This window comes from Nonomuraea sp. NPDC005501, assembly GCF_040605905.1.
Lineage (GTDB): Bacteria > Actinomycetota > Actinomycetes > Streptosporangiales > Streptosporangiaceae > Nonomuraea.
The window spans coordinates 1-42,342 of sequence record NZ_JBEXDT010000083.1 but is presented as its reverse complement, the minus strand read 5'-3'; the positions used below and the strand labels follow the sequence as shown (position 1 = coordinate 42,342).

The following is a 42,342-nucleotide window of genomic DNA, read 5'->3' as shown; positions in this document are numbered from 1 at the left end:
CCGATTTTCACCTCAGAGGTCTCATAAAAGTTTTAATTCTGTTGTCAGGGCTGTTATGTCCGGTTTTATACGTTTGCGGCGAGAGCGCACCCGCTTCACGGGTGCGCTCTTCACGGTCTGCGCTTAATCTGGAGGAGCGGTCGCCGTGGTCGGATGACCGCGGCACCGGCCGCGGTCGCCGGTGGTCGGGTGGCCGCGACACCGGCAAGGGGAGCCGGCAGGGGGCGGCGAGAGCGTGCACGGGCCGTGCTACATCCAGTGATGACGTCTGCTCAGACGTCCAGTTTCATCGGGCGCCGCGGCGAGGTGGCGGCTGCCCGGCGGCTGCTGGCCCATGGACGCCTGCTGACGCTGACCGGGGCCGGCGGGGTCGGCAAGACGCGGCTGGCGCTGCGCGTGGCCGAGACGCTGCGACCGGCGTTCGACGACGGGGTGGAGATCGTCGAGCTGACCTCCCTGGAGGACCCGGACCTGCTGGTGCCGGCCGTCGCGACGGCGCTCGGCGTCCGCGACGCGGGGGCGTCCCCCATGACCGTGCTCGCCGACTACCTCTCCGGCCAGCACCTGCTGCTCGTCCTCGACAACTGCGAGCACCTGCTCGACGCGTGCGCGAAGCTGGTCGACGGGCTGCTGCGCGGCGCGGGCCGCCTGCGGGTGCTGGCCACCAGCAGGCAGACGCTCGGTGTGGTGGGCGAGCAGGTGCTCGTGGTGCCCTCGTTGTCCGTGCCGGACCAGGCCGCCGCGCCCCGCGACATCGCGCGCAGCGAGGCCGTGCGGATGTTCGCCGACCGGGTGGCGCGGGTGCGTCCCGGCTTCACCGTGGACCGCACGGACGCCGCGCTGGTCGCCCGGCTCTGCCGCCGGCTCGACGGCATCCCGCTGGCCATCGAGCTCGCGGCGGGACGGCTGCACTCCATGCCGGTCGAGGAGCTGGAGCGCCGGCTCGACGAGCGGTTCGAGGTGCTGGACGCCGAAGGCGCCGGGAACGTGCCGCCCCGCCACCAGACGATGCACGCGGCCGTGGACTGGAGCTTCGGCCTGTGCACGCGGGCGGAGCAGCGGCTGTGGAGCCGGCTGTCGATGTTCGCGGGCGGCATGGACGTGGACACGGCCGAGGAGGTCTGCCATGGCTGCGGCATCGACCGTGGGGACGTGTTCGACCTGCTGGCGGGGCTCGTGGACAAGTCCATCCTGGTCGCCGACCACCAGAAGGACCGCGTCCGGTACCACATGCTCGACAGCATCCGCTCGTACGGCCGGGAGAAGCTCGCGGAGAGCGGCGAGGAGGACGCGCTGCGGCGGCGTTACTGCGACCACTACCGGCGCCTCGTCGCCGAGCAGCGGGTGGACCGGCTGGTGCCCGAGCAGCTCGACCGTTACCGCCTGCTGGCGGCGGAGCTGCCCAACATCCGCGTCGCGCTCGACGCGTTGTACTCCGGGCCGGAAGAGGCGGCGGGCGGGCTCGACATGGTCTCCGCGATGTGGGGCTACTGGATCCTCGCGGGCTCCGTCACGGAGGGCCGCCTCTGGCTGGACCGCGGGCTGGGCCTGGTCACCCCCGGCTTCCGGGCCCGCCGTACCGCGCTGTGGGTGTCGGCGATGCTCGCCCTGCTCCAGGGCGACCGCGCCGAGGCGGAGGACATGCTGGAGGAGTCGCACCGGCTGGCCCGTGAGGCGGGCGACGAGGAGACGCGGGCGTTCGCGACGCAGGTCTCCGCCATGGTCGCCTTCTCGGCCGGTGACGCGCGGAGCGGGATGACGCTCATGGAGAAGGCGCGGGCCGGGCACCAGGACCGCGGCGACCTCAGCGCCCTGGCCATCAACCTGTTCTACGACGTCTCGTTCAGTGCGGGCGAGGATCCCGAACGGGCCGGGGACCTGGCCCAGGAGTTCCTGACGCTGTGCGTGAAGCGGCGCGCGGAGCCCTCGCGCGGGTACGCGCTGTTCGCCGTCGGCATCACCGCCTGGCACCGGGGCCACCCGCAGCGGGCCGAGGAGACGCTGCGGGAGGCGGTGGCCGTCAGGCGGGCCATCAGCGACAGGTGGGGGCTCGCGGAGTGCGTCGAGGTCCTGGCCTGGATCGCCGGGGCGCAGGGCCGCCACGAGCGCGCCGCCCGCATGCTGGGGGTGGCGAACGCGCTCTGGCAGGCGATGGGAGCCTCGCCGTCCCGGCTCTGGCCGCACATGCGCGACCACGAGCACTGCGTGGCACGGGCGCGCGAGGCGCTGGGGGCGCGGGCCTACACGGCGGCGTTCCACAGCGGCGAGCGGATGGGACTGGACCGGGCGGTCGCGTACGCGATCGAGGGCTGAACGGACGGGGCTATCGGCCGGACGCCCGGACGGGCTTGACCTTCGGGCAGTTCGTGCCGTTCGCGGGGGCGGCCAGTGTCGTCAGGTACCGGTCCACGAGCCGGTCCACGCAGGCTGAGCCCTTGCGGTAGGCGGTGTGCCCGTCGCCGTCGAAGGTCAGCAGCACACCCGACGAGAGCTGCGAGGCCAGCGCCTGCGCCCACTTGTACGGCGTGGCGGGGTCGCGCAGCGTGCCGATCACCAGGATGGGCGGGGCGCCGTCGGCCCGCAGCGGCCGGATCGACCTCTTCCGCCTGACCGGCCAGTAGTCGCACGGCGTCGTCCCGGTCCTGGCCGTGGCCTCGCGGGTGGGCGGGTGGTCCAGGCAGTCGATGGCCTCGTGGGCGGCGAAGCTGTTGGTGTACGTGCCGTCCGCCCGGCGCTCGTTGTAGAGGTCCGCGAGCAGCAGCAGCCGCGTCCCGTCCCCCTGGAACGCGTCGGCCAGCGCCTGCCGCAGCATGGGCCAGGCGGACTCGCTGTAGAGGGCCGACAGGACGCCCGTCACCGCGATCGCCTGGCTGACCTGCCGGCCGTCGTACACGTTGCGCAGCGGAGCCCTGTCCACCCGCGTCAGCAGGGCTTCGACCTTCTTGTTCGCCGCGCCCAGCCGGTGCGTCGGGAACGGGCAGTCCTTGGCCTTGAAGCAGTCGCGCAGGAACGACTCGAAGGCCACGTCGAAGCCGCCGGACTGCCCGGTGCCGAGCTCGTCGCCGGTCCGCGTGGGGTCCATGGCGCCGTCGAGCACCAGCGCCCGCACCTTCCCGGGGAACAGGTCGGCGTACGTGGCGCCGAGGAAGGTGCCGTACGAGTAGCCCACGTACGTCAGGCGGGACTCGCCGAGGGCGGAGCGCAGCACGTCCATGTCGCGGGCCGCGTCCGTGGTGGCCAGGTGGGGCAGCAGCTTGCCGGAGCGGGCCTGACACGCCTGGGCGAACTGCTTCTGCGCCAGGTCGAGGTTCTTGACCTCGAAGGCGGTGTCCGGCGACCTGTCGATGGCGTAGTAGCCGTCGAGCTGGGCGTCGGTGAAGCAGCGCACCGCGGTGGAGGCGCCCACGCCCCGGGGGTCGAACCCGACCAGGTCGAACCGGGCGCGGACGGCGGGGGAGAGGAACGCGTCGGCCTGCCTGGCCGCCTGGACGCCCGACTCGCCGGGACCGCCCGGGTTGACGACGACCGCCCCGGCCCGCCGGCCGGTGGCGGGCAGGCGGATCACCGCGATGTCGATCCGGTCGCCGCCCGGCTTGGCGTAGTCCAGCGGCACCTTCAGCTTGGCGCACTGGTAGCCGCCGCCGCAGGCGATCCACGACAGCCGCTGGCCGTAGAAGACGCCGAGCGCGGCGGGCCGGCCGGGCGCCGGTGCCGCCTCCGCGGCCCGCGCGGGCTGGGCGGTGGCCGTGAGGCCGGCGATGAGCAGGCCGGCGAGTGCGGGTGTGATCACGCTGGGTAGGCGTCGCATGGTCGTGTCCTCGTCTGGCGGCCGAGTGTGGGGATTCGCCTGGTTGGCCCTTGATTATTGGGACGTGCCGGTTGCGAGGCTCTTGACGAGCGCTGACCTGTGACAAGGGTGAAAGTTGAGGCATTTGTTCTGGTTGTGGGAGTCTGTCGGGGGAGTGACCCGGCTTCCGATGCGGACTCCGGCGACGTTCTCGAAAGGTGATCCAGGATCATGCGCAAGACGATCGCGTTGGCCGTGGCGGCCGTCGCGCTGGCCGGCTGCGGAGTGCTTCCAGGCCGGCAGGCCGGCGGCGCCGGGGACGGGCAGGCCCAGCAGACCGCGGCCCGCGCCGAGACCACGACCGCCGCCCCGGCGCCCCAGCAGACCGAGGCGACCAAGGCAGCCGCGGCCACCGAGGCGATCGCGAGCCGGGAGGCGAGCACCTCGAGCGCCGGCCAGAACGGCAAGGCGCGGGTCGACATCACCGGCCTGAAGCGGCAGGGCAGGACCGTCACCCTCAACTGGACCGTCACCGCCCTCGACGGCAAGGTCAACCTGCACAACGGCATGAGCACCGGGACGCTGGACTACTCGGTGTCGGCCGTCTCCCTGATCGACCCGGTCAACGCCAAGCGCTACCGCGTGGCCCGCAACGGCGCGACCGCCGACAGCGAGTGCGTCTGCTCCCGTACCCAGGGCCAGTTCCTGGAGGGGGGCCAGACGAGCTCGCTCTACGCCGTCTTCGCGGCCCCGCCCGCGGACGTCACGCAGGTCAACGTGGAGATGCCGATGATCGGCGTGCTCACCGATGTTCCGATCTCTTAGCGTCGCCGCCCTGGGCGTCGCCGCCGGGCTGCTGGTGCCGGCGAACCCGCCGGCCGGTCCGACCACCCCGCCCGTCCCGTCGGACGTGAACGCGGTCGTGGAGGACCTCGTGCTGCCCGTCGAGGACATCGTCGGCGAGGTCGAGTCGCTCGACGGCACCCAGAGCGAGACGAAGCAGGGCGCCCAGGTCACGGTCGCGCTCACCAGCGACGTGCTGTTCGCCGTGGACAAGTGGGCCTTGAGCGGCGCCGCCAGGAAGCGGCTCCAGGGCGTCGCGGAGAAGGTCAGGACCGAAGGGGCGGGCGGCGTCGTCAAGGTGCAGGGGCACACGGACGATCAGGGCTCCGACTCCTACAACCTGCGCCTCTCCCAGCGGCGCGCCCAGGCCGTCGAGCGGGGCCTGCGCGGGCTGCTCGCCGACGCCGGCGTCACGCTCCAGGCGCAGGGGTACGGCGAGACCCGGCCCAGGATGCCCAACCTCGTCGACGGCAAGCCGGTGGAGCGCAACCGGGCCAAGAACCGCCGGGTGGAGATCGTCTTCGACGCCCGTCAGTGAGCCGCGGGATGGACGCCCGGTCAGTCGCCTGGCAGCTGGCCCAGGGTCGCCGTGACCGTGGTCCGCGTGCCGTCCGCGCGGATGAGGCCGACCTTGACCTGGTCGCCCGGCTTGAGGGTCGTCAGGATCTCGGACAGGGCGGACATCGTGGGCGTCTCGGTGCCGTTGACGGAGACGATCACGTCGCCGGGCCGGATGCCCGCCTTCTCGGCGCCGCTGCCCGGCTCGACGCCGACCACCTCGACCCCCGTCGTCTGGCCGTTGTCGCCGACGACCGTGCTGCCCCTGATACCGAGGGCGGCGCGGTGCGTGTCGGTGACCTTGCCGTCGCGGACGATCTGCGCGGCGATGTCCGTGGCGGTGTTGCTCGGGATGGCGAAGCCGATGCCGGGGGCCGCGCCGCCGCCCAGGTTCGGGTCCGTCGCGGCGAGGGTCGGGATGCCGATGACCTGGCCGGACAGGTCCACCAGGGCGCCGCCGCTGTTGCCGGGGTTGATGGAGGCCGAGGTCTGGATGGCGTTGGCGATCGTCGCGCCGGGGGAGCCGGGATCCTGCGGCTCGCTGACCGTGCGGCCGAGCGCCGAGACGATGCCGTCGGTCACGCTGCCCGACAGGCCCAGCGGGTTGCCCATGGCGAGCACGAGCTGGCCGACCCGCAGCCTGGCGGAGTCGCCGAACCGGGCCGGCCTCAGCCCTCTGGGGTCGTCCACCTTGATCACCGCGAGGTCGCCGGCGGGGAACGACCTGACCAGCCGGGCGGACCGGCCGGCGCCGCCGGTGGCCAGGGTCACCTGCATCTGCGTGGCCTCGCCGACCACGTGCGCGTTGGTGATGATGTGCCCCGCGGAGTCGTACACGATCCCGGAGCCGAGGCCCACCTTGGTGGTGATCTGCACGATCGACGGGAGGACCTCCTTGATGACCTGCTCGTAGGCCGTCTCCAGGGACTGGGGCGACGTGGGGACGACGGGGGGACTCGCGGGCGGGCTGGCGGGCGGGCTGGCGGGCGCGGTGGCCGTGCCGGCCGGGGAGCCGGCCGTCGAGGTGGCCGGGGCGCCGGAGGCTGAGGCACCGGACGTCGAAGAGCCGGTGGTCGTGGCGGACTGGATCGCCGAGCAGCCGGTCAGCAGGACGGTCATGACGAATCCCGCGACGATCTTCCTCATGGGGTGGTACCTTCCCTGCCACCGGTGAAAGATACGTTTTTTCGCCATTTGTCCTGGTCGGCGCGGGTGTGCAGGGGTTTGAGGATACGGCGGGGTGCGGGGGTGGGGACCAGGGGTTCCAGAACAAAATTCTGGCCAGGACATGGCGGAAATATCCCGGTCTGAAGTGACGTAACCTCAAGGTCATGGCGGACGTCGGTGACCAGCAGCCCAATCACGATGCTCCCACGACCCCGTTCCGGAAGATCGTCGTGCCCGCGGACGAGACGGTCGTGATCCCCCGGCCGCCCGGTTCCCGGCCCTCCGGCCCTCAGCCCTCCGGCGGCCCCGCGGGGTCGCCGTCGCGTTCACCGCAGGGCTCGCCGCCGCACGCCCGGCCCCGACCAGGTCCGCCGTCCGGCCCTCAGCCGTCCGGCCCTCAGCCCTCCGAGCCTCCCGCCACGCCGCAGTCCGCCCCGAAGGCCACGCCGCAGTCCGGACCACAGGCCACGCCGCAGTCCGGACCACAGGCCGCGCCGGAGTCCGGGCTGCAGACCACGCCCTGGTCCGGGCCGCGGACCACCCCGCCGTACGGTGCCCGTCCCGGGCGCGAGTCGGGGCCCCAAGCCGTCCCGCCGTCCGGGCCGCACGCGGATTCACCGGCCGGGAACGGTTCCGGGGCGCAGGCGGGTGCCGGGGCCGCGACGCGGCTGGGGCACGGGCCGGGCCCCGCGTCGCAGCAGTACCCCATGCCCCCGGTCGTGCCGCCCCCGCCGCCCGGGTCCGGGCTGATGAGCCGCATCGGCGACATCCCCATCCGGGTCGTGTACCTCGTCGGCGCGATCATCGCCACGGTGGTGGCCGTGCTGTTGATCTTCGCCGTCTTCTCGGGTGACGTGCCCAAGGATCAGAGCCTGCCGCAGGGAGGCTCGATCGCGCCCCCGCCCGCCGGAGCCGCGAAGGAGCCCGCCGCCACGCTCGCCCAGTCGGCCGCGCCGTCGTCCACGCCGTCGGCCACCGGTGTAGCGCTGCCGCCCGTGCCCGCCGCCAAGGAGTACGCCGTGCTGCCGGGCACGGCCAGCGTCGTCATCGGCCTGGTCAGCGACCCGAAGGCGGGCCTGTCGTACCCCCGGCTCGGCCTGCCGTGGAAGAGCGCGACGTCGGCGCCGTTCTCGGTGGCTCAGCGTGCCGGCAAGGCGGCCGTCCCGGGCGCCCTGATCGGCTCGGCGCCGCTGCCGGGCGCCACCCCGGCGGCCCGCCCGGTGAAGGACTCCGACTACCGCAAGCTCGCCGCGCGTGCCGCGACGTGGGCGCTGGGCACGCAGTACCCGGCCGGGGCCACGCTCACCTGGACGGGCTCGGAGCGTACGCCCCTGGGCAAGGGGTGGACGCTGGCCTTCAGGGTGGCGTACGACGCGGACGGCGGGCGGCGCGTGGCGCAGGGCCTCGTCTCGGTCGTGGACACGGGCCGGGCGAAGCCCGCGATGCTGTTCGCCTCCGTCCCCGAGAGCGGCAAGAGCCGCTGGCGTGACCTCAACACGATCGCCGACCGGATCGCCCCCATCTAGGCCAGAAGCATCCTCTAGAATATGGTTCTGGCATGACCGGGACCTCGGCTGGAGGATGAGCGATGGCGATCGGGTTGAACGAGGAGCATGAGGCGCTCCGGGAGTCGGTGAGCGGCTGGGCGGAGCGGAACATCCCCGCCGAGCTGCTGCGATCCGCGACGGATGAGCGTCCCCCGTTCTGGTCGGGGCTCGCCGAGCAGGGCCTGCTGGGGCTGCACCTGCCCGAGGAGGCCGGCGGCTCCGGCTACGGGCTGCTGGAGGCCGCGGTCGCCGTCGAGGCGCTGGCCGAGCGGATGGCGCCCGGACCGTACGTGCCGACCGTGCTCGCGAGCGCGGTCGTCCACGCCTCCAAGCGGCACGACCTGCTCACCGGCCTGGCCGACGGCACCCGCACGGGCGCGGTGGCGCTCACGGGAGGCGCGGCGGTCGGGGGGACAGGCGGCCGGCTGACGGGGACGCGGGCCGCCGACGGGTCGCTGGTCGTGTCCGGCTCCGTCGAGCCGGTGCTCGGCGGGGCGTCCGCGGACGTGCTGATCCTGCCCGTGTCCACCGACGGCGGCGAGGTGTGGATCGCGCTCGACGCCTCGGACGCGACCGTCACCTCGCTCAAGTCCCTGGACCTGACCAGGTCGTCGGCCAAGGTGGAGGTGGCGGACGCGTCCGTGCCCGCCGCCCGGGTGCTGGAGGGCGTGCAGGGGCTCGACGTGCGCAACCTGGCCGCCGTCCTGCTCGGGGCCGAGGCCGCGGGCCTGGCCGCCTGGTGCGTGCGCGCCGCCTCCGACTACGCCAAGGTACGCGTGCAGTTCGGCCGCCCGATCGGCCAGTTCCAGGGCATCAAGCACAAGCTGTCGCGGATGCTCGTGGCGCTGGAGCAGGCCCGCGCGACGGTCTGGGACGCCACCCGCGCCGAGGGCGGCGAGCTCGAGTACGCCGCCGCGATCGCCGGTGTGATGGCGCCCGACGCGGCCGTGCGGTGCGCGCAGGACGCGATCCAGACGTTCGGCGGCATCGGCTACACCTTCGAGCACGAGGCCCACCTGTACTACCGGCGTGCCCTGACGCTGCGCGCCCTGCTCGGCGCGTCGGCCGGCTGGGCGGCCACGGTCACGGAGCTGGCCATGGGCGGCGTGTCCCGGGAGATGGAGATCGACCTGCCGGAGGGCGCCGAGCGGCTGCGCGAGTCGATCCGCGCCGAGATCGCCGAGATCAAGGCGCTGGAGGGCGTGGAGCAGAGGCGGGCGCTGGCCGAGCGCGGGTTCGTCATGCCGCACCTGCCCAAGCCGTGGGGCCGCGCGGCCTCGCCGCTGGAGCAGGTGCTGATCGCCCAGGAGCTGAAGGCCGCCCGGGTGCGGCTCCCCGCCATGATCATCGGTGCGTGGGTGGTGCCGTCGATCGTCTCGTACGGCACGCAGGAGCAGCAGGAGCGCTTCCTGCCCAGGACGCTCAGCGGCGAGACGATCTGGTGCCAGCTCTTCTCCGAGCCGGGGGCCGGCTCCGACCTGGCCTCGCTGCAGATGAAGGCGGAGAAGGTCGAAGGCGGCTGGCGGCTCAACGGCCAGAAGATCTGGACCTCCGTCGCGCACGTCGCCGAGTGGGGCATCTGCATCGCCCGCAACTCCTCCGCCGGCTCCAAGCACGAGGGCATCACGTACTTCCTGGTCGACATGAAGGCGCCCGGCGTGACGGTCCGGCCGCTGACCGAGATGACCGGCGAGAACCTGTTCAACGAGGTGTTCCTCGACGACGTGTTCGTGCCCGACGACCTGGTGGTCGGTGAGGTGGGCGACGGCTGGCGGGTGGCGCGCAACACGCTGTCCAACGAGCGCGTCTCGCTCTCCTCCGGCTCGGGCGGCACCGGCGCGTCCGTGCCCGACCTCGTCGGGCTGGCCGGCCGGCTCGGCCGAGAGCTCACCCCGGTCGAGGCGCACCAGGTGGCCGAGGTGATCTGCGAGGGGCACTCGATCAACGCGCTGTCGCTGCGCGTGACGCTCAAGCAGCTCGCCGGCTCCGAGCCGGGCGCGGACGCGTCGGTGCGCAAGCTGCTGTCCACCTCCCACGCCCAGCACGTGTCGGAGACCGCGGTCTCGCTGCTGGGCTCGGCGGCGGTGGTGGCGGCCGACATGACGCTCGGCGACGCGGGCTACTGGAACCGGGCGGTGCTCGCCACGCGCGCCATGACGATCTACGGCGGGACGACGGAGGTGCAGCTCAACATCATCGGCGAGCGCATGCTCGGCCTGCCCCGGGACCCCGAGCCCGGCCACTGACCGCGGGGGCCGCGTAGAGGTGGGGGCCGGCCGCCGACCGGCCCCCTACGGGGGTTCACGGGCTGACGGGCTGGAGCGGGGTCGGGGTGCCGTTCGCGGCGGGGCGCGGCACGCCGACCTTGATCTCGCCCACGCAGACCGTACGGCCGTCGAGCGCGCGGACGGCCAGGTCGGTGCCCCCGCCCTTGACCGTGGCGAACGTCCAGCCGAAGTCCTTGCCCGCCGGGACCGTCGTGACGGCTCCGCCGAGCCGCACCGCGATCGTGGCCGGCACGGGGTTGAGGTAGCCGACCTGGACGGTCCATTCGCCGTCCGGCAGGGAAGCGGGCAGCTCGAAGCGTCTTTCCCGCCCCGACACCGGGGTGCAGCCGCCGCGCTGGGGGATGGTCATGCCCTGGATCTCGACCGGGCGCAGCCGGCCGGCGTCGTCGAAGGCCAGCGGGTTGGGCACCGGCCCGGTCAGGGTCCGCGTCCAGGTCACCGGGTTCGGCGCGATCGGGCCGAGCACCCGGGAGGTCAGCGCGTAGTCGCGGAAGAACAGCGGGAGCACGACCTTGGCGGGCACGTGCGTGTCGAGGACGACCGCGCCGTGCGGGGCCCGCGCGAGGGCCGTCCGGCCCGTCTCGACATAGCTCCTGACGTGCTCGCCGAGCGGCATCCGCGCGTACCCGGCGGCCGACCAGACCGAGCCGGCGGCGAACGCGGCGGCCACCGGGACCCAGACGTACCGGAGCCCGGCGCGCAGGCGCGGCAGCCGCCGGGGCCCGGGGGCGGGGCGCCGCCAGGGATCCTCCTCGCCCCGTACCGGGACGAAGGCGAGGCCGATCACGACGGCCAGCACCATCGCGGTGGAGGAGACGTACCTCAGCTCCTGCCCGCCGAGGTCGGGGCCGAGCTGCACGACCCGCCCGATCATGACGGGGACCACGTCGGCCAGCGCGAAGTAGCCGAGCAGCGTCAGCCACGCCAGCCAGGCCCGCCTGCGGTGCCACAACGACACGCCCACGGCCAGGAGCGCGACGCCGAGGGCGGCCCACATGAGCGGCCGCGGGGCGGCGGCGATGGCGTAGTCCTCGCTGATCGGGTACCACTGCCACGGCCCGCCCAGCGCCCCCGGCACCAGGGAGCCGGTGAGCAGCTTCCACGCGAAGCTCACGGCCACGGCCGGGTCGGGGAGCGCCGGCCGGATCGTGTCGTTGGTGAGCTGCACCGAGGTGAACAGCTGCCGGAAGAACACCGCCGCGTACCCGGCGACGACGGCGAGGTAGAGCAGCCAGGCGGCGCGCCGCCGGGCCCGCGGGAACCAGCCGATCGTCAGCACGAACGCCAGCACGAGGATGAACGGCGCCTTGACGAAGAACACCATGGCGAGCACCGCCCAGCCCGCCACGGCCACCGCGTGCCGGAACCGCCCGGTCCTGGCGTAGCGGACCTGGGAGCCCAGCGCCATCGCCAGCGCCACCTGGAACGGCAGCGTCTCGACGACCACGGCCCACCACGACAGCGACGAGACGGTCAGCGGCGTCAGCAGGTAGAACCCGAGCGGCACCAGGATCGCCGGCCGGGTCCCGAACAGCAGCCGCAGCAGCCGCAGCAGCGCGAACCCGGCGGCGGCCAGCAGGCCCATCGTGACGGCGTGGGCCAGCACCTCGTTGTAGACGCCGAGCCGGCCCATCGCCCAGTGGATCGCGAACGGCCCCGGCACCAGGTGCCCGTAGTCGACCCGCATGAGGTAGTCCCACGTCAGGTCGTGCTCCAGACCGCGGGCGATGAAGGTGAAGTCGTCCTGGCGGAAGTACGTCCGGCGGACGAAGTCGAACCTCCAGACGAGCTGGACGGCGATCAGGGCGATGGCCGCGGCCAGCACGATGTCGCCGTGCCGCCCGTCACCGTGCCGCCCGTCACCGTGCTGTCCATCACCGTGCAGCCCACCACTGGGCAGCCCATCTCTGGGCGGGCTCGTACGGGCCGCCGCCCCCGACTCGCTGGTCACCCAGTCCTCCCGGTCCCCCGGTCCCCCCGGTCTGGCGAAGCGTATCCAGGAGCGGATTCAGGCGGAATGCCCGTTGTGTGGTTGTGATGTCATAGCGGAATGCCCCGGACCCCGGCCGCCGCCCTGCTCGGCCTCGCGCTGGGCTGCCTCGCGCTCGGGCCCGCTCTGGGGTGGGGGTTCGTGCTGGTGCAGGACATGGTGTTCGTGCCGGACCCGGAGTTCTCGCGCTTCACGTTCGGGCTGTCGGGGGGCGCGCCGCGGGTGGTGCCGAGCGACGCGGTCGTCACGGCCCTGTCGGCGGCGCTGCCGGGGGAGCTGGTGCAGAAGGCCGTCCTGCTGGGCATCTTCGTGCTCGGCTGCTCGGGCGCGGCGCGGCTGGTGCCGTCGGACGGGCTCGGGCCCCGGCTGGTGGCGGGGGCGTTCTACGTGTGGAACCCGTACGTGGCCGAGCGGCTGCTGATGGGGCAGTGGGCGCTGCTGCTCGGGTACGCCGGGCTGCCGTGGGTGGTGGGCGCCGTGACCCGGGAGCCCGCCCGGAGGGGTTCCGCGTGGCGGCCGGCGGTGGCGATGCTGCCCGCGGCGGTGGGCGGGTTCGCCGCCATGACGGTGACCGCGCTGACCGCCCTTCCCGTGGCGCTGCTGATCGGTCGCCCGGACCGCTCGGTGACGGCCGGGCGGTGGCGGCGGGTGGTGCCGGTGGCCGTCGTGCTCGTGGTGTTCAGCCTGCCGTGGCTGGTGCCGGCGCTGCTGCGGCCCGCGGGGGTGACCGGGGACGGGGTCGGGGTGGAGGCGTTCGCGGCGCGGGCGGACGGGCCGTTCGGCGCCGTGGGGAGCCTGCTGTCGCTGGGTGGGATCTGGAACGCGCACGCGGTGCCCGCCGGGTACGGCACGCCGCTCGGTGCGCTGGCCCGCCTGCTGCTGTCCCTGGCCGGCATCGCGGGGTTCGCCGCGCTCGCCGGCTTCGCCCGGTGCGGGCGGGCCGCCTCGGGCGCCGGGCCTGCGGGCGGCCTCGGGTGGCGATGGGGGCTGGTGGTGGCGGCCGTGGCCGGGTTCGGGGTGGCGTGCCTCGGCGTGACGGCCCCGGGCAGGGCGGCGCTCACCTGGCTGGTCCACCTGTGGGGCGGGTTCGCGGTGCTCCGGGACGCCCAGCAGTTCGTCGCCCCGCTGGCGCTGCTGGAGGCCGTCGGGCTGGGACTGGCCGCCGCGGCCGCGGCCAGGGCGCTCGCCGGCGGCGGCCGGTGGGCCGTGGCGGTCCTGGCCCTGGTGCCGGTGGCCGTGCTGCCCACGATGGCGTGGGGCGCGACCGGGGCGCTGCGCGCGGTGCCGTACCCGGAGAGCTGGACGGCCGCCCGCGAGCTGATCCGGCGCGACCCCGAGCCGGGCGACGTGCTCGTCCTGCCGTTCGAGTCGTACCGGCGCTTCGCCTGGAACGGCGGGCGGGCGGTGCTGGACCCGGCGCAGCGCTTCTTCGGCGGCCGGGGGCGGGAGGTGGTCGCCAACGACACCGTGCGCGTCGGCGACCTGGTCGTCCCGAGCGAGGACGAGCGGGCGAAAAACCTAGAACACGTACTAGAAATGCCGTCGCCAGACCTGCTCCGGGCGGGGTTTCGGTACGTGGTCGTGGACGCGGGAACCCCGGCCGAGCGCGCCGGGTTCGACCGGTGGCTGAGGGGTGCGAAGCTGCTCGTGGACGCTTCCGACCTGCGGCTGTACCGTGTCGGTGGACCGATTGCGCAAGGTTCGTCCGAATAGGCCCATTGATCAGTGGCTTTATTAAGATTTCGTTTAGCTACTTCCGAGTAGCAAGAATTGGTTCTAGGTTGGTGACGGTCCCCCAAGTGCCGCGCCCCAGGAGGAACCCCCCAGTGATCAAGATCCTCTTAGCAGCGATCATCGGCATCGCCGTGGCCGCCCTCGTCGCGACCGTCACGACGGTCTCCTTCACCGGCGCCACCGCGACGCCCGTGAACCAGCCGCTCTACAACTACGGCGACCGGTAGACACCACCGCCATGCCGCCCTCCCGTCAAGGGGACGAGCGGGCGAGCCGACCACCACTGCTCGAGATCGTCATTCCCGCCTACAACGAGGAAGGGCGACTCCCCGGGGGGCTCCTGCAGCTGTGCGCGAAGCTTGCCCGTATGCCGTTCCCGACCGCTGTCATCGTGGTCGACAACAACAGCACGGACTCCACCGCGGAGATCGTCAGCACCTGGCCGCGGGGGAAGGTCCCGGTCCGGCTGACCCGGTGCGCGACCCCGGGCAAGGGGGCCGCCGTCCGCGCCGGCCTGCTCCAGACTCGCGCCCCGTTCGTGGGGTTCTGCGACGCGGACATGGCCACCGACCTGCGCGCCCTCGACGTCGCGTTCGGCCTGCTGCTCTCCGGTGAGCGGGTGGTCGTGGGCTCGCGCGCCCACGCCTTCTCCGACGTGGAGAACCGGCACAGCCGGGTCCGCGAGCTGGGCGCCGTCGGCTTCCGCTCGCTGGCCAGGGTGCTGGTGCGCGGCGTGAGCGACACCCAGTGCGGTTTCAAGTTCTTCGACGGCGCCCTCGTCCGCGAGGTCGCCCCGCGGCTGCGCACGCCCGGCTTCGCCTTCGACGTCGAGCTGCTCGCCCGGTGCGCGGAGAAGGGCGCGACCGTGCTGGAGATCCCCGTCCAGTGGCGCGACATGCCGGGCTCGCGGTTCTCACCGGCCCGGCACAGCGCCGGCATCCTGCTGGAGCTCGGCCGGATCTGGCTGACGCTCCACCTGGAGCCGCGCGCCTCCGCCGCGCCCGCCTGGGAGCCGCCGCTCGACCCCGTCGGATATCCGTGAACATCGCCGTCGTCAACTGGCGGGATCCGTGGCACCCGGCCGCCGGTGGCGCCGAGACGTACGCGTGGGAGATGGCCCGCCGCCTCGCGGCGGCGGGCCACCGCGTTCACTTCGTGACCGCGCGCGCTCCCGGGCAGACCGCCCGGGAGGAGATCGACGGGGTACGGCTGGTCCGCATGGGCGGTCCGTTCTCCGTCTATCCCCGGGTGCTGGCCTGGCTGCTGCCGCGCCGGTCGTGGTTCGACGTGGTGCTCGACTGCCAGAACGGCATCCCGTTCTTCACCCCGTGGGTGCTGCCCCGCCGCACCACCGTGCTGTGCGTGGTCCACCACGTCCACGACCGGCAGTTCGGCGTCCACCTGCCGCGCTGGCTCGCCGCGGTCGGGCGCCTCCTGGAGGGCCCGGTCTCCCGGTGGACCTACCGCCGGCGTCAGAGCGTGGCCGTGTCGCCGTCGACGGTGAACGCCATGCGCGAGCGGCTCGGCTGGACCGGGCCCATCCAGATCATCCCGAACGGCGTGAGCGTCAGCACGCCCGCGGACATCCGTAAGAGCGCCGCCCCCCGGCTCGTCTGCGTCGGCCGGCTCGTCGCGCACAAGCGCGTGGACCTGCTCCTCGACGCGGTGACCGAGCTGAGGGAGCGCTGGCCCGGCCTGACCGTGGACCTCGTCGGCCGGGGCCCCGAGGAGGCGCGCCTGCGCGCCCGGCTGCCGGAGGGCGTCACCATGCACGGATACCTGTCCGAAGCGGACAAGGAACGACTCATCGCCTCGGCGTGGCTCCAGGTCAACGCCTCCCAGGGGGAGGGCTGGGGGCTGTGCGTGCTGGAGGCCGCCGCGCTCGGCGTCCCCACGGTCGCCTTCGACGTGGACGGGCTGCGCGACGCCGTACGGCACGGCGAGACCGGCTGGCTGCTGCCCGAGGGCACAAGTCTGGCCAAGGGCGTCGCCGCCGCGCTCGACGAGCTGGCCGGCGGCCGGAGCGACGGCTACGCGGCGCGGTGCCGTGCGTGGGCCGACCGGTTCTCCTGGCAGAGCAGCGCCGAGCGCATGGCCGCGCTCATGCGCGGCAGCCCCGCGGCAGTCCCCCTGTGGACCGCCCCTGCGCCCCTGGGGGAGGAGCGATGGTGAGCGACACGGCCCGGCACCGCCTGTGGCTGCTGCTCTGCTGCCTCGGCTTCGCGGTGCTGTCGTTCACCACCAGGCCCGGCAGCATCATCGGCGACACCAAGATCGACCTGGCGCTCAACCCCCTCGGCTGGCTGGAACGCGCCGCCCACCTGTGGGACCTCCAGCACTTCGGCCAGCTCCAGAACCAGGCCGCCGGCTACCTCTTCCCGATGGGCCCCTTCTTCGCCCTCGGGAAGATCATGGGCGTCGAGCCGTGGGTGACGCAGCGGCTCTGGCTGACGCTGCTGCTCAGCGTGGCGTTCCTCGGCGTGGAGCGGCTGTCCCGGCAGCTCGGCATCGGCACGCCCGGCACCCGGATCGCCGGCGCCCTGGCCTACGCGCTCGCGCCCCGCGCGCTGTCCATCCTCGGCGAGATCTCGATCGAGTGGCTGCCCGCCGCGATGCTCCCGTGGATCCTCATCCCGCTGCTCACCGCGTCGGAGACGGGGCAGCGGGCCCGGGGCGCGATCAGGTCCGGGCTGGCCGTGGCGCTGTGCGGCGGCGTGAACGCCGTCGCCGTGCTGGCCGTGCTCGTCGCCCCCGTCGTGTACATCCTGACCCGGCCCCGGCCGGTGCCGCGCTGGCGGATGCTCGGCTGGTGGACCGGCGCGGTCACCGTGGCCACGCTGTTCTGGTGGGCGCCGCTGCTGCTCGTCGGCCGGTACGCGTTCTCGTTCCTGCCGTACACCGAGACGGCCTCCACGACGACGCAGGTCACGTCGCTGACGAACGTGCTGCGCGGCACCTCCGACTGGGTGCGCTTCCTGACCGTGAACGGGGTGGACCAGCAGCCGCCCGGCTACGCCATCGCCACCTCGGCCGCGATGGTCGTCGTCACCGGCGTGCTGGCCGCGCTCGGCCTGGCCGGCCTGGTGCGGCGCGACCTGCCCGCCAGGGGGTTCGTGGTCACGCTGTTCCTGGTCGGGGTCACCGCGCTGGTCGCCGGGCACACGAGCGCGCTGGAGCCGATCGTCGCCGAGCCGGTGCGGTGGCTGCTCGACGGACCGCTCGCGCCGCTGCGCAACCTGCGCAAGTTCGACCCGCTGGTGCGGCTGCCGATCGCCTTCGGCCTGGCCCACCTGCTCGCCGTCAGCCACCAGCGCGCCCGCGCCGTCGCCCCGTCCGCCCCGTCGGCGGCACCCGCCGCACCCGCCGCCCCGTCGGCCGTGCCCGGTCCGTCGCCGGTCGCGCGCCCGCGGGCGAACGTCCGCCTGCCGGTGCGCGTGGTCGCCCTGGTCGCCCTGGCCGGGCTCGTGCTGCCCGTCTTCAACCAGGGGCTCGCCATGCCCGGCGCGTTCAAGGAGGTGCCGCTCTACTGGCGGCAGGCGGCGGCCTGGATCAACGAGAACGCGGGCGACGACGGCGTCCTGGTCGTCCCCGGCGCCAAGTTCGGCGAGTACCTGTGGGGCCGGCCGGTGGACGACCCCATGCAGCCGCTGTTCAAGGCCCGCTGGACCACCCGGCAGGTCACGGCCGCCGGCTCGGTCGGCCTGACCCGGCTGCTGGACGTCATCGACCAGCGCCTCACCTCCGGAGCGGGCTCGGCCGGGCTCACCGAGGTGCTGCGCCGGCTCGGCGTCCACTACCTGCTCGTCCGCAACGACCTGATGCGCGCCAACCTCCAGGGCGCCTGGCCGGCCCGCATCCAGGAGACGTTGCGCGAGTCGCCCGGCATCAGCCGCATCCGCTCGTTCGGCGGCGAGGTGGGCGACGGCTTCACCGACGACGCGGTCGACTCCGTCGACTGGCCCTCGCCGGCCCTGGAGCTGTACGAGGTGGCGGGCGGCTCCGAGCTGGTCGGCGTGGAGTCCGCGGGTGACGCGGTGCGCGTGCGCGGCGGCCCCGACTCGCTGCTCACGATGGGCGACCTCGGGCTGCTCGGCACCGGCCCGGTGCTGGTGAACGACGACGCGAGCACGTACGAGGTGCCGACCGTGGTCAGCGACGCGCTGCGGCTGCGCGAGCGGCAGTTCGGCGAGATCCGTACGAACTGGACACCCACGCTGACCGCCGACCGGCGCGCCGACTTCACCGGCGTACGGGCGCTCGACCTGCTGGAGGAGGGCTGGCTGGAGGAGACCGCGACCGCCGAGTACGACGGCATCTCGTCGATCACCGCCTCCTCCTCGGTGGCCGACGCCGACGCCATCTCCGGCCTGAGCACCCCCGGCCGCGGCCCGTGGGCGGCCATGGACGGCGACTACGAGACCGGCTGGGAGAGCGGCGGCTGGCACCGGCCGCAGGGCGAGTGGCTGCGCGTCGACCTGCCCCAGCCCCGCGAGATCCCGAGCCTCAAGGTGACCTTCACCAACAACGTGCTGCTCGGCCAGTCGATCAGGCGGGTGGCCGTGGAGACCGAGGGCGGCCGGCTCGTCCAGGACGTGCGGCAGACCAACGAGCCGCAGACGCTGCGCGCCCCGCCCGGGACGACGACATGGCTGCGGATCACGATCCTCGCGACGTACGACAGCGACTGGAGCTTCGTGCAGCGGGTCGGCATCACCGAGATGACGATCCCCGGCGTGCTGCCGGGCCGCACGATCAGGCTGCCCGGCGAGAGCGGCGACGCGTACGTGATGGACCGCGGGCTCGACGCGCGCCCGGAGTGCATGCGCAACCGGGATCGGTGGGTCTGCAACCCGCTGCTCGCCCGGCCGGGGGAGGAGGGCGCCGGGTTCGACCGCACCTTCTCCGCCGAGCGCAAGCACTCCGCCACCGTCCAGGGCACCGCCGTCCTGCGCGACTCCGGGCTCGCCGACCGCTACAGCCGCCTCAGCGGCGACCTCACCCGCGTCCAGGGCACCTCGCAGGTCAGCAAGGACCCCGTGGTCGCGCCGAGGTCCGCGTTCGACGCCGACGCCGCGACCACGTGGGTGCCCTCGCCCAACGACGCCGAGCCCACGCTCACGCTGCGCTGGAACGGGAAGCGCACGATCTCCCGCCTCCAGGTCGCCCGGCCCGGCGGCGACAAACAGCCGCTCGACATGGTCGTCGTCGGCGACAAGGGCGTGGTCCGCAGCGGGCGCGTGGACGCGGGCGGCGTCCTGAAGATCAAGCCGCTCACCACGACCCAGCTCAAGCTGCGCTTCTTCCCCGTGTCGCGGCGTCTCCAGGTGACCGAGCTGATCATCCCCGGCGTCGCCCCGGCCAGCCGGCCCGAGGGCATCCCGTTCCGGCTGCCCTGCGGCCAGGGCCCCGAGCTGCGGGTCAACGGCAAGGTCATCCAGACCCGCGTCACCGGCACCTACGCCGACCTGCTCGAACAGCGGCCCCTCCGTTTCACCGGCTGCGCGAGGGCGGCGCTGTCGGCGGGCGACAACCGGGTGCGGGCCGCCGGCTGGGACCCGTTCGCGGTCGACGACCTGGTGATCGGCTCGCTGCCCGAGCAGCCGCTCCCGGTCGAGGGTGCCGCGGCCCCCGGCACCTGGACGCAGTCGGAGCGCGAGGTGCGCGTGACGGCGCCCAAGGACTCCTTCCTGGTGGTCAACGAGAACTACAACGCCGGTTGGCGGGCGAGCCTCGACGGCCAGACGCTGCGGCCGGTCCGCATCGACGGCTGGAAGCAGGCGTGGGAGCTGCCCGCCGGCACCTCGGGGACCGTGCGCCTGGAGTACGGGCCCGACCGGGCGTACTGGCTGGCGCTCGCGCTCGGCCTGGGCGGCATCGCCGCGCTCGCGCTGCTCGCCCTGGTGATGCGCGGCCCGCGCCCCGAGCACGTGCTGGAGACCGCCGCCGCCGCTCGCTCGCGGCTGTCCGGCTGGCGCATGCCGTACGCCGTCGCCGCGGGGCTGGCGTTCGGCGCCTGGGTGGCGGGCTGGGCCGGCATGCTCGTGGTCCTCGCCGCGGTCGTCGCGGTCCTCTGGGCCCCGGCACGGCGGGCGCTGCCGAGGTGGACGGCCCCGCACTGGGCGGCGGCGCTGCTGCTCTCCCTGGCGACGGCGTCGCTGGCCGCGGCGATGGCGCTGCGCGACTACGGCGCCGACGTGGACCTGCTCGCCGACCACGTGCCGCAGCTCGTGGCCTGCGCGGCCATGGGCGTGCTGTTCGGCCGGCTCGTCAGCGAACCGGCTCCGCCTGACGCTCCGCCGGAGCTTCCGGCGGAGGAGCCGATGCTGACCGGCGCCCGGTCAGCTTGAGCGCCCGCTCCTCGATGAGGTGGTAGCTGGCCACGCTCACGAGGAGTGAGCCGACGAACGTCAGGATGCCCACCTTGACGAAGTCGCCGCTGAACGGCTGGGTGTCGGTCACCTTGTAGTACAGGGTGATGACCGGCGCGTGCCAGAGGAAGAAGCTGTAGGAGATCCGGCCCAGGTACGCGGTGACCGGGTTGCCGAGCACGCGGTGCCTGAGTGAGTCGCGCCGGGCCGCCAGCGCGAACGGCGCGACGACCAGCACGGCCACCGCGGTCTCCAGGGTCATCCGCCAGAGCGACTGCGACAGGCTCGGCAGGTCGAGCGTGCGCGGGCCGGCCACCTCGGTGCTCAGCACCACGTACAGCAGCAGCGCGAGGACGAGGAGCTGCGGCGCGAGCGCGTCCACGACCCGGCTCTCCCTGATCCACACCGAGAGCACGGCCATGGCCATGCCGGCGGCGAAGTAGATGAGGTGGTGCGGCAGCCACAGGGCGAGCTGCGGCTGGTCGAAGACGTGGGCCGCCACCGCGCTGCCGAAGGACACCAGCGGGAGCACGGCGATGCCGCCGAGCAGCCGCACGGGCCGGTTGCCGTGCCGCGCCCAGCGGTGCAGCAGCCAGGCCAGGACCGGCAGCACCAGGTAGAAGGCCATCTCGATCGGCATCGTCCACATCTGGTACAGGCCGTCGGGGGCGCGGGTCTGCTCGGTGTAGTTCTGCAGCAGGAGCAGCCACTTCGCCCAGCCGCCGAGGTCCAGGGAGCTCCAGGCGAGCAGGGCGAGCGTCGTCACCACCCAGTACGCGGGCATGACGCGTAACACGCGCCGCCACAGGTAGCCGCCGGCGCCGGGCGCGGGCGTGTCCTCCAGCACGGCGCGGGCCCACGGCCGGTACAGGAGCAGGCCGGACAGCAGGAAGAAGATCGGGACCGCGATGCCCAGCCGGGTCGTCATCCAGGCGAACATGCCGTCGCGGTACATGACGCCGGTGTTGCCGGCCACGTGCAGCACCCACACGCCGAGGGCCGCCAGCGCGCGGATGCCGTCGAGGGCGGTGTCGCGACGGGCGGGGGCGTCGAGCGGCGCCACACGCAGCTCTCCGGGCGGCCCCGGAGGCCGTCCCTCCGCGCCCGCCGGGGCGGCGGTCTCGGCGGCGGCAGGGGCCTCCCCGGCGTTCCGGGCGGCGGGTGTCGTTACGGGCGCTTTCTCAGGACCAGGACCAGATTCCACGTGGCGAACTCCCTGACGATCGGGACCTTGAGCATCGGGCGGTACCACCAGGGCAGGTAGCGGGGGAACGCGTCGACGAGCTCGACCCGCCGGTCGCCGCGGGCCCAGCGCAGGCCGTGGGCGACGGAGACGGGGTAGAGGCTCCGGCCAAAGTGGTTTTTGGGCGGCTTGCCGTACTTTTCCTGATATTTCTGGGCGGCGCGGTGGCCGCCCAGGTAGTGCCAGGGCGAGGTCTCGTGACCGCCCCACGGGGAGAGCCAGTTGGTGTAGGCGAGGAAGACCAGCCCGCCGGGCCGGGTCACCCTGACCATCTCGGAGGCCATCCGCCACGGCTCCGGCACGTGCTCCAGCACGTTGGAGGAGAAGCAGACGTCCACCGAGGAGGTGCGCAGCGGCAGGTCGAGCGCGCTGCCGAGGACGCCGCCGCTGGGCGCGCCCTGGCCGGCCAGCTCGCCGGCGTCCACGTCCACGCAGACGCAGCGGGCGCCGTGGCCGCGGAACTCCGAGGCGAAGAAGCCCGGACCGCCGCCCACGTCCAGCACCAGCCGGTCGCGCAGGTCCACGTACCGGAGCAGGAGCCCGGCCGTGTCGGCCGCGAGCGTGGTGTAGTAGCCCTGCTGGTCGCCCTGCTCGGTGCGGAACGCCCGGAAGAGCCGGATGGACCGCGCCAAGTCAGCGCGCATGGGCATATTTGCCGCTTTCATAGGGAGAACCACGATAGAACCTGTTTCTATCAATTTGATTGCGGCTCCGTACCGGCCAGTGACGTATGTCACTCACTGTCATACTTTGATGCCGGATGTTTCGGCAAGACGACAACAGGTTCTAGGATCGCGGAGGCCTTTGATGGGTCGCATCTCCACGCTCGTCCTCATCGGGGTCGGTGCCTTCTTCATCGCCCTCGCGCCCCTCATGAAGTTCTGGGCGGCGGGTAAGATCATTTCCGCCCCGGCGAACCAGTGGGGCGTCACGCGGCTGGAGGCCAAGGGCGCCCAGTACTTCTCCACCCAGGACCTCAAGGTGCTCACGGCCGACCTCGACGTCATCGTCACCACGCGCGGCGACGTGAAGGAGGCCGACTCCGACCGGGTCGTCTGGGACGAGGCCACCGTCGTCAACGACGTCACCAACCACCGGCCGCAGATCGTCATCAGCGACCGGCGCAGCGCCTTCGACAAGTACACCGGCGTGGGCATGAACTGCTGCGGCGTCAACATCAGCAAGACCCCGGTGACGCTGGAGGGCCAGATCTACAAGTTCCCGTTCGACACGGAGAAGAAGACCTACCGGGCCTTCAACTCCACCGCGGGCAAGGCGTTCGACGCCCAGTTCGTCCGCGAGGACACCGTCGACGGCCTGCCCGTCTACGTCTTCGAGCAGACCGTCCCGCCGACCAAGACCGAGACCCGCAGCGCCCCCGCCAACGTGCTCGGCATGACCGGGACCGCGATGGTGCAGGTGGACCGCTGGTACGACGGCAAGGTGACGTACTACGTCGAGCCCACCACGGGCAGCCCGGTCCGGCAGGACCAGCAGCGGCACGAGGTGCTCAAGACCCAGGACGGCGTCGAGCGATCGCCCGCCTTCGTGGCGGACGTCAAGATGACCGACCGCACGGTGGGCGACCTGGTCGCGCAGGCCAAGGACGGCAAGTCGAAGATGAACCTGCTGCGGAACATCATCCCGCTGGTGCTGCTCATCGTGGGCGTCGCGCTGGTGGGAGCCGGCGTCCTGCTCGGCCGCCGCGCTCCCGAGGCCGGCGCCTGACCCGCCTCCCGGAAAAGGCCCGCGCCGCCGGCGCGGGCCTTTTGTCATCCGGCCTCCGAACCGGCCGTCCCCGGTGGCCGTCACGACGCGTTACTAGAACGCGTTCTCATAAGATGTTACTGGCGGGTACCGACAAAAGGTTCTAGAGTAGAACGCGTTGCAGTTCACCGTTATGCGGTCGTATTGTCGGGGCCATGCGGACACGTGTAACGGACATGTTCGGAATCGAGCTGCCGATCTTCGCGTTCAGCCACTGCCGGGACGTCGTCGCCGCGGTCAGCCGCGCCGGCGGGATGGGCGTCCTCGGCGCCCTCTACTTCACTCCCGAAGAGCTCGAGATGGAGCTCAAGTGGATCGACGATCACGTCGACGGCAAGCCGTACGGGGTGGACGTCGTCATGCCGGCCTCCTACGAGGGGGCCGACTTCCCGGCCGAGGAGCTGGTCGGCCGGCTCCAGTCGATGATCCCCGAAGGCCACCGGTCGTTCGTGGAGAACCTGCTGTCCTCCCACGGGGTGCCGGCGCTGTCGGCCGACGCCGAGGCCGGCAAGGTGCTGCTCGGCTGGACCGACGCCACCGCCCGGCCGCAGGTCGAGGTCGCGCTGCGGCACCCGATCGCCCTGTTGGCCAACGCCCTCGGCCCGCCCCCGGCCGACGTGGTCGAGCTCGCCCACTCCCACGGCGTCAAGGTCGCCGCGCTCGCCTCCACCCCGCGCCACGCGCTCAAGCAGGTCGAGGTCGGCGTGGACGTGGTGGTCGCGCAGGGCACCGAGGCCGGCGGCCACACGGGCGAGATCTCCACCATGGTGCTGATCCCGCAGGTCGTGGACGCGGTGGACGTGCCGGTGCTGGCCGCGGGCGGGATCGGCAACGGCCGTCAGATGGCCGCGGGCATGGCGCTGGGCGCCGAGGGCGTCTGGACCGGCTCGCTGTGGCTGACCGTGGAGGAGGCCGACACGCCAGAGATGGCCAAGCAGCGCATCCTCCAGGCCACCTCACGCGACACGGTCCGCTCGCGGAGCTGGACGGGCAAGCCGGCCCGGCTGCTACGGAACGAGTGGACCGACGCCTGGGAGTCGCAGGAGTCGCCGGGGACGCTGCCGATGCCGCTGCAGTTCATGCTGGTCTCGGACGCGCTGCGCCGGATCGGCCGCTCCGACGCCTCGGAGCTGGCCACCTTCCCCGCGGGTCAGGTCATCGGCCTGACCAACCAGGTACGCTCCACCCGGGACGTCATGTACTCCCTGATGGAGGAGTACAGCGAGGCCCTGGAACGGCTGGACCGCATCACCGGGGACTGAAAGGTCGCACGGGCACCACGGTCACGAGCCCGTCGAGGCCATCGACTTGGGTGAGGGTCAGGCGTCGCGGCCATCCCGAGGATCGTCTTCCAGGCGATCCTCGCCGCCGAAGAACTCATCCGCCTCCTGTCGCATCGCGGTGTAGTCGATACGTGGCAGCGTGCGATGCTTGGCGATGAGTTCCTCGGCGCTGAGGGCGGTGTACTTCATGGAGGCTCGGTGTAGCACATGGGGCTACGCGGTTTCACCGGCCTTCGTAGGTGGCCGGGCGCTTCTCCTTGAAGGCTCGGGTGCCCTCGCGGGCGTCGGCGGAGCCGATCACCGGCCAGCCCAGGTCGTCCGACACCTTCAGCGCCTCGGCCTCCGGCATGCCGAGTGTGTCGCGGTACGTGCGCAGGATGGCCTGGACGGCGAGCGGGCCGGAGGCGGCGACGTCGGCCGCCACCTCCAGGGCCGTCTCCAGCGCCCGCCCGTCCGGGACCACCCGGTTGACCAGGCCCATCGACAGCGCCTCGGCGGCCGTGACCGCCCGTCCCGTGAGCAGCAGGTCCATGGCGTGGCAGTACGGGATCTGCCGCGGCAGCCGCACCGCGCTGCCGCCCATGGGGAACAGCGCCCGCTTGGCCTCGAACAGCCCCAGCGTGGCCGACTCGGCGACGATCCGCAGGTCCGTGCCCACCAGCAGCTCGGTCCCGCCGGCCACCGCGTACCCCTCGACGGCGCAGACGATCGGCTTGGTGGGCAGCTCCTCGCGCAGCAGGCCCTTCCAGTGGAAGTTGGGGATGCGCGCGGCGCGCGCCTGCACGTCGGGGTCCGTGGACGGCGTGCCCATCGCCTTGAGGTCCGCGCCCGCGCAGAACGTGCCCTCGGCGCCGGTCAGGACCGCGACGCGGACCCCCGTCTCCTCCGACACGTACGCCCACGCGGAGGCGAGGCCGACCAGCATGTCCGAGGAGAGCGCGTTGCGAGCCTCGGGGCGGTTCATGGTGACGACCACGACGTGGCCGTCGCGTTCGACACGGCAGTGCGGGGTGCTGATCGGCAGGAGCTCCACGGACGCCTCCAGGATGCTTGTATCAAGCGCTTGGTAGGCAGTGATCCTACCCCGGCGCGGCCCGTCCGACGACGGCCTCCGCCCGCCGGCGTCGTCCTACGATCAAGCGCTTGCTCTGCTCTCTCCGGCCGGGTTACGCTGCCCTGGCAAACGAGAACAAGTTCTCGTTTCCGCCTGGCAGGCCGGAGTCCTGTGGCGATCCTCCGGGCACCCGGCGCCTCGACCACTGACGAGGAGTACCCATGGGCACGCTCGGATTCTGGAGGCTGGCGCAGGCGGATCCCGGCTGGATCGCCGCCGTCGACCCCGACGGCACGGAGCACCGCGCGGGCGACCTGCTCGCCCGCGCCAACCGCCTCGTCCACGGCCTGCGCGAGCTGGGCCTGCGGCCGGGCGACGGCATCTGCGGCCTGGTGCCCAACGGCGCCGACGGGCTGGTCCTCTACCTGGCCGCGCTGCAGGCCGGCTGGTACTACACGCCCGTCAACTGGCACCTGACCGGCCCCGAGATCGCCTACATCGTGGCCGACAGCGAGGCCAAGGCGTTCTTCGTGCACACCCGCTACGCCGCCGAGGGCGTCCGGGGCGCCGAGGCCATCGCACCCGAGCGCCGCTTCGCCCTGCCCGAGGGGGAAGCCGTCCCCGGCTTCCGGCCGCTGACGGACCTGATCGGGGGGCAGCCGGACACCCTGCCCGCCGGCCGCACGGCCGGGCTCACCATGCACTACACCTCGGGCACCACCGGCAAGCCGAAGGGCGTGCGGCGGCCGCTCAACGGGCTCGACCCCGACGACGCCGCCGAGATGATGACGTTCCTGCTCGGCCTGTTCGGCATCACGGCGGGCCGGCCGAACGCGCACCTGGTCACCTCACCGAACTACCACACGGCCGTCACCCAGTTCGGCGGCACGGCCCTGCACATGGGCCACACCCTCGTCTACATGGACAAGTGGGACGCCGAGGAGACGCTGCGGCTCTGCGAGCGCCACCGGATCACCAACTCCCACATGGTCCCGACCCACTTCAAGCGGCTGCTCGCGCTGCCCGAGGAGACCCGGCGCCGCTACGACCTGTCCTCCCTGAAGTGGATGATCCACGCCGCCGCCCCCTGCCCGGTCCCGGTCAAGCAGGCCATGTTCGCGTGGTGGGGCGACTGCGTCTACGAGTACTACGCGGCCACCGAGGGCGGCGGCACCCTGGCCACACCCGAGGGCTGGAAGTCCCACCCGGGCACCGTCGGCAAGGCGTGGCCGATCAGCGAGCTGCTCATCGTCGACGACGACGGGCAGCCCCTGCCGACCGGCACCCCCGGCACGATCTACATGAAGATGCTCGGCGCCCGGTTCGAGTACAAGGGCGACCCGGCCAAGACCGAGGAGAGCCGGCTCCAGGACTACTTCACCGTCGGCGACATCGGCTACCTCGACGACGACGGCTACCTGTACCTGTGCGACCGCAAGTCCGACCTGATCATCTCCGGCGGGGCCAACATCTACCCGGCCGAGATCGAGAACGAGCTGATGATCCACCCCAAGGTGGCCGACGTGGCCGTCTTCGGCATCCCGGACGAGGAGTGGGGCGAGCAGATCAAGGCCGTCATCGAGCCCGCGCCCGGAGCCGTGCCCGGGCCGGAGCTGGCCGCCGAGATCCTCGACTCGCTGGAGGGGCGGCTGGCCCGGATGAAGTGGCCCCGGTCGATCGACTTCATCGAGGAGATGCCCCGCGAGCCCAACGGCAAGCTGCTGAAGCGCAAGCTCCGCGCGCCGTACTGGGAGGGGCGCGACCGCGCCATCTGAGGGCGCCATCCGAGGGCGTCATCCGAGCAAGATCCGACAACACAGAGCGGAGGGCGTGTGGAGACGAGCGAGCCGCTGGTCGCCCGGCATGTGCTGGAGTTCCCCGGCGGGTACACGCGGACCACGGGGCCGGTGATCGGGCGCTTCCTCACGGAGCTGCGCGCCGGCCGGATCGTCGGGGTCAGGACCGCCGAGGGCCGGGTGCTGGTGCCGCCCCTGGAGTACGACCCGGCGACCGGCGACGCCGTCGCGGACGAGTACGTCGAGGTGGGCCCGGCCGGCACGGTGACGGCCGCGGCCTGGGTCCAGGAGCCCCGGCCCGAGCACCCGCTCGACCGGCCGTTCGCCTGGGCGCTGATCAGGCTGGACGGCGCCGACACCGCGCTCGTCCACGCCGTGGACGCCGGCAACCCCAAGGCGCTGTCCCCCGGCACCCGCGTGTGGCCGGTCTGGCGGCCGGAGCGCACCGGCCACATCACCGACATCTCCCACTTCGCACCGGAGGTGTCCCGGATCGTCTCGCCGGTCCGCCCCGAGTACCGCATCCAGGCCGGCGGCGCGCTGCGGGTCTTCCTCGAAGGCGTCCGGCGCGGCGTCTTCCTCGGCGGCCGGTGCGCCACCTGCGAGAAGGTGTACGTGCCGTTCCGCGCCTCCTGTCCCGAGTGCGGCAGCCGCATCGAGGAGCGGGTCGAGCTGCCCGACACCGGCACCATCACCACGTTCGCCATCAACAACCTGCCCGACCCGCGGGCCCCCGAGGTGCCGTTCGTCTCGGCGTACATCCTGCTCGACGGGGCGGACATCCCCATGATCGCGCTCGTCGGCGGCGTGCCCGCGCACGAGGTGCGCCAGGGCATGCGGGTCCGCGCCGAATGGGTCCCGGAGAGCGAGCGGACGCTGTCCATGGCGAACGTCCGGTGGTTCACCCCCACCGGCGAGGAAGACGCGGAGCTGACATGAGAGACGTGGCCATCGTCGCCTTCGCCCAGACCCGGCACACCGACCACGACACCGGCGTGTCGGAGCCCGAGCTGATCCTGCCGGTGATCGAGGAGGTGAAGGGGCGGACCGGGCTCAGGAGGTTCGGCTTCACCTGCTCCGGGAGCTGCGACTACCTCGCGGGCGCGCCGTTCTCGTTCGTCTCCGCGCTCGACGCGCTCGGCGCCTGGCCGCCCATCTCCGAGAGCCACGTCGAGATGGACGGCGCCTGGGCGCTGTACGAGGCGTGGGTGCGGCTCCAGCACGGCGACGTCGACACCGCGCTGGTGTACGGCTTCGGCAAGTCCTCACTCGGCGACCTGCGCTCGATCATGACGCTCCAGCTCGACCCGTACTACCTGGCGCCGCTCGGCCTCGACCAGGTGTCCGTCGCCGCGCTCCAGGCCGCCGCCGTCGATGCGGACCGGGCGGAGCTGGACGCGATCGTCCGGCGCAGCCGCGCCGCCGGCCGGGACAACCCGTACGCGCTGGACCTGCCGGAGGAGATCCCCGGTGAGACGGCCGTCGAGCCGCTGCGGACCTGCGACATCGCGCCCGTCACGGACGGCGCGGCGGCGGTGGTGCTCGCGGCCGGCGACGCCGTCGCGGACCTGTGCTCCCGTCCCGCCTACATCAGGGGCATCGCGCATCGCATCGAGCCGCACTACCTGGGTATGCGCGACCTCACCCGGTCGGCCTCCGCCGCCGACGCCGCACGGGCCGCGGGGGTCGGCAAGGGCCCCGTCGAGGTGGCCGAGCTGCACACCCAGTTCGCCCACGAGGAGATCATCCTGCGCCGGGCCCTGGAACTGCCCGCCGGCACGGTGGTCAACCCGTCCGGCGGCCCGCTGGCCGCCAACCCCGTCATGGCCGCCGGCCTCATCCGGATCGGCGAGGCGGCCGGGCGCATCCACGACGGCACCGCGTCGCGCACGGTCGGCCACGCCGCCGGCGGCCCCTGCCTGCAGCACAACCTCGTCACGGTCCTGGAGGCTTGACATGGGAAACCGCTGTGCCGTGATCGGCGTCGGCCAGACGCACTACACGACCAAGCGCCGGGACGTGTCGATCGCCGGGCTGGTGCGCGAGGCCGCGCTGCGGGCGCTGGAGGACGCCGGCCTGACGTTCAAGGACATCGACGCCGTCGTCGTCGGCAAGGCGCCCGATCTGTTCGAGGGCGTGATGATGCCCGAGGCGTACCTCGCCGACGCGCTCGGCGCGGCCGGGAAGCCGATGATGCGCGTCCACACCGCGGGCAGCGTCGGCGGCTCCACCGCGCTGGTCGGCGCGAGCCTGGTGCAGGGCGGCGTCCACGACCGGGTGCTGGTGGTGGCCTTCGAGAAGCAGTCGGAGTCCAACGCCACCTGGGCCCTGTCGACGCACCTGCCGTTCAACGCGTCGCTGGTGGTCGGCGCGGGCGGCTACTTCGCCCCGCACATCAGGGAGTACATGCGCAGGACCGGCGCGCCGGAGCACATCGGCACGCTCGTCGCGGTCAAGGACCGGCTCAACGCGCTGAAGAACCCGTACGCCCACCTGAAGATCCCCGGCATCGACCGGGCCATGGTGGAGTCGACGCCCATGCTGTGGGAGCCGATCCGCTACCTGGAGACGTGCCCGTCCAGCGACGGCGCCTGCGCGATGGTGCTGGCCTCGGAGTCCGCGGTCACCGGCACGCCCGCCTGGGTCCACGGCACCGCGATGCGCTCGGAGCCGATCTTCCGGGCCGGCCGCGACACCGTGAACCCGCGGGGCGGCAAGGACTGCGCCGCCGACGTCTACCGGCAGGCCGGCGTCGGCGACCCGCGCCGGCAGATCGACGTGGCCGAGGTGTACGTGCCGTTCTCCTGGTACGAGCCGATGTGGCTGGAGAACCTGGGATTCGCCGCCGAGGGCGAGGGCTGGAAGCTCACCGAGTCCGGCGCCACCGCCCTCGACGGCGACATCCCGTGGAACGCCTCCGGCGGCGTCCTGTCCAGCAACCCGATCGGCGCGTCCGGCCTGATCAGGTTCGCCGAGGCCGCGCTCCAGGTGCGCGGCATGGCCGGCGAGCACCAGGTGGACGGCGCCCGGCTGGCGCTCGGCCACGCCTACGGCGGCGGCGCCCAGTTCTTCGCGATGTGGATCGTCGGACGGGAGCGGCCCTGATGGAGTTCAACCACGCCGACCTGTTCGAGGGCATCGCCGACGTCGTCGGGGACCGGGTGGCCGTCGTCTGCGGGGACGAGCGCCGCACCTACGCCGAGCTGGACGCCGAGGCCAACCGGCTGGCGCACTTCCTGCTGGAGCGCGGCGTCGAACCCGGCCAGCACGTCGGCCTGCACCTCTACAACGGCGTCGAGTACCTCGCCGGGCTGCTGGCCGTGCTGAAGATCCGGGCCGTGCCGATCAACGTCAACTACCGGTACGTGGAGTCCGAGCTGCTCTACCTGTACCGGGACTCCGACATCCGGGCCCTGTTCTACGACGTGGAGTTCGACTCCCGGGTCGCGGCCGTGGTCAAGGACGCGCCCCTGCTGCGCCACCTCGTCGCCGTGGGCGGCCCCTCGGTCCTCGCCGACGCCGTGCCGTACTGGATGGCGCTGGAGAGCGGCAAGGCGGAGCGGGGCTTCGCGCCGCGCTCCGGGCAGGACGTCTACATCATCTACACCGGCGGTACGACCGGCATGCCCAAGGGCGCCATGTGGCGGGTCGAGGACATGTTCATGGCCTTCGGCGGCGGCAACCCGTACGGCGAGCCGCGCGCCACGCCGCAGGAGGTGGTGGCCGGGGCCGCCGGGTCAGGACCCCTGGTGATGATGGCCACGGCGCCGCTCATGCACGGGGCCGCGCAGATGGCCACGTTCATCGGCTGGTGGATGGGCGCGACCGTCGTGTACGTGCGCAGGTTCGACGCGGCCGGGGTGTGGCGGGCGGTCGAGCGCGAGAGGGTGTTCTCGATGAACATCACCGGCGACGCGATGGCCAGGCCGCTCGCCGAGGAGCTCGAACGCGGCGGCCATGACCTGTCGTCGCTCGGCGTGATCAGCTCCACCTCGGCGATCCTCAGCGGCGCCGTCCGCGACCGGCTCCAGGAGTTGCTGCCGAACGTCATGATCCTGGACAACTTCGGCTCGACCGAGTCCGGCTTCACCGCCTCGGGCGTGCCCGGCTCGTCCCCGGAGAAGGGCCTGCGCTACCGGCCGAACGCCTCGGCGCGGTTGGCGGTGCTCGACGAGCGGCTGCGGCCGGTGGAGCCCGGCTCGGGACAGCTCGGCACCATGGCCAAGGCGGGGCGGATCGCGTTCGGCTACTACAACGACCCGGACAAGACGGCCCGCACGTTCGTCACGGACGACGCCGGGACGCGGTGGCTGCTGACCGGCGACCTCGCCACGGTGGACCCCGACGGCACGGTCAACGTGCTCGGCCGGGGCTCGCAGTGCGTCAACACCGGCGGGGAGAAGGTGTTCCCCGAGGAGGTGGAGGCCGTGCTCAAGGGACATCCGGCGGTCTTCGACGCGGTGGTCACCGGCGTGCCCGACGAGCGGTGGGGGAGCAGGGTGGCGGCCGTGGTCGAGCCGCGCCCCGGCGTCGAGGTCACCGCCGCCGAGCTGGACGCGCACTGCCGGGAGCGGCTGTCGGGCTTCAAGGTGCCGCGCACGTACGCGTTCGTGGCGGAGATGGTGCGCTCGCCGGCGGGCAAGGCCGACTACCGGTGGGCGCGGGAGACCGCGGAGGCGGCGGCCTCGTCGGGTTAGGCCTTCTCGCCGGTGAGGACGGCTGCCAGGCCCAGGTAGACGAGGCCGGTGCCGACGTCGAGGCGCCGGCGGGCGCGGGCCGACCGCTTCATCCGGCCCGCCAGCCCCGACGACAGCAGCGCGTACGCGCCGTCGCTGAGCAGACCGAGCGTGATCCACAGTGTGCCCAGCACGAGGATCTGCGGCCCGACCGGCCCCGCGTCGCGGTCGATGAACTGGGGCAGGAACGCCAGGAAGAAGATCGCGGTCTTGGGGTTCAGCACGTTGACCACGAACCCCTCCCAGAACATGCGCCGCCGGCTGTGCGGCTCGGCCGCGACGCCCGCCCCGGCCTCCCCGTCCTTGGCGCGGTGCAGCAGCTTGCGCAGGCCGAGCCAGACCAGGTAGGCGACGCCCGCGTACTTGACCACGGTGAACGCCGTGGCGGAGGCCGCCAGCAGCGCGCTGACGCCGAGCGCGGCGGCGGCCACGTGGACCAGCGAGCCCGCGTGCACGCCGAGGACCGACACCAGGCCGGCCGAGCGGCCCTGGGACACGCTGCGCGTGACGATGAACAGGACCGCGGGACCCGGCACCAGGAGCAGCGCCAGGGTGGCGGTGCAGAACACGGCGAGCGTCGCAATATCGGGCATATGATCATCGTAGGTACGCGGTCAACGCCTTTTCGTCCCGCGCCGTGCAGGTGAGCCGCCGGTCGGGCGGCTCGGCGAGGAGGGAGTGCCGGTGGGACGAAGGACGCCGATGCTCTGGGGCGTGCTCGGTCTCGGCCTGGTCGCCCTGGCACTGGGACTCTTCCTCGGCCGATGCGACAGCTTCGGGCTCTTCCCCCTCGTGGTGACCGCGTACGTCGCCGGTACGGGCCTCCTCGGAGGAGCGCTCATCCTCCGCTACCGGCCTGGGGCGGTGGCGACGGTCCTGATCCTTCTCTGCGTCGTCGCGGCGGCCTTCCTCGGTGGCGTTCTGGCGTTCTCCGTCGCCTTCGCCCGCTGTTTCGAGTTCTGACCGGCGGGACTCTCAGAGGCCGGCGCGGAGGGCTCCCAGCAGGGCCTCGGTGGCGGGCGGGTGGGGCGGCTCGCCGTACACGGCGGCGTAGATGTGCCTGGTCGAGCCGGGGATCTCGGCCACGGAGACGTCCGGGTGGCGGTGCGCGCGCAGGGCCAGCCCCGGCAGCACGGTCACGCCCATGCCCGCCGCGACGAGCGCCTGGACGGCAACGATGTCGTCGCTGGTGAACGACAGCCGCGGCTCGAACCCCGACTTGGCGCAGATGTCGAGCAGATGGCTGCGGCACCGGTCACAGCCGGCGATCCAGTCGGCGTCCGCGTACGCGGTCAGGTCGCCGGGCTCGCCGGTGGAGACCAGCAGGCTGGGGTCGTCGAGCAGGTGGATCATGGTGACCCCGGCCTCCTCGGGCGCGGTGTCGTCGTAACGGAAGACCACCGCCACGTCGACGCGCCCGGCGCGCAGCATCCTGAGCGCCTCGGGCGGCTCCGTCTCGGTCAGGTGCAGCTTCAGCCCCGGATGGTCGCGGGCGAGGCGCGTCGCGGCCTCGGGGACGAACGTGCCGAGCGCCGACGGGAACGCCGCCAGCCGTACCCGGCCGGAACGGAGGCCGACGTGCGCCGCGAGCTCCTCGGCCGTGGCGTCGATCCGGGCGAGGATGTCGGCCGCCCGTGCGGCGAGCAGCCGGCCCGCCTCGGTCAGCCGGATGCCCCGGCCGGCGCGCTGGATCAGCCGGGCGCCCGTCTCGGCCTCCAGCCGCGCGAGGTGGTGGCTGACCGAGGGCTGCGAGTAGTGCAGCTCCCGGGCCGCCGCCGTCAAGGAGCCCTTGCGGGCCACCGCGTCGAGCACGCGCAGCCGTACGACATCCAACATCCATCAATCATATCTATGGGTCACGCAGAAGACTTCTGTTGGACCTATCGGTCGGTCTGTAGCACCGTAGAAGGGGAAGGCGGATTATCTGCATTCCCTAGGGGGATACCATGGAAATGACGGCCATCACCGAACGGCCCGGCCTGAGCGACCTGGTCATCGGCATCGGACGGATCACCGCACGCGGGCTCCTCCTGCGCGGCACTGCCCACGAGGTCGCGGCACTGCTGCGCGCCGGCCTGCCCGGCCCCGACATCCTGACGCCCGAGGAGCGCGCCGGCGTGCCCGGCGGCTACGTCTCCCACGTCCTGCACGCCCAGCAGGACTTCTCCATCACCGCCGTGGTCTGGCAGCCCGACGCCGAGACCGTCGTCCACGACCACGTCTCCTGGTGCGCGTTCGGCGTGATCAGCGGCATCGAGCACGAGACGCTGTACCGCGACATGGGCGACCACCTCGTCGAGATCGGCCGCGCCGACAACCTTCCCGGCGACGCCAGCGGCTTCGCGCCGCCCGGCGACATCCACCGCGTCCGCAACACCAGCGGCGAGGTGGGGGTGTCGCTGCACGTGTACGGCGCCGACATCGGCAAGCTGGGCAGCAGCATCCGCCGCACGTACGACCTCCCGATCCGCTAGCTTCTGCCGCCCCGTAGGGGGTGCGGAGGTCAGGCGAGGTAGCCCACCAGCCGGTCCGCCAGCTCCGCCGGGCGGGCCAGCATGGGGCAGTGTCCGCCGGGGAGCTCGTCGGGCGTGACGCCGAGCCGCGCCCGGACGACCTCCCGCATGAACGCGGGCGTGAAGAACCGGTCGTCGCGGCACAGCAGGAACCGCGTCGGCACATCGGGCCACCTGTCCAGCGGCCACGGCTCCGTGTCCGCCGTGCCCGCGTGCTGCCTGGAGCCGGCCATCATCTCCGCCGCCAGATCGGGCTCGACGTCCTGCAGGAAGAGGTCCACGCCCTCCCAGTCCTCCTGCCGCCAGCCGGTGTTGTGCCACCAGTCGGCCGGCCGCTCGCCCGGGGCCGGGATCATGGCCGTCACCAGCACCAACAACTCCGCGTGCACCCGGTCGCAGACCAGGGGCGCGACGAACCCGCCCCAGGAATGGCCGACCACCACCAGATCGGAGCAGCCGGCGACCGCTTTCACGACCGTGTCGGCGTAGTCGCGGAGCCCCGCGGACTCGTCCTCGACCGGCAGGTCCACCGCCACCGCCTCGTGCCCCCTGCGGCGCAGCTCCGGCACGACCAGCCGCCAGTCGCGGCCACTCCCGCCACCACCGTGGATCAGCGCGAACGTCGCCATGTCACCCTCCTCCTGAACGCTTCTCCTCGTTGGACCCGCCGCGGCCCGGAAACTCATCGCGACGCCCCGATTGATGCTGCGGCATCAGTAATCCGGTGATCAAAGAACCGTAGAAGAAGTTTCCTACTATGATCGCGACGTTGTACGGCGGCAGGCGGGTACGGCAGGTGGGCGCGGTGGTCATCGCCGGCACGATCCTCCTGCTGCTGGCGGTCAACCAGAGCTACTCCGGGCCGTGGCAAGGGCTGTTCATCCTGGCGACCATGTTCGCCGGCACCGCGCTGTATCGCGTTGTAACACGCCGGCTCGGCCGCCGGCACATCGCCTGGGTGGCGCTGATACCGCTGGCGGGACTGTGGCTGGCGCGCGCCGAGCTCGGGACGCAGGTGGCGATCGCGGCGGCCTGGCTCACCTTCGCCGCCGGGACGGCACTGCGCCGCCGCACGATGCCGTCATGGCTGACCTGGCGATGGGTGGAGGAGCCGCACGCCTTCCGCGCCGTGTAGTCCGCCCAGTGTCACGGCCACCACTGATCGACCTGTTCCTCACTCCCCGGTGGTGCCGTCGATCCGCTCGCGCAGCAGGTCGGCGTGGCCGTTGTGGCGGGCGTACTCCTCGATCATGTGCACGAGGATCCAGCGGTGGGAGAACCTCTCGCCGTGGCGAAGCCGCTTGCCCAGGGCGTCGAGGGGCAGCCCGGCCGACACCTCCCGCGCGTGCTCGACCTCGGCCCGCCAGACCGCGAACGCCTCCTCGGCGGACGTGTCGTCCACGTTCTCGAAGTCGGCGTCCCGGTTGGTCTCCTTGCCCCACAGGAGCGGCACGTCCTCGTCGCAGAGCACGTGCCGGAACCACGCCCGCTCCACGTGCGCCAGGTGCCGTACCAGCCCGAGCAGCGACATGCCGGACGGCTCCACGGCCGGCAGCCGCAACTGCTCATCGGTCAGGCCCTGGCACTTGAGCGCCAGGGTGTCACGCTGCCAGTCGAGGAACGTGCTCAAAGTGACCCGCTCATCGGCGGCCAGCGGCGGGTCAACACGGTTGTCTTCCATGCGCGGCAACGTACCCCGCCACCCTTCCACCGCGCATCCGGTGCATTGACTGACGTCAGTGTCAAGGTCTCATACTTGGCCGCATGATCTTCACACAGGCGGAACTCGACTATCTGGCCGGACAGCATCTTGCCCGCCTGGCCACGGTCTCTCCCGCCGGTCACGTTCAGAACAATCCCGTGGGGTTCTTCGTGGACGCCACCTCGGGCACGATCACCATAGGCGGGCACGCGCTGGGGGTGTCGAAGAAGTTCAGGAACGTCCAGCAGGGCAGCACTGTGGCTCTCGTCGTGGACGACCTGGCCTCGGTGGACCCGTGGGTGGTGCGCGGCATCGAGATCCGGGGCTCGGCGGTGGCCCTGACCGATCACGAGCCGCCGGTTCCGTACTTCTCACGGGAGATCATCAAGATCACCCCCCACAAGATCATCTCATGGGGGCTCGACGGGGCTCGGTCGAGCCGCACGGTGTGATCGACGCTCGGCTGACCGGGCGCTGGCCGGCCCGCCGGTCCGACAAGGTCGGCGCCTACTCGTCGGCGGGGGTCGTTCGGGGCTCCAGCAGGTGGAGGATCTCGGCATGGCCTGTGCCGAGCCGGCGCTCGGAGCGGAGCGCGCCCGTCTCGTCGCGTACCTCCGCCACGATCCGCACGTCGCCGCCCTCCGACCGCTCGTGGCGGACCGTGACGCGGCGTCCCGGTCCCGCCCCGGCCTGCGCCAGGAGCTCCGCCTCGATGTCGCGCCCGGCGTACGGGCGGGCGTGGTCGGCCGGGGTCCGGCCCTGGCCGTCGCGGTGGGCGGGGCTTGCCCCGTGGTCGAGCAGCGCCCTGACCACGGCCGTCGAGCCGTGTCCGGCGGCGTGGGACAGCGCGGTGCGGCCGGCCGAGTCGCCCAGGTCGGGTGCGGCGCCCCTGGCGAGGAGGGCGCGCACGACAGCGAGGTGCTCGTTCGCGGCCGCCCAGTGCAGCGCCGTCATCCCGGTCCGCTCGACGTCCTCCCGCCGGTCGGGGTCGGCCCCGGCGTCGAGCAGGGCCTCGACGACGTCGAGGTGCCCCCAGGCCGCGGCGGCGCACAGCGGCAGCCCTTCGTGGTCGTCCCCACCCTCGCGGCCGGGGTCGGCGCCGGCTTCCAGCAGCACGCGTACGATCTCCGCGTGGCCCTGCACGGCGGCCCGGTAGAGGGCGGTGCTGCCGTTCTCGTCGGGCTCGTCCGGGAGCGCGCCGCCCTGGAGCAGCCGCCGCACCGTTTCGGCCTCGCCCAGCGCCGCCGCCGTCACCAGACCCGCATCCTCGCTCATGCGCGCCAGTCTCGTACGAGACCGCCCGCGTGGTCCACTCGTTTCACGCCGAGCCGGTACGTCCTCACGGAGGCGTGGTCGCCGCCCCGCCTGCCGGCGGACACGGTCCCGCACGACGACACCGCCGTGGCCGAGGGGGGTGGGGGGCGCGGAGCCCCCCACGAGCCACGGTCGGGGAACCCCGGGGTCAGACGCCCAGCGCAGACGGGGAGCCGAGCTCCTCCAGGAACAGGGCCTCGGCCGTGGCGACGCGGCGCAGCTCCTCCAGGTCCACCCGCTCGTTCGGGGCGTGCACCGCCGCCTCCTCGTCCTCCGCCCCGAAGAGCAGGATCTCCGCCGCCGGGAACTGCTTGAGCAGCGTGTTGACCAGCGGGATGGAGCCTCCGGCCCCGACGTCGCGGGGCGGGCGGCCGAAGGCGCGCTCCATGGCCCGGTTGAGGGCGGCGCGGGCCTTGCCTCCGGAGTCGGCCTGGAAGCCGGACCCCACGGTGAAGTCGCCGAACGACACCTGCGCGCCCCACGGCGCCACCTGGCGCAGGAAGTCGACGACGGCGTTGACCGTGGTCTTCGGGTCGCCGGCCGGGGGGACGCGGACGGTGACGCGGGCCCGGGCCATCGGCTGGACCGCGTTGATGGCCCCGGAGACCGTGGGCACGTCGAGGCCGGTCACGGTGATGGCGTACGACGCCCACAGCCGGTCGGCGAGCGAGCCGGAGCCGACGAGCGAGACGCCGTCGACCACCCCGGCCGTCCGGCGGAACTCCTCCTCCGACGGCCCCTGCCCGAGGAACGTGCCGCGCGGCAGGCCGGGCACGCGGATGTCGCCGTTGTCGTCGTGCAGGGAGGTGACCATGCGCATGAGCGCGGCGAGCGCGTCGGGAGCGGCGCCGCCGAACTGGCCGCTGTGCACGGACTCGCGCAGCGTGCGGACCTCCATGGTGAACGCCGCCATGCCGCGCAGCGACGTGGTGACGGCAGGGTCGCCGACGCGCGGGTTGCCGGTGTCGGCGACCACGATGGCGTCGGCCCGCAGCAGGTCGGGGTTGCGGTCGACGAAGGCTTCGAGGCGCTCTCCGGCGTACTCCTCCTGGCCCTCGATGATGACCTTCACGCCGACGGGGAAGCGGCCCTGGAAGGAACGCAGGGCGAGCACGTGGGAGATGACGCCGGACTTGTCGTCGGCGGTGCCCCGGCCGTACAGCTGCCCGTCGATGAGCGTGGGCTCGAACGGCGGGGTGCGCCAGGCGGCGGGGTCGCCGGCGGGCTGCACGTCGTAGTGGGCGTACAGCAGGACGGTGGGCGCGCCGGGAGGGGCGGGCGCCTCGCCGTACACGGCGGGGAAGCTGCCCTCGACGGGTATCTGCTGCACGCGTGGCAGCCCGGCCGAGCGCAGCAGCTCCTCGGTGTAGGCCGCGGCCGCGTACACGGGCTCCTCGGGATGCCCGGGGAAGGCGACGGACGGGATGGCGGCGAGCCGTCGGAGCTCCTCGACGGCCTGCGGCATCGCCGCGGCGACGGCGTTCTCGATCTGGTCAGGAGTCACGGGACGGTCCCCCGGGGTCGTTTCGGTAGTCAACATCTCATTGGATCACAGACGCTCCCGCACCGCGGGAAACGGGCATGACCCGCGCGCGAATCTACCTGCGGATTTCGTAGCGGTTACATAGAGCTTCTGCGGATCTCGGTTTTCTTGCAGAGTGTCGCGACGCTTTCGCTTGGCAAACCCCAAGTGAACATGCAAACTGTGGGGAGGTCAGAGGCAAGGGAAGATAACCATGACGCAGCCGGACAACGACATCAACAAGGCCGCGCAAGACCACCTGTGGTTGCACTTCACCAGGCATAGCGCCTATCAGCAGGCCGAGATCCCGACGATCGTCCGGGGCGAGGGCTCGTACATCTACGACATCCACGGCAAGCGCTACCTCGACGGGCTCGCCGGGCTCTTCGTCGTCCAGGCCGGCCACGGCCGCAGCGAGCTGGCCGAGGCCGCCGCCAAGCAGGCCCAGGAGCTGGCCTTCTTCCCGCTGTGGTCCTACGCGCACCCGAAGGCGGTCGAGCTGGCCGAGCGGCTCGCGGCCCTGGCGCCGGGCGAGCTGAACCGCGTGTTCTTCACCACCGGCGGCGGCGAGGCCGTCGAGACGGCGTGGAAGCTCGCCAAGCAGTACTTCAAGCTCACCGGCAAGCCGCTCAAGCACAAGGTCATCAGCCGCCAGATCGCCTACCACGGCACCCCGCAGGGCGCCCTGTCGATCACCGGCATCCCGGCGTTCAAGCAGATGTTCGAGCCGCTGGTCCCCGGCTCCGTCCGCGTGCCCAACACCAACCACTACCGCGCCGACGAGATCAGCGGCGTCAAGGGCATGACGCCCGAGGAGTACGGCCTGTGGGCGGCCGATCGCGTGGCCCGCGCCATCGAGATGGAGGGCCCGGACACGGTCGCCGCCGTCTTCGCCGAGCCGGTGCAGAACGCCGGCGGCTGCTTCCCGCCGCCTCCCGGCTACTGGCAGCGCCTGCGCGAGATCTGCGACGAGTACGACGTGCTGCTCGTCTCCGACGAGGTCATCTGCGCCTTCGGCCGCCTCGGCACGATGTTCGGCGGCGAGAAGTTCGACTACGTGCCCGACATCATCACCTGCGCCAAGGGCATGACCTCCGGTTACTCGCCGATCGGCGCCATGATCGCGCACGAGCGGTTGTTCGAGCCGTTCAAGGACGGCGACAACATGTTCGCCCACGGCTACACCTTCGGCGGCCACCCCGTCTCCGCGGCCGTCGCGCTGGCCAACCTCGACATCTTCGAGCGCGAGGACCTGCTCGGCCACGTCACCAGGAACGAGCCGCTGTTCCAGGCCACGCTCGACGGCCTGAAGGACCTGCCGATCGTCGGCGACGTGCGCGGCTCCGGCTACTTCTGGGGCATCGAGCTGGTCAAGGACAAGACCACCAAGGAGACGTTCACGGCAGAGGAGTCGGAGCGGCTGCTGCGCGGCTTCCTGTCCAAGGCACTCTTCGACGCGGGCCTCTACTGCCGCGCCGACGACCGGGGCGACCCGGTCATCCAGCTCGCGCCCCCGCTCATCGCGGGGCCGCGGGAGTTCGACGAGATCGGCTCGATCCTCCGCTCGGTGCTCACCGAAGCGTGGTCTCGCCTCTGACACCCCCCTCTCCGGCACGGCCCCGCGCCGTGCCGGAGCACGTCCCGAAAGGATTGCGCGATGAAGATCGGCGTGCCTGCCGAGGTCAAGAACCATGAATACCGGGTGGCCGCCACGCCGGCGGGCGTGCACGAGCTGGTGCGCAACGGCCACGAGGTGACCGTGCAGCGCGGCGCGGGCCTCGGCTCGCACATCACGGACGAGGAGTACCTCGCGGCCGGCGCGAAGATGCTCGACAGCGCCGACGACGTCTGGGCCGAGGCCGACATGGTGCTCAAGGTCAAGGAGCCGATCGCCGAGGAGTACCACCGGCTGCGTGAGGGCCTGGTGCTGTTCACGTACCTGCACCTGGCGGCGTCGCGGCCGTGCACCGACGCGCTGCTGTCGGCGCGGACCACCGGCGTCGCGTACGAGACCGTGCAGGTCGGCAACGCGCTGCCGCTGCTGGCGCCGATGTCGGAGGTGGCCGGCCGGCTCGCCCCGCAGGTCGGCGCGTACAACCTGATGCGCTTCAACGGCGGCCGCGGCGTCCTGCCGGGCGGCGTGCCGGGCGTGGCCCCGGCGAAGGTCGTCGTCATCGGCGGCGGCGTCTCCGGCCTGAACGCCGCGCAGATCGCGGTCGGCATGGGCGCCGACGTGACCGTGCTCGACACGAACGTCGACCGCCTGCGCCAGATCGACGCCATCTACCAGGGCCGGCTCAAGACGCTCGTCTCCACCTCGTACGCCATCGAGCAGGAGGTGCTGCAGGCCGACCTGGTCATCGGCGCGGTCCTCATCCCCGGCGCCAAGGCGCCGACGCTCGTCTCGAACGACCTGGTCTCGCGCATGAAGCCGGGCTCGGTGCTGGTGGACATCGCCATCGACCAGGGCGGCTGCTTCGAGGACTCCCGCCCGACCACGCACGCCGACCCGACGTACACGGTGCACGGCTCGGTGTTCTACTGCGTGGCCAACATGCCGGGCTCGGTGGCCAACACCTCCACGTACGCGCTGACGAACGCCACGCTGCCGTACGCGGTGAAGCTGGCCAACCTCGGCTGGCGCGACGCCCTGGCCCAGGACCCGGCCCTGGCGGCGGGCCTCAACACGCACGACGGGAAGCTCACCAACGCGCCGGTCGCGCAGGCGCTGCGGCTGCCGTACACGCCGGTGACCGAGGTCCTCGCCTCCTAGGGAGCCGCCGGGGGAGCCGTCGGCGGCGGCGCCGGGAGCTCAGCGGACGCCGAGACGGCGCCGCAGGTCGCGGGCGGTGGCCAGCACGTGCTCGACCTCGCCCTGGCTCGGCCAGGGCGAGCTGCCGGGCCGCAGCAGCGTGCCGCGCACCGACGCGAAGTGCTCGACCGCGCTCGCGTGCAGGCCGCTGCGCTCGACCAGCCACCGCACCACGTCGGTGTGGTCGCGCAGCGGCCTGGTCACGAGGTCCCACGTGCCGAGCAGCTCCGACAACTCGTGTACGGCCAGCGCCACGCCGCCCCGGCGGCCGGTCGCGGCCGCGGCCAGCTCGGCCCGCGCCGCCAGCTCCGGCTCGGT

At 72.7% G+C, this 42,342-nt stretch carries 36 protein-coding genes and 1 pseudogene; 23 read left to right on the top strand and 14 right to left on the bottom strand.

The window, feature by feature from the left end; genetic code table 11:
* Positions 1–261: 261 nt before the first annotated feature.
* Positions 262–2,313, top strand: coding sequence for an AAA family ATPase (locus ABZS51_RS32150; protein WP_355448893.1), 2,052 nt, complete (start codon positions 262–264; stop codon positions 2,311–2,313).
* Between the two features lie 10 nt (positions 2,314–2,323).
* Here ABZS51_RS32150 and ABZS51_RS32145 read toward each other — a convergent pair whose 3' ends face one another.
* Positions 2,324–3,808, bottom strand: a complete 1,485-nt coding sequence (locus tag ABZS51_RS32145; protein ID WP_355448890.1) for an alpha/beta hydrolase — start codon at positions 3,806–3,808, stop codon at positions 2,324–2,326.
* Positions 3,809–4,018: 210 nt separating this feature from the next.
* On the opposite strand from ABZS51_RS32145, the gene ABZS51_RS32140 reads away from it, so the two are divergent.
* Complete coding sequence (locus ABZS51_RS32140) at positions 4,019–4,612, top strand: hypothetical protein (RefSeq protein WP_355448887.1); 594 nt, start codon at positions 4,019–4,021, stop codon at positions 4,610–4,612.
* Positions 4,596–5,168 (top strand): OmpA family protein, encoded by a 573-nt coding sequence (locus ABZS51_RS32135; RefSeq protein WP_355448885.1) that lies wholly within the window; start codon positions 4,596–4,598, stop codon positions 5,166–5,168. Before ABZS51_RS32140 ends, ABZS51_RS32135 begins: the two co-directional genes overlap by 17 nt.
* Before the next feature lie 20 nt (positions 5,169–5,188).
* Here the strand turns inward: ABZS51_RS32135 and ABZS51_RS32130 are convergent, their stop codons facing one another.
* A complete protein-coding gene (locus ABZS51_RS32130) occupies positions 5,189–6,334 on the bottom strand; it encodes a trypsin-like peptidase domain-containing protein (protein ID WP_355448882.1) in 1,146 nt (381 codons plus the stop codon).
* 728 nt (positions 6,335–7,062) lie between these two features.
* Between ABZS51_RS32130 and ABZS51_RS32125 the strand changes: the two genes are divergently transcribed.
* A complete protein-coding gene (locus ABZS51_RS32125; RefSeq protein WP_355448879.1) occupies positions 7,063–7,881 on the top strand; it encodes a hypothetical protein in 819 nt (272 codons plus the stop codon).
* Positions 7,882–7,943: 62 nt separating this feature from the next.
* A complete protein-coding gene (locus ABZS51_RS32120; protein WP_355448876.1) occupies positions 7,944–10,148 on the top strand; it encodes an acyl-CoA dehydrogenase in 2,205 nt (734 codons plus the stop codon).
* Positions 10,149–10,203: 55 nt separating this feature from the next.
* On the opposite strand, the gene ABZS51_RS32115 is transcribed toward ABZS51_RS32120, so the two are convergent.
* Complete coding sequence (locus ABZS51_RS32115) at positions 10,204–12,141, bottom strand: hypothetical protein (RefSeq protein ID WP_355448873.1); 1,938 nt, start codon at positions 12,139–12,141, stop codon at positions 10,204–10,206.
* Positions 12,142–12,240: 99 nt separating this feature from the next.
* Between ABZS51_RS32115 and ABZS51_RS32110 the strand changes: the two genes are divergently transcribed.
* The 5 genes from ABZS51_RS32110 to ABZS51_RS32090 all read left to right on the top strand — a co-directional run bounded on the left by ABZS51_RS32110 (position 12,241) and on the right by ABZS51_RS32090 (position 20,261).
* On the top strand, positions 12,241–13,893 hold the full coding sequence (locus ABZS51_RS32110) for a hypothetical protein (protein ID WP_355448870.1): 1,653 nt from the start codon (positions 12,241–12,243) through the stop codon (positions 13,891–13,893).
* Between the two features lie 113 nt (positions 13,894–14,006).
* Complete coding sequence (locus tag ABZS51_RS32105) at positions 14,007–14,141, top strand: hypothetical protein (RefSeq protein ID WP_268959883.1); 135 nt, start codon at positions 14,007–14,009, stop codon at positions 14,139–14,141.
* A gap of 11 nt (positions 14,142–14,152) precedes the next feature.
* Positions 14,153–14,956, top strand: coding sequence for a glycosyltransferase (locus ABZS51_RS32100; protein WP_355448867.1), 804 nt, complete (start codon positions 14,153–14,155; stop codon positions 14,954–14,956).
* Complete coding sequence (locus ABZS51_RS32095) at positions 14,953–16,086, top strand: glycosyltransferase family 4 protein (protein ID WP_355448864.1); 1,134 nt, start codon at positions 14,953–14,955, stop codon at positions 16,084–16,086. Before ABZS51_RS32100 ends, ABZS51_RS32095 begins: the two co-directional genes overlap by 4 nt.
* A complete protein-coding gene (locus tag ABZS51_RS32090) occupies positions 16,080–20,261 on the top strand; it encodes an alpha-(1->3)-arabinofuranosyltransferase family protein (protein WP_355448861.1) in 4,182 nt (1,393 codons plus the stop codon). The genes ABZS51_RS32095 and ABZS51_RS32090 overlap by 7 nt, the downstream gene beginning before the upstream one ends.
* On the opposite strand, the gene ABZS51_RS32085 is transcribed toward ABZS51_RS32090, so the two are convergent.
* Both ABZS51_RS32085 and ABZS51_RS32080 read right to left on the bottom strand, forming a co-directional pair.
* Positions 20,182–21,345 carry an acyltransferase gene (locus ABZS51_RS32085; protein ID WP_355448858.1) on the bottom strand — a complete coding sequence of 388 codons (1,164 nt, stop codon included), beginning with the start codon at positions 21,343–21,345 and terminating at the stop codon, positions 20,182–20,184. The two genes, ABZS51_RS32090 and ABZS51_RS32085, sit on opposite strands and share 80 nt — an antisense overlap.
* Positions 21,346–21,449: 104 nt before the next feature.
* Positions 21,450–22,175, bottom strand: a complete 726-nt coding sequence (locus ABZS51_RS32080; RefSeq protein WP_310715673.1) for a class I SAM-dependent methyltransferase — start codon at positions 22,173–22,175, stop codon at positions 21,450–21,452.
* Between the two features lie 157 nt (positions 22,176–22,332).
* Here ABZS51_RS32080 and ABZS51_RS32075 point away from each other — a divergent pair, with 157 nt between their 5' ends.
* Positions 22,333–23,253 (top strand): DUF3068 domain-containing protein, encoded by a 921-nt coding sequence (locus ABZS51_RS32075; protein ID WP_355448853.1) that lies wholly within the window; start codon positions 22,333–22,335, stop codon positions 23,251–23,253.
* 194 nt (positions 23,254–23,447) lie between these two features.
* On the top strand, positions 23,448–24,554 hold the full coding sequence (locus tag ABZS51_RS32070) for a nitronate monooxygenase family protein (RefSeq protein ID WP_310715669.1): 1,107 nt from the start codon (positions 23,448–23,450) through the stop codon (positions 24,552–24,554).
* A 57-nt stretch (positions 24,555–24,611) separates the two neighbouring features.
* Here ABZS51_RS32070 and ABZS51_RS32065 read toward each other — a convergent pair whose 3' ends face one another.
* Together ABZS51_RS32065 and ABZS51_RS32060 are read right to left on the bottom strand one after the other, a co-directional pair.
* Positions 24,612–24,764: a hypothetical protein gene (locus ABZS51_RS32065; protein ID WP_355448850.1), complete on the bottom strand. Its 153-nt coding sequence runs from the start codon at positions 24,762–24,764 to the stop codon at positions 24,612–24,614.
* Between the two features lie 34 nt (positions 24,765–24,798).
* Positions 24,799–25,608 (bottom strand): crotonase/enoyl-CoA hydratase family protein, encoded by an 810-nt coding sequence (locus tag ABZS51_RS32060; protein WP_310715666.1) that lies wholly within the window; start codon positions 25,606–25,608, stop codon positions 24,799–24,801.
* A 242-nt stretch (positions 25,609–25,850) separates the two neighbouring features.
* Between ABZS51_RS32060 and ABZS51_RS32055 the strand changes: the two genes are divergently transcribed.
* The 5 genes from ABZS51_RS32055 to ABZS51_RS32035 are packed head-to-tail and all read left to right on the top strand — an operon-like array spanning position 25,851 to position 32,122.
* Positions 25,851–27,404, top strand: a complete 1,554-nt coding sequence (locus tag ABZS51_RS32055; RefSeq protein ID WP_355448847.1) for an acyl-CoA synthetase — start codon at positions 25,851–25,853, stop codon at positions 27,402–27,404.
* Positions 27,405–27,461: 57 nt separating this feature from the next.
* A complete protein-coding gene (locus ABZS51_RS32050; protein WP_355448844.1) occupies positions 27,462–28,364 on the top strand; it encodes an OB-fold domain-containing protein in 903 nt (300 codons plus the stop codon).
* Entirely contained in the window at positions 28,361–29,380 is a 1,020-nt protein-coding gene (locus ABZS51_RS32045; protein WP_355448841.1) for a lipid-transfer protein, read from the top strand. Before ABZS51_RS32050 ends, ABZS51_RS32045 begins: the two co-directional genes overlap by 4 nt.
* Position 29,381: 1 nt before the next feature.
* Positions 29,382–30,530 (top strand): thiolase domain-containing protein, encoded by a 1,149-nt coding sequence (locus ABZS51_RS32040; RefSeq protein ID WP_355448838.1) that lies wholly within the window; start codon positions 29,382–29,384, stop codon positions 30,528–30,530.
* Positions 30,530–32,122: an acyl-CoA synthetase gene (locus tag ABZS51_RS32035; protein WP_355448835.1), complete on the top strand. Its 1,593-nt coding sequence runs from the start codon at positions 30,530–30,532 to the stop codon at positions 32,120–32,122. The genes ABZS51_RS32040 and ABZS51_RS32035 overlap by 1 nt, the downstream gene beginning before the upstream one ends.
* Here ABZS51_RS32035 and ABZS51_RS32030 read toward each other — a convergent pair.
* The gene (locus ABZS51_RS32030; protein ID WP_355448832.1) at positions 32,119–32,754 is read right to left on the bottom strand and encodes a LysE family translocator; all 636 of its coding nucleotides are present in this window, start codon (positions 32,752–32,754) and stop codon (positions 32,119–32,121) included. The two genes, ABZS51_RS32035 and ABZS51_RS32030, sit on opposite strands and share 4 nt — an antisense overlap.
* Positions 32,755–32,845: 91 nt before the next feature.
* On the opposite strand from ABZS51_RS32030, the gene ABZS51_RS32025 reads away from it, so the two are divergent.
* The gene (locus ABZS51_RS32025) at positions 32,846–33,124 is read left to right on the top strand and encodes a hypothetical protein (RefSeq protein ID WP_355448829.1); all 279 of its coding nucleotides are present in this window, start codon (positions 32,846–32,848) and stop codon (positions 33,122–33,124) included.
* A 12-nt stretch (positions 33,125–33,136) separates the two neighbouring features.
* Here ABZS51_RS32025 and ABZS51_RS32020 read toward each other — a convergent pair whose 3' ends face one another.
* The gene (locus ABZS51_RS32020) at positions 33,137–33,997 is read right to left on the bottom strand and encodes a LysR family transcriptional regulator (RefSeq protein ID WP_310715651.1); all 861 of its coding nucleotides are present in this window, start codon (positions 33,995–33,997) and stop codon (positions 33,137–33,139) included.
* A gap of 110 nt (positions 33,998–34,107) precedes the next feature.
* Here ABZS51_RS32020 and ABZS51_RS32015 point away from each other — a divergent pair, with 110 nt between their 5' ends.
* Positions 34,108–34,635, top strand: a complete 528-nt coding sequence (locus ABZS51_RS32015; protein ID WP_355448826.1) for a cysteine dioxygenase family protein — start codon at positions 34,108–34,110, stop codon at positions 34,633–34,635.
* Positions 34,636–34,664: 29 nt separating this feature from the next.
* On the opposite strand, the gene ABZS51_RS32010 is transcribed toward ABZS51_RS32015, so the two are convergent.
* The gene (locus ABZS51_RS32010) at positions 34,665–35,303 is read right to left on the bottom strand and encodes an alpha/beta hydrolase (RefSeq protein ID WP_355448824.1); all 639 of its coding nucleotides are present in this window, start codon (positions 35,301–35,303) and stop codon (positions 34,665–34,667) included.
* Positions 35,304–35,431: 128 nt separating this feature from the next.
* On the opposite strand from ABZS51_RS32010, the gene ABZS51_RS32005 reads away from it, so the two are divergent.
* Positions 35,432–35,809: a hypothetical protein gene (locus ABZS51_RS32005; protein ID WP_355448821.1), complete on the top strand. Its 378-nt coding sequence runs from the start codon at positions 35,432–35,434 to the stop codon at positions 35,807–35,809.
* A gap of 39 nt (positions 35,810–35,848) precedes the next feature.
* Here the strand turns inward: ABZS51_RS32005 and ABZS51_RS32000 are convergent, their stop codons facing one another.
* Positions 35,849–36,355 (bottom strand): DinB family protein, encoded by a 507-nt coding sequence (locus ABZS51_RS32000; protein ID WP_355448818.1) that lies wholly within the window; start codon positions 36,353–36,355, stop codon positions 35,849–35,851.
* An 83-nt stretch (positions 36,356–36,438) separates the two neighbouring features.
* Between ABZS51_RS32000 and ABZS51_RS31995 the strand changes: the two genes are divergently transcribed.
* The gene (locus ABZS51_RS31995) at positions 36,439–36,828 is read left to right on the top strand and encodes a PPOX class F420-dependent oxidoreductase (protein ID WP_355448815.1); all 390 of its coding nucleotides are present in this window, start codon (positions 36,439–36,441) and stop codon (positions 36,826–36,828) included.
* A 55-nt stretch (positions 36,829–36,883) separates the two neighbouring features.
* On the opposite strand, the gene ABZS51_RS31990 is transcribed toward ABZS51_RS31995, so the two are convergent.
* Positions 36,884–37,651 (bottom strand): ankyrin repeat domain-containing protein, encoded by a 768-nt coding sequence (locus tag ABZS51_RS31990; protein ID WP_355448812.1) that lies wholly within the window; start codon positions 37,649–37,651, stop codon positions 36,884–36,886.
* Between the two features lie 187 nt (positions 37,652–37,838).
* A complete protein-coding gene (locus ABZS51_RS31985) occupies positions 37,839–39,194 on the bottom strand; it encodes a dipeptidase (RefSeq protein WP_310715636.1) in 1,356 nt (451 codons plus the stop codon).
* A 232-nt stretch (positions 39,195–39,426) separates the two neighbouring features.
* On the opposite strand from ABZS51_RS31985, the gene ABZS51_RS31980 reads away from it, so the two are divergent.
* Both ABZS51_RS31980 and ald read left to right on the top strand, forming a co-directional pair.
* On the top strand, positions 39,427–40,809 hold the full coding sequence (locus ABZS51_RS31980) for an aspartate aminotransferase family protein (RefSeq protein ID WP_310715633.1): 1,383 nt from the start codon (positions 39,427–39,429) through the stop codon (positions 40,807–40,809).
* A 60-nt stretch (positions 40,810–40,869) separates the two neighbouring features.
* A complete protein-coding gene (gene ald / locus ABZS51_RS31975) occupies positions 40,870–41,985 on the top strand; it encodes an alanine dehydrogenase (RefSeq protein ID WP_310715631.1) in 1,116 nt (371 codons plus the stop codon).
* A 39-nt stretch (positions 41,986–42,024) separates the two neighbouring features.
* Here the strand turns inward: ald and ABZS51_RS31970 are convergent.
* Positions 42,025–42,342, bottom strand: a pseudogene (locus ABZS51_RS31970) (sel1 repeat family protein); the annotation flags it as partial.

What these genes read in the sequence shown, in the direction of transcription:
- ABZS51_RS32150 (WP_355448893.1), top strand. Translation starts at nt 262, where the DNA reads ATGACGTCTGCTCAGACGTCCAGTTTCATCGGGCGCCGCGGCGAGGTG.
- ABZS51_RS32145 (WP_355448890.1), bottom strand. Translation starts at nt 3,808, where the DNA reads ATGCGACGCCTACCCAGCGTGATCACACCCGCACTCGCCGGCCTGCTC.
- ABZS51_RS32140 (WP_355448887.1), top strand. Translation starts at nt 4,019, where the DNA reads ATGCGCAAGACGATCGCGTTGGCCGTGGCGGCCGTCGCGCTGGCCGGC.
- ABZS51_RS32135 (WP_355448885.1), top strand. Translation starts at nt 4,596, where the DNA reads ATGTTCCGATCTCTTAGCGTCGCCGCCCTGGGCGTCGCCGCCGGGCTG.
- ABZS51_RS32130 (WP_355448882.1), bottom strand. Translation starts at nt 6,334, where the DNA reads ATGAGGAAGATCGTCGCGGGATTCGTCATGACCGTCCTGCTGACCGGC.
- ABZS51_RS32125 (WP_355448879.1), top strand. Translation starts at nt 7,063, where the DNA reads ATGCCCCCGGTCGTGCCGCCCCCGCCGCCCGGGTCCGGGCTGATGAGC.
- ABZS51_RS32120 (WP_355448876.1), top strand. Translation starts at nt 7,944, where the DNA reads ATGGCGATCGGGTTGAACGAGGAGCATGAGGCGCTCCGGGAGTCGGTG.
- ABZS51_RS32110 (WP_355448870.1), top strand. Translation starts at nt 12,241, where the DNA reads ATGCCCCGGACCCCGGCCGCCGCCCTGCTCGGCCTCGCGCTGGGCTGC.
- ABZS51_RS32100 (WP_355448867.1), top strand. Translation starts at nt 14,153, where the DNA reads ATGCCGCCCTCCCGTCAAGGGGACGAGCGGGCGAGCCGACCACCACTG.
- ABZS51_RS32090 (WP_355448861.1), top strand. Translation starts at nt 16,080, where the DNA reads ATGGTGAGCGACACGGCCCGGCACCGCCTGTGGCTGCTGCTCTGCTGC.
- ABZS51_RS32080 (WP_310715673.1), bottom strand. Translation starts at nt 22,175, where the DNA reads ATGCCCATGCGCGCTGACTTGGCGCGGTCCATCCGGCTCTTCCGGGCG.
- ABZS51_RS32075 (WP_355448853.1), top strand. Translation starts at nt 22,333, where the DNA reads ATGGGTCGCATCTCCACGCTCGTCCTCATCGGGGTCGGTGCCTTCTTC.
- ABZS51_RS32070 (WP_310715669.1), top strand. Translation starts at nt 23,448, where the DNA reads ATGCGGACACGTGTAACGGACATGTTCGGAATCGAGCTGCCGATCTTC.
- ABZS51_RS32065 (WP_355448850.1), bottom strand. Translation starts at nt 24,764, where the DNA reads ATGAAGTACACCGCCCTCAGCGCCGAGGAACTCATCGCCAAGCATCGC.
- ABZS51_RS32055 (WP_355448847.1), top strand. Translation starts at nt 25,851, where the DNA reads ATGGGCACGCTCGGATTCTGGAGGCTGGCGCAGGCGGATCCCGGCTGG.
- ABZS51_RS32045 (WP_355448841.1), top strand. Translation starts at nt 28,361, where the DNA reads ATGAGAGACGTGGCCATCGTCGCCTTCGCCCAGACCCGGCACACCGAC.
- ABZS51_RS32040 (WP_355448838.1), top strand. Translation starts at nt 29,382, where the DNA reads ATGGGAAACCGCTGTGCCGTGATCGGCGTCGGCCAGACGCACTACACG.
- ABZS51_RS32035 (WP_355448835.1), top strand. Translation starts at nt 30,530, where the DNA reads ATGGAGTTCAACCACGCCGACCTGTTCGAGGGCATCGCCGACGTCGTC.
- ABZS51_RS32030 (WP_355448832.1), bottom strand. Translation starts at nt 32,754, where the DNA reads ATGCCCGATATTGCGACGCTCGCCGTGTTCTGCACCGCCACCCTGGCG.
- ABZS51_RS32020 (WP_310715651.1), bottom strand. Translation starts at nt 33,997, where the DNA reads ATGTTGGATGTCGTACGGCTGCGCGTGCTCGACGCGGTGGCCCGCAAG.
- ABZS51_RS32015 (WP_355448826.1), top strand. Translation starts at nt 34,108, where the DNA reads ATGGAAATGACGGCCATCACCGAACGGCCCGGCCTGAGCGACCTGGTC.
- ABZS51_RS32010 (WP_355448824.1), bottom strand. Translation starts at nt 35,303, where the DNA reads ATGGCGACGTTCGCGCTGATCCACGGTGGTGGCGGGAGTGGCCGCGAC.
- ABZS51_RS32005 (WP_355448821.1), top strand. Translation starts at nt 35,432, where the DNA reads ATGATCGCGACGTTGTACGGCGGCAGGCGGGTACGGCAGGTGGGCGCG.
- ABZS51_RS32000 (WP_355448818.1), bottom strand. Translation starts at nt 36,355, where the DNA reads ATGGAAGACAACCGTGTTGACCCGCCGCTGGCCGCCGATGAGCGGGTC.
- ABZS51_RS31995 (WP_355448815.1), top strand. Translation starts at nt 36,439, where the DNA reads ATGATCTTCACACAGGCGGAACTCGACTATCTGGCCGGACAGCATCTT.
- ABZS51_RS31990 (WP_355448812.1), bottom strand. Translation starts at nt 37,651, where the DNA reads ATGAGCGAGGATGCGGGTCTGGTGACGGCGGCGGCGCTGGGCGAGGCC.
- ABZS51_RS31980 (WP_310715633.1), top strand. Translation starts at nt 39,427, where the DNA reads ATGACGCAGCCGGACAACGACATCAACAAGGCCGCGCAAGACCACCTG.
- ald (WP_310715631.1), top strand. Translation starts at nt 40,870, where the DNA reads ATGAAGATCGGCGTGCCTGCCGAGGTCAAGAACCATGAATACCGGGTG.